Here is a 57,671-nt window from a genome sequence, read left to right as displayed (position 1 = left end):
GGCGATGGACGGTGCCCGCCTGGCGCTTATTGGGCAGGTGGCTTCTGCCTATTTGACGTTGATGGCGCAACAAGAGCAATTGCGCTTATTAAAGCAATTGGATTCTGATATAAAAGAACTCATTGCTCTTAGCCGTAAAGACATTCAAATTGGTTTACAAAATGAAATTGATTTAGCTCCTTTACTGGTGGATGAACGCTTGATAGCAGCGCAAATGAAACCGGTTGAACATAATATTGTCATGAGTGAAAACGCGTTGCGTTATTTAATCAATGATAATCCGGGGAAAATCAAAAGTAAAAATAATTTTGCCCGTCTGGATTTCAGTCGCATCAAGCCGGGCAGTTTACCGGCGGCTGTTTTAAATAATCGACCCGATTTAAAAATGGCTGAGTATGCGGTTAGACGCTCTTATGCAGGCATTTGGTCAGCGTATAGTGATTTTTTCCCAACGTTACAGCTGGATGATTTTATAGGAGAAGCTCATTTGCCAAACAGCACGTTTGAACAAGCAACGGATGCTTATTTCCAGGGAATTATTAATCCTGCCGTGTTTGGCAAAGTTGCCGCCCGTAAAGGGACTTATCATGCCGAAGTGGCGAACTACGTCAAAACAGTACGTCGAATTTTAAAAGAGGTGGATAATGATTTTTCCGCCAATAAGCGTTTTAACGAGCTATATAACGAGAACTTAGCAGCGGAGAAGGATTATCGACATAAATACGAATTACAAGAAGGGCTATTAAAAGCCGGTTTAATATCTTATAAAGTATTATTGGAAAGCAAGGTATATCTTGACAATCTGGCGCTGTCAACCAATCAGGCCAAGCTGCAATTGGCGATGTCTATGGTCATGCTGTATCAGGATCTGGCAGGTGGTTATAAATGTTGAGTTCAAATCGTGGCTTATATGCTAAATTTTTCTAGATCATTGCAACGAGTAAGACAAAGGCTTTCTTACGCAAAGCGTTGGATAACGCTGCCTAATGCCATTATTTTTATTGGATTAATGACAGCACTGATCTATGTGTTTTCTTTCCTTTTTCCTTTTACCGATAATTCATTTGTTGTCAACAATGTTCGGCCTGTGGCGGCCCAGGTGTCTGGTTTTATTACTCATATTGATGTAAAAAACGGCGAATACGTCCATAAGGGTCAGCGGCTGTTTACGGTGTTTAAAGAACCTTATCAACTGGTGGTTGAGCAGTTGCGGGCGGATATGGAATCTGCTCAGGCAAAATTATTGGCCTTACAAACCACGTATGAGCGTGATCAGAAAATCAGTGAAAACCATGAAAAAATATACATAAAGCTGGATCAGGATGATAAAAAATATCGCCAAGGATATGCGATGAAATCCGTTTCACTGATAACGCTGCAAAACTCCGAGCAAGAGACACAAGCCGCCAAAGACCAATGGCAAGCTTCCCTGAAGCAGTTAGAAATTGACAAGCATTACATTAAAGCACAGGAAAAAGAAATTAAGGCAATCCGTGCTCGACTCAAAATTGCTGAAGTTAATTTGGATTTAACGGAGGTACGTGCGCAAAGCAACGGTGTGATTCAAAATTTATTTTATACGGTTGGCGCCCCAATCATCATTAATCAACCTTTGTTTTCGCTGGTGGATATTGATGATATTTATATTCAGGCCAATTTTAACGAAACGGATTTGCGTGACGTTAGACAAGGCGCCAAAGCTTTAATTTTCCCACGCATGTATTTAGGACGAAAAATGTTTCATGGTGTTGTCGATTCAGATTATTGGTCTGCCAATCGGCAGGAAGTGGACAACCGAACTCAATTGCAAAACGTTCTTAATGAAAATCAATGGATATTGTTGCCGCAACGCTTGCCGGTGATCATTAAAGTGACTGATCCCGATTCAAATTATCCTTTGCGAGTTGGAACCAGCGCCTATGTTTACATCAAAGCTGAATAAGTGGCTGGATGAGGTTGATCCTTATGCGTTGCAGCGGCTTGCGGCTTATAAGGCGTTTTTCATTGCAACCATTATGGTCTATGTGTACTGGTTCTTTAAGCCGGCCAATTTTATGGCTTTTTTTACGCCTTTTATTGTTGCATCATTCTATGAAATGCCCACCATGACGAGCTTTAAGGAAAAAGAATCTCTTCTGTTATTTATTTTTGCAGCCATGCTGGTGGTCAGTGTTTCATTTTATCTCATTGCTCCTCTGCAATTTATTTTTTTGTTTTATGCGTTGAGCGTTCTTGCAGCACTTTATTACCTAGTCCTCAAATTTTTCCCGCAATTAAAAAATTTAACCATGCTTATTCTGGCGAGCAGCGCTATGGTTTTAACCATAAAACCACCAGCTAACCTCCAGGTCGCTGTTGGGATTTTCTCCGCCAGTATATTGTCCATGACTGTCGTTGTGATTTGCTTAAGGCTGTTTCCCAATAAATATTTGTATGTATGGTGTCGAGCCATGCAAAAATTCATTCAATGTTTGGAGGGCGATATTGATGCAGCTATTGCAGCGTCGGATAAACACGCATTTGCAGAAGAGGTCAATCATCTTGGCATGATGCGTGCCTGCCGAAAACTGATACCTAAAAGATATTTAATCCATACGTATCGAATGTCAGTGAATATCCGCAATATTCAATTTGCGCTGGATAACCTTTTTTATGAAAAGAAAAATGATGACTTTTGGCTGGGAATAAAAAGTCATTTGCATGTCTTTAGAATAAGCATGAAGGATTGGTCGTTATGTCATTTGCCTGACCAGGGAATAACGCCTGAGACTGATTTGCAACACTATGTTGTCCGTTGTTTGAATAAAGCGATACGTTCTTGGAATCAGTTATGCAGCATGCGCTTGCCTTAAAAAAAAGATTGGAATACGCGCGATTTAGCCATTTACTCATCCTGTTTGTCATGGCGATCATCATGTATGCATTCTCTACATTGCCTCATAAATGGTGGATTTTTCTTACCATCTTAGTCATTAGTTCTGGGGTTGAGCCTGGGCTTATCATCCGACGGTCCATTCATCGTATCGGCGGTACCTTACTTGCCTTGTTATTTTTGATTCCTTTGCTTTATTTGCTGCAATTGAATTATCGGCTTATCCCTGTGTTTTTTATTCTTGCGGTGATTGGCATGGTGGTGGCTTCGCTCAATCCTGGCCGCTATGATATTTGTGTATTTTTTATCACGCTGGTGGTGTTTTTACTGGTGGCGCAAACCGTTGAAGTTGTGACACCGGAAGGTCCGGTTGAAATGGTGCTTAACCGCGGCATTTGCACCGTGATCGGTATTATGATTGTCATCGCAGGCGATTATTTCCTGTTCCATGCGTATCGCTATTCGCAACGGCTTTATTTATTTCATCAATTGCAAGTTTACGGTTTTCTAAGAGACATTGTTCCAAGAATTGAACAGGCGCATGTGCAAGCGATCAATGGTTTTCAATTTGTGGAAAAATTGCGCAATGAAATGACGGAGCATTTTGCGCCCATTGCCATCAGTTCCGAAAATTTAAAACTGGATTTAAAAGTCAGTGCTGCAATGAAACAGCAAGTGGAAGCGTTTCAGGAAACCATTTGGGAAATCAGGCGACTGGTTTTTGCATTGTGTTTTTCGGAAGTTATTTTACCTTCTCCCATAGCCGCCAGCGAACATCTTCACCGTTATCATCAATTAATGGCCAAAGCGCATGACGCGTTAATTCGTGTTGAGCGCTAAGTGCTTATAATCTTGCTTGCGCGTGATCCGTATCTTGATCTCTTTTTGTTGCTGGTGCAGAGTTTGCAATCTCGGTCAGCAAGGCAGACGTTCTGGTGCTAAAAACGCCGTCTGCAGCTTTAGGGTGAGTTTTTAAGACATCTTCAACAGCTTTAGCGGCAGATGTAGCAGAACCGTCCGAACTAATCTTTAACAATTGTTCTAGAGCGTTTACTTTTTCTTGTTTGCGGTCTTTATTTGGATAGGGAAAGGAGCTATCTATTTCACCTTTGAGCGTTCGAATCAAATCGCCTATTTTTTTTGTTTGCTCTGGTGTTAGCCGCCATGGCTGCGATGGTGGTGTGGCGCCAGGATGTTGATGAGCCATCCTATGGAATCGATGCGAGGCTGCCACGGCCGCTGAACTTACAGTAGAGGCGGATTGCGGTAAGACATGTGTTGCAGATGCTCTGGCAGTTGGTGCGGCAGAGGGAAGTGGATTACTAGCTTTCGGCATGCCAGCGGCTTGGTATCGTTGTAATAAGGCGGCTGCTGCAGGATGTCGAATATTTCCATCTTGCCAGGCTTGTCCCGGCCCCGTACGAAACATAACTTTCATTGTTCCATCTCGTTTGACATGCAGTTGAAGATTAGCCCCTCTATGAGTTTCAACCACGGTATGATTTCTTCTCGTATCATCCCAGATGTTTAGAGGTGTTGAAGCGGGCATGGTGGTTGGGGATGCTCTAGAGGGGGCAACCGTAGGGCGTGCTTGCATTTGAGCTTGATATTGCCGCAATAAGGCGGCTGCTGCAGGATGTTGAAGACTTCCTTTTTGCCAGACTTGTCCTGGGCCTGTTCTAAATATAACGCTCCTCGTTCCATCTTGTTTGATATGCAATTGAAGATTAGCGCCCCTTTGTGTTTCCACGACTGTATGACCTCTGTCCTTATCAAACCAGATGTTTAAGGGACTTGGAGCAGACATAGTTGTTGCAGCAGGTCGTGGTGCACTTCTCATCGTGGTGCTTGGCATGGGCCTCATGGGAGTGGCCGCAGGAGAAATATCGGCGCGAGCTGCCCACGTGCTTGGGTTAGAAAATTGATTGTGATCGCCAACCAAATTATCATGCGTTAACGCGGCCGAACCATGTTGTGATTTGAGTCTCGCATATTCTGCAGCTGGGTCAGGAATTTTAATCTCATGAGCTTGACCTGCTTCTCTTAAGTATTGATTACCCAGTCTCAAAATAGCAATGCCAAGTTTATTTGCGCCATTACCGTCATTACCAGAAGCCCAATTGGAATCGTATCGGCTTGATTCTATAGGGATTATACCTTCGCGTGCACAATTCATGGCTGCTTCACGCAACTTCGGGTAGCGAGCAAATTTTTCCCTTAATACGTTTTCCATACAAGAGTTTAGTACTGTTTCTCTTGTGAATGAGGGTGGGTTATTCATGAGGTCATAAATATCGACACCTTTTTTTGCCTTTAAATCCGCAGCAATAGGAGCGAAATCTTTTCTAGGGTCAAGTTCTTCTCCAGCGCCTGCTTTAGTGGTTTCCAGTTTTTTTAGCGCTGCTAATATATGCTGCTGTCTTGGGTCATTGGGTGGTAATTGCGAGGATGCAAAAAGCAGTTTTTGCGCATGAAACGCATGTTCCGAAGAGGGCCAAGTAAAGGAATGTGATTGACCACCAATGCTTACGGTTTGGGGAATAGGATAGATTCCGGCTTTGGTTGTATTCGCAAAAGCACCATAAGGTGGGACATCGGATTGCTTAAATGGCGCAATTTTAAAAGCTCCACATTGCAGGAATGGCATTGGCATTGGTTAATCTCCGAGAGAGAGCATTATTTTAAAGTGTAGGATATGTTTATTTTATTTACAAAAAATGAATTGCCACTCATTGTATAAAGAGTATAAAGATTTTTTATGGCTGCTCGCCAACTTTTTTAAAATCTCTTTCACCAAAGATGGCGGAAAGATGGGTGTAATATTTAAATTCAAGCAAGTTATTGCTGGGATCTTTGAGGAAAAAAGAGTGATGTTCTATGGTTGACTGGGCAAAACAGGTTTTAAGTGGTATTTCGAAGGCGATATTTTGTGCTTCAAGATGCTGAATAAATGCATCAAGTGTTTGTTCTTTAAGAAGAATCAAGCCGAAATGACGAAGATAAATGCTTTCTTGTAGTAATTGCGGAGCATCGGTTTTATGCACAATGATTTGATGCTCCTAATATGGACTGATTCTCTTCTCTACTCATTAAGGATAATTTACCGTTAAAGGATCATCTAAGGCAATCGTCACTGGTTGTGTCCAGGGAGGTCCTGGAAATGTGTAGGTTACCCCGGGTGTAGGGTTATTGCCTGGACCTCCTGGGTTATAAAAAGGTTTATAAGGTGCTGTTGCCGGAATTTCTACTGCCGTAATATTTCTCATAGCAGCCTCGTCACCTTTCAAAATAATATCAAGATAATTATCTCGATCATCTACGTATGCATCGTTTAGTGGTGTGCCTGCCTTTCCTAAATCTGCAAGACCTACCACCTCTATTGTACCATTCGAAAACATATAAGGAGTACCGGTTTCAGTAAGCCAGCTTGTCACACCTTGATCTACAACTTGAACACGAAAGAAGGTACTAAAATCAGTAGGCCAAATAGCAGCAACTCCATCAGGTGATATGCCAGCGGTTGTATAAATGCGTAAACGATATTGTGCATCGTCACCATATAAGGCAATTCCTCCATTGGGAATATTTTCACGAAATGCAGGTGGAGCGTCTTGTCCTGCCTCTGACATAACACTCAGCTTTGCTCCAATAAGTTTAGGACCACCACCAACCTGATAAGGATTTCCAGAGGATTTGGTTAACCCAACTGCACTGACTGGGCCCTTAGGTCCAACAAGCATTAACGTCGTACCATTATCAACGATCGTTACCTTGGTGGGATAAACAGCACCAGGGGTTCCTGGAGGCAATCTATTACCAAACTTGCCAAAAATAACAACACAACTTCGCTTATTATATAATAAGTTTGGTGAAATGGAGGCAACTTCGGGCCTTACTACCCTTCCTGTGTTCAGGGTTAAGCGAAAATCGGTCGGATTAACAGTACTTGGCAGAACGGGCCAGCTAAAACAAATTGGCATGGCATCAGCGTGATTCGTTGGATACCCGAAACCAATACTTACGTCTTGCGGTGTTTGAGAGGTAGTATAGGCGGCATAAGGAGCACCGGGTGTGGTAATCAATTCCCATGTACCGCCAGCAGCAATAACGGCTGATTCCGTGCCTGGAACACCCTCAATTCCTTCAAAACCATAATTGGCAGATAATATTTCCGGCTTATTCCCCCAAAGATCAGCGTTAATTAAAACGTCTTCTAAAAGTTGTTGATACAACGGATTGGGAGGAGGAATAACAACCGTTTGAAGTATGTCATTTTCACTATTAACGCCTGCGCAACTGACACCATCATTCCAACAAGCCATCAATACATTAGGTAGATAAGCGCCACTGATAACATTTCCCACTAATAAGCCATCTGCTGAAACATTTAAAGTCAGTGTGCAACTTTCTCCTGGCGCTAAGGTAAAAACAGAACCACATCCTCCTGGTTTTATTGAAGTATGTGGAGGCAGTGAAACAATTTTAGCATTCACTGCCTTAATATTATTAGGGTTCTTGATTTTGTACATAGCATGTACTGGAAAACCAATTGCTACTTCCGAAGGAAGGATTGTATTAGGTTGGGTCGTTATAATAAAAGGTAAATTATTGGCAGCGGCAGAACAAACAAATAGATGCCACGTTAACATCAATAAGATAAGTCTATTTTTCCAAACAAATAATGACTTCATTTTAATCCCTTACAAAAAACAATTAACTGATACAAGAAGTGTATTAAGGTATAAATGTGGTTGTGAAGGAGATATTGGCACTTTTGTATTTCTAATATAACCTGCGCCTAACTTAACCGTACCTAAGTCAGAGAAACGATATCCCAACCCTACTGAGATATTGGGCGTTAATAAATAATCCAAGCCTAATCCTATGGTGTAACTAAAAGGCATGTTAGAATGATTGCCATAGGAAGGCGTGACTGTTAAATAATCCGGAATACTCGTAGTAAAATCTTGGGCTTTATTAAAAGCGACTCCTGCCCCACCAATTAAGTAAGGAAAATAGCGGTGATGAAATTCGTGAAGCCATTTCCCTTCAGCTAGTAATTGAGCACTTCTTATCCTGTAAGAATAAGAAGACATATAATAAGGAGGAGAAATGCCTTGATATAATTTACCATCGACGTTCATTCTTTGAATTTGATGGTAACTAAGTCCTACTTGCAATAAATTCTTTTCAGATCCTTTAATGATTTTACTAAATGTAGCGCCATACCGTGCAGGATAATTTGTTTTTTTTAGAGGATTATAGATAAAGGTACTGTAGCCAAGAGGAAATGCTGTGTATTCTCCTATATCTCTTGTTTTAGACCATCCCAGATCAAATATAAGTCCATATTGACTATTTTTATTTAGGAAAATATCATTTTGCGCCGAGATTGAATTAGATAAGAAAAAAAGTATGGTTGTAATTATAAATCTATTTGATTTCATGAGGTTACTCATAAACTACTTTAAAGCATTTTATGCATTGGAATTTAAAAAATCAACAATCTATGTTGTCGATGTTTTTTGTCAGAAATTTTTATCACATAAAGAAATATTCATCGGGATTAATCTCCTTGTTGCCCTCTTAATTAAGGTCCTATTTTTATAAGCATAACTGATTTATAGTGATTATACGCCGTTACTTTTTGTGATTCTTAGGGATGAACCATGCGTACAGGAGAACAATACGCCGGTGGGCTTGCCATACATTTTTTTGAATCTTCGGAATTTGAAACGGGGCACTCAGGTTCTGCTGAGGATAGAGCCATTATTTTAGCCAGGAATGTCTTGCGGCTTGTGATGATGGGATGGCGGGATAACTGGACGGATCTTATTTCCTGGCAGACATTTAATGCGGTATTGGTCGCACGCGATCCCCGCATTACCCGGGGATTGCGGCTTGCTTTTCAGGAGGGATTTAAGCACGTTTTCTCGCAATTACAAGATGCTTCTCTTACCGCACTGCAACTCAATCAGGCAAAATTATTTATTAATAATTGTTTGATGTATCTACCGTATGCCGATATCAACCCTTACGAATCGTTTGCCATCCCGCAGTGGCTGGAGGGTCGTTGGCAATTGGTTGATTACAAAGTCGTGCCGATAGAACTGACGCCAACTGCTGGGTTTGAAACATTGGTACTGTCAGAATATGACCGCGTGTTTGCTTATGGGTTGGAGCCAATACACCATCCTCAAGCTGCACTTCATTTGCTCTTCATGGGCACCACGTATCCAGCGGGGCAAGGATTTTATACAACGGTCAACACGGATTTGGAAGCGTTTGAAACGGCAGGAAAAAAGTTATATCGTAGTGGACGCAATAACATTCGTCGCTGGTTAGAAAGCCAAACACAAAAGGTGCATGTCTGTGGAACCAGCTTAGGCGGCGCGCTCTCTTTATTATTAGCGATTGATCAAGGGGATAAATTATCAAGGGTAGATGCTTTAAATCCGCCTGGCTTGCATGATCCCTGGTTAAGAAAGAGCCGTTTTGATCGTTGGGATGAACTGACGGAAAAACCGGAGGTTTACATTCAAAGACAGAGTAATGATCCAATTTCCCGTTTTGGGGTCTGGAAGAAAGACTGGCATCTGCTGCATGTGATTCCGCCGCCAGATCGGAAAGGTTTGAATCGATTTACCGATCACGCGTTAAATTATGCAGGGTATGCTAATACTCGATTCTTAGGTTTAGACACCGAGGAAGATAATAAAAAAAATCGGCGACGGAATGTGTGGTTGTATGCATTATTGCGCAGTGCTGTTTATTACACCACCTTGGTTCCTGTTCGTTATGGCGTTCTGCCCGCCGCGCGATTTGCAGCCAGTCATAAATTGCTCACTGGAATTATGTTATTGCTGTTGCTTTTATTTTTATTATGTTCACCAGCACTTAGTCTGTCCTCGCTCCCGTATGCCTTATTATCGATAATGAGTGTTGGTTACTTATTGACGCTTCTTCTTTCGTATATTGGTGATCAAGTCATGGGCCACAATGACTCGGATTTATCACGATTTTTTTCATATTTGGGAGATAATCCTAAATTTGCACAATATGCGTTGTTTTTGCTGTTTCCTCTCGCTATAATGCCTGCCGTTGGTGTTTTTTCTCCCGGTCTTTTGCAAACCGCATGGCCAGCTTTTTCAACTGCGGTTACTGTTGTTCCGCTGGCGGCATATTTTAGCGCTAAGTTGAGTAAGATGTTGAACATCTTTTCTGGAAGTCATAAGAGAAGTGCGCTGGCTTGTCATTGTGCTGAGATTAAGAGGCACTCCGAGCTGGATATATATGCAAATACCGCTAAGGCTGAATTTACTTACAGGGAAATTCACGTTTATTATCATGCTAAGCGATGCGTGTTGAAAGGTAAACCTTTTCTTCCAGAAACATCAGGGAAACTGACGTTTTTTTCTGCGGCAGGGGTTGCAAAATCTAAGCATGACATTTTAAGGGAGAAAATAGACGCGGTAGCAGAAGAGGAAGTATTCACGCTTTCTGCATCCAGGGCAAAGATACATGAGATGAAAAAAACACTTAGGCTTGTTTCTCGCCATGGTTTTTATGCTCCTGGTTTGAAAGTAGCCTTAGAGGAAAGTTATCAGGCTTATTTAAAAGGGAAAAACAGACCTCTTGCATAACCTCTCTCTTTCGTTTTATCGCTGCGTTGCAAACATTTCTGCGGTGCTCATTTACTCCATGTAAACTCCGCTCCTCAAAATCGTTTGCGTCTTGCCCTAAAATAAAATAATCAGGTTATGCAAGAGGTCTAATGAGACAGGGATGTCGTTATAAAGAATATGGAAACCTATAAAATTCAACCAAGTACTTACAGGATTTAATTCATTATGCAAAATCTTCAAATTTTCTTGCTTTATAACCATCCCAATTATTTTACCAAAGAACCGCTGCTTAAACAGTTAAAAGAGTTTGCAAGTCTTGGGTTGGACGTGGAATTTGCGCAATTATCAAGCAAGTATGCGGCGGCAATAGAACGATACAAGAAAGCCGATGAACATCAGTTTCAAGGTGCTGATTTTTTAGCTTTATTACAACAACTCATCGAAGGTCTGCAGAAATTTTCGGCGAAACCGATATTCAATACAGACGCAGCGCGCCATGCACATGCAGAATTCGTTCATTATTTAAGACTCTTGCACTCGGAAGTTGTGGTTGATTTTATTGTGGATAAGGATGGACGAGAATCTTCAGCACAATACGATTTACCGGCTATTAAAGAAGCGACCAGAAAACAAGCTGCCGAGGGGAGAGTTGCCGCAACTCAGAATTTGACTCGAAATATTTCCCAAAGAATTTCAGAATTTCAGAAACGTGTAGACGGTCTACTTGAGAAGCAATTACAGGCACTGAGAATCATACAAATACAGCAAGCACAAGAAGCACAGGCTGCAACCGAAGAGGCGTTTGCGTTTATTAATAACCGTTTTGAAGCATGGTGTTTTAAACAACGGCGCTCGCCTAAAGAAGGTTTTCCTTGTGATCCGCAATTAATATTGGATCAGCTGCTTGAGATAGAAAAACAACAAAAGCGAATACAAACCTTGGTTAGGCAAGCAGGCTATAATCGTGATGCATATCCCAGTTCGGCCACAGCCCAAAGTGTTCCTGACGAATTGGCGACGATTAATGACTCCATAGATGCCTTGCAACGCCGTGCTTTAGAGTTGTGGCAAACCATGCATGGTGATACGGCAGAAGAAGAAGCGGCTGCACAGGAAGAAGTGGCTCTGGCCAGACAGCGTTTAAGTATAAAAAACACACTGCAACGTAAATTAGACAGAATAATAAAATTGGTTACTGATTATTCAGCCGAATTAAAACAGGAGAAAAAAAGCTGGAGCTATTTTTTTAATGTATTCCATTGGTCAAGAAAAGAAGCAAAAATCAAATATTGTGATGATTTGTTGCAGGAATTAACAGTGGCAAAAAGTCGAATAACTCATACCACCAATCTGCATGGTGTGGTCAAAGCAGCACATAATAAAGCTTATGGTCAATCAAAAAATAAGGCTGCTGTGATGGCTGGGGGTAGTTATGTAGGAACCAGTCGTTTATTGAGTGTTCAGCGGTTGCTTGGAATTGATGGTGCTTGGAAACATGGTAAATCAAGATTTGGTTTCTTCTGTTCTGCTGCGTCTGATTTCCATGGTCTTAAAGCAACGGGGATTGTTGAGACAAACGATGGAAAAATTCGGCGCGTGATTAATAATTTTTATCAAGGCACAGAAGCCAAAGAAGAGGAATACAATCAACTGATAAGTCAATCGCTTAAATTATAAGAGCTTGTAACAAATTCTACTAAACATGAACACTAGCTGTCATTTCCTGTGCTCCGCTGCTCATATACTTCTATGTATACTGCACTGCGGTGCTCGTAAATAACAGCTATTGCTCTATTTTTAGCGAATTTGTTAACAAGCGTCAAACATTTTAAGCGTAAACTTTAGCGGCACACTTTTCTTGTTCGTTTATCTTTGTTTTACCAAGGGGTGGTGCTGCAGCAGGTGGTTGTCGGATAATTGAACGATAACAAACTGCTGCCACCGCACATATCGCAACTGCCACCAAATCCACACGCAGCTAATGAACTGATTGAAATCAAAAGAAAAACTGAGATGATTAATTTTTTCATATCGGCATCCTTGTCTTATTTTTATATTATTATCTTACAATAAGATCTTATTGTTTACAAATTAATCACATAATGATTTATCATAAGATTCAATAAAAGATGGTAAAGTCTGGGTTTTTTGACTATGCTTTCATTGTGCGATGCAACATATGGAGTTTTAAATTATGGCACAGGGAAGGAAGGATAAAATGGCCGATTTGCTGGCGAAAGAGATTGTTACGGCTCAGGAAAATCTAAATTCTGCACTGGAAGAAATGGCCGATAATCTATTATTAAAAAATAATAAAATTGAACGGGCTGAATTTCTTGACCGTATTTTGCATGCCAATTTAGGTCGAATGACAACAGGGTTATCGCCGGCTGCACTTATGATTGCTTACACCGATTGGTGTGTTCATACACTTATGTCGCCTAATAAACAGTTGCAATTGTTAGAAAGTGCTGGCAAGAAAATGACTCATTTTTTAGAAAATATTATCGATTATACCTATAAAAAAGAAACCAAATGCTTTGATACCCAAGATAAACGATTTAATCAACGCTTCAAAGATGACGCTTGGACAACATGGCCATATTGTGCGGTAGCGCAAAGTTTTTTACAGATGGAAGATTGGTGGCAAGAGGCAACGGACATCCGTGGTCTTGAGAAAAATCATAAGGAACTTGTTTCTTTTATACGATATCAATGGATTAACGCACTTTCTCCAGAAAATAATCTTTTTTTAAACCCTCAAGTATTGGAAAAAACGATCGAAACTCAGGGACAAAATTTGCTTGATGGTTGGCAGAATTTTCAGGATGATTTTTGGCAGTATTTAAAAGGAAAGCGGGCGGTAGGAACGGAAAATTATGTGGTTGGTAAGGATGTCGCCGTTACTAAGGGAAACATTGTCTATCGTAATGAGCTTTTTGAACTGATTCAATACACCCCACAAACAAAGCAGGTTTATCCTGAGCCTGTGTTAATTATTCCCGCTTGGATTATGAAATACTATATTCTTGATCTATCTCCACATAATTCCATGGTCAATTACTTAGTTAAGAAAGGACATACGGTATTTATGATTTCTTGGAAAAATCCGGATGAACGGTATCGAGATTATGGCATGCAGGATTACTTAAAAAAGGGAGTGTTTGCGGCCTTAGATGTCGTAACCGCAATCACAGAACAGAAGAAAATTCACGCAACGGGGTATTGTATTGGTGGCACCCTTCTGACGATGGCTGCTTCATACCTTATAAGACATCATGATCATCGGTTAAAAACCATCACATTGTTTGCTGCTCAGACTGATTTTGAGGAAGCAGGAGAATTAATGACGTTTATTGATGAAAATCAGCTGTGTTATTTGGAAGATATCATGTTTTCGCAAGGTTATTTGCGTGGTGATCAGTTATCCTCTACGTTTGACATGTTAAGGCCGAGAAAATTGATTTGGTCAAAAGCCGTGCAGCAATACTTGCTGGGTGAACGACATTCCATGAATGACTTGCTGGCATGGAATGAAGATTCCACCCGCCTTCCTTATAAAATGCATGCTGAATATTTACGCCATTTGCACTTGAATAACGATTTGGCAGAAGGTGAGTATCGTATTGATGGTGAGCCAGTGACTTTGGAAGACATTCAAACGCCTTTATTTGTTGTGGCTACGGAAAAGGATCACATCGCACCCTGGAAGTCTGTTTATAAAATCCATCTTTATACTGAGTTTGCGGAAGTAACGTTTATATTAGCGAACCGTGGGCATAATGGCGGCATTGTATCGGAACCTGGCCATAAAGGTCGCAGTTATCGTATGGGAAAAACATCTCCTAATTCTCCTTATAAAATGCCTGATCAATGGTATCAACATCATAAAAGCCGCGCTGGCTCATGGTGGCCAGCTTGGCATCGCTGGTTAGCAGAGCAGTCTGGTTCTAAAAGCGCTCCTCCTTCGATGGGTGCTCCAGAAAAAGGATATAAGATTCTCGAAGAGGCGCCCGGTATTTACGTGAAAGAAAGATAGACAAAACTCACGGAATTCCTCAATGGCCTTGAGTTTCCGCGAAGTTCTGAATCAGTATTTGCAGAATGTACGTCTAGTTTTCCAAGGTGGCTTCCATCGTTATTTTTGCTCGCATCAATTTTGAGACTGGACAATTTTCCTTAGCCTGTTGCGCTGCCTTATCGAAGATGGATTGCGGGGCATTTGGAATACGTACACTCACTTTTAAATGAATGGCTGGAATTGCAAAGCCATCGTCGAATTTTTCCAAGGTCACGGTTGCTGTTGTTTTTATATGGTCAGAGGTCAATCCTTCTTTTGCCAGTTGCCCGGAAAGTGCCATCGAAAAACAACCAGCATGGGCGGCTGCTATCAATTCTTCGGGATTGGTTCCTTTTCCTTCTTCAAAACGATCTTTAAAAGAGTACAGGGTATCAGAAAGAATACCACTGTCTGTGGTTAGATTTCCTTTGCCGTCTTTTAAATCTCCCTTCCATACCGCAGTAGCCGAGCGTTTCATAATATTCTCCTATGTTGTTTTTATTACCAGTGAATCGGTTGAAGGTTTGAGACATTTATTATGGTTGAGTCTTGCGAAAAGTCCAATGTCAGTGTTGGGATTGCTAATTTCAGCTTGCAGGAATACTTCTGTTTTGTAGATAGGTTTCAGCTTCTTGGTTAGTTTGCTTCATTTTCTTATAAAGGCCTTTATCTCGATTCGCATTAAAAAAAGCAACGCCTGCGCTTAATAAGGCCGCACCAGCGACGGTTGTTGCAATGGCTGTGGGCGTGCCAAGTCCAAAACTTCCGGCAAAGGAGAGGGCAGAAATCACAAGTAATGCACAGCCTAATACTGTAAACATGAGACCGGCGATAAGTTTACCTAGACTACCTTTCCCTTCAATCTGTGTTTTTAAACGTGCGTAATGTTGCATGCGCTCAGGTGTTGGTTCCAATGCAATTGCTTGTGTTTGCTTAATGACTTCGAGGAATCGTTCCTCTTTTGTTTTTTTATAACACTGCCATGCTTCTTTCATTGTTTTCTGGGCAGCTTTTATAAGTCGTTGTTGATGTTCATGAAGTTCGCTTTGCAGCATCAATTGTAAGGCATTATGTTGTTCGTGATAGCGCTGGATTTCAGCGATCATGCTGGCGATTGCTTGGTCATTCAGTTGTGTTGGGGAATGAATGATGGCTGAAGACAACTTGTCCAGGAAATAAGCGGCCAAAGGTTCATCGTCATGTGCTAGGTGATTAAGCTTATCCATATGAAGCAATAAAGTTTCTGCATACTTATTACAATGGTCTGCTGCAATGTAAAGAAGGATAACAGCAAAGGTTTGGCGTCCATCGTAGGTATCTTGATGAAATGCTCGGCCTTTTGCTGCATACTCTTCGAGATTAACAAAGTAAGTGTCAAAAATGCGAGAAGATGGCCTGTTTGCAATCTGTGCTGCATTTAGCGCTTCTGTAAACGTACGGTTTACGTATACAAATAACTGGCCAAGAGCTTGGTTGGATTTATAAGCGCTCTGGGAGAAGCTGATGTTATCATGAACTCGCCTGAGCTCTTCCGGCAAGAGGCCAATTTCGCGAATGTATGCCGCATTTGCTTCAGCCAGATTTTCATGCGGCTGAATTTCAAAATGAGCCCCGCGATAATAAAAATCAATGGTGGGTGTTTCACCAAATGGATAAGGACGCCGAGTCGTTTTTCTCGCGCCAACCAAATTATAATTATCTTTCGGATTTTCAGTATGACGGTTGGTGATGTATTCATACGTTTGCACTGAAATGCCGAATTGATCATGCAATAAACCAGCTGCTTCCATGTAATGAAGATGATTATAGGCACCATTGGCTTGTACATCTCTTAATAGCCCAATACTTGCAACATCGTAGTCGTCCGCTAAACCAACCTCTGCAATAAAATGCCTTAAAACGGGAGAAAAAATGATTTCATTTTCATAAAATGAGCGTGAATTTAAATAGGAATCCAAGGCTTGCCAATTAAAGGCTTCATGACCATCGATGCCATAATATCGGCCAAATGTTTCTCTAAGCGTTTGATAAGATAAGTAAATGGGGTTCTCAATCAATTCTGCCAAGGTTCCTGCCGCTTCCCGTTCAGCCAATTGATGAATTCCACGCAATAATTCTGGCAATGCACTGTATAAGGCGCAATTGTTTAATAACCCGCTAATTCTTGGTGGTGGCATACTATCTTACCGATTTTTTGAATCAGGACTTAAGTCATTTGAATGAAATTAGAACAATATTATGCTAAATAGAGCTATTCCGTCAATGGCTTCTAACACGCCCATTTAATTGCACTCATGATGGAATAGATTTCATTATCGCCAATAACCAGATGATCCAGCAACCGTACATCGACCAATGCCAGGGCGTCACGTAAACGATCAGTAACAGCAAGATCATGCCGACTCGCCTCTGCATTTCCGGAGGGATGATTGTGTGCGAGAATTAATGCAGCAGCATTGAGTCTTAATACTCGCTCAATAATAGGACGGGGATGTACTGTGGCGCTATCAATGGTGCCAGTAAACAATTCTTCATAAGCCAATACATGGTGCTGGCTGTCAAGAAAAATGGCAGAGAACGTTTCATTTTTCTTGTCTCTTAAACATCGTTTTAGAAAGACATAAGTTTGTTGGGAATTGGTTAATTTTCCATTTTTTTGCAAGTGAATTAAATCACTGCGACGACATAATTCACGTACGGCTTGCAATTGTACGTAGCGGACTGTTCCAAGTCCGGGAATTTGTTGAAACGCAGGCAAATCGGCAGTAAGCACGGTTCTGATGTCGCCCAAATGACTCAATAAATCATGAGCTAAATGCATACAGGATTTTTTGCTATGGCCTGAGCTTATAAATGCAGCCAGTAATTCCATATCAGAAAGGGTTTCAGCACCATGCATTAATAATTTTTCGCGCAAGCGCAATTGGCGCCCTAAGCCTTGGCATGTCATTGGTTATTCCTTTATCGCGAGGTTTGTGTTTTGATGTATACTTTGCTTGGTAAAGAGATTTAATCAAGCTCATTTATTTTTAATAAAATTTAATAAACATGCAAGATTTTGCCAATAAAAAGATAGTGTTGGGAATTTGCGGCGGCATAGCCGCTTATAAATCTGCCTATCTTGTTCGTGAATTGACTCGTCTGGGCGCTTCAGTCCGGGTAGTTATGACGGCTTCAGCACAACAATTTATTACCCCAATGACGTTGCAGGCATTAAGTGGTCATGAAGTACGTTGTGAGTTGTTTGATGCCCAAGCTGAAAAAGCAATGGGACATATTGAGCTTGCGCGGTGGGCGGATTATTTATTGATTGCACCAGCTTCAGCCAATTGTCTGGCGAAACTGGCGCATGGATTAGCGGATGATTTGCTTTCTACGCTGTATTTGGTAGCAGAAGTGCCAGTTATTGTCTGTCCTGCCATGAACCGCAGCATGTGGGCCCATGAGGCAACTCAGGCCAATCGTGTTTTACTCGAACGCCGTGGTGTTATCATTGTGGGACCAGAAGAGGGTTCACAAGCTTGTGGTGAACATGGTTTTGGTCGGATGAGCGAGATGCATGGCATTATTGATGCACTGCGTTTATATGAAGTCCGGCAATTATTGCTAGGAAAGCAAGTGATGATTACCGCCGGCCCTACACAAGAAGCGATTGATCCCATACGCTACATCAGTAATCGCAGTTCAGGAAAAATGGGTTATGCGCTAGCACAGGCCGCTTTGATGGCTGGCGCAGAAGTGACTCTGGTCAGTGGTCCTTCGGCATTATCTCCACCGGAGGGGGTGGATTTTCACAACATACACTCCGCCGAGGAGATGCTGGATAAAGTCATGCATCACTTAAAATCTGACATGATTTTTATTGGTACGGCTGCTGTGGCGGACTATCGGCCTCAAGCGCCTGAAACGGAAAAAATTAAAAAAAGTAAACATAAGGGATTAACGCTTAATTTAATCCCTAATCCGGATATTCTTGCAACGGTTGCTGCTAGTGGCAAACCTTCTTATGTGGTCGGTTTTGCTGCAGAAACCACGGATGTCATCCAACATGCTAAAGAAAAACTGCAAGCCAAAAAACTGGATATGATAATAGCAAATCAGGTTGGCAATGGGCTTGCTTTTGATAAAGACTATAATCAAGTAACGATTATTACAAAAGACGGCCAGTGTGAATTGCCTTTCAGTCATAAAACAAGACTTGCCGGGCACATTGTTGCAATTGTTGCAGCAAACTTGCAAAATGGCGCCCATGAAAATGGGGTGTAAATAGATATAAACCGATTTTTAATGTTTTCCTTTTTTTTAAGTAATTGATTTTTTTGAGAAATACTATGGAACATGCAATACAATTAAAGATTCTTGATGCCCGTATTGGCAACAGCATTCCTTTGCCTGCATATACTACTCCCGGGTCGGCTGGACTTGATTTACGTGTTTGCATTGATGAGCCCATACAAATTGCCTCACAAGAAACTGCATTATTGCCTACTGGAATTGCCATTTATATTGCTGATCCAACCCTTGCAGCGGTTATTTTGCCGCGTTCAGGCCTTGGCCATAAACATGGCATTGTTCTAGGAAACTTGGTGGGATTGATTGATTCTGATTATCAGGGCGAATTAAAAATATCATGCTGGAATCGAAGTCAGGAGCATTTCACGGTTAATCCTGGCGAGCGTATTGCCCAATTAGTTTTTTTACCTATTGTTCAAGCATCCTTTTCCATTGTGGATTCTTTTACAGAAAGTTCTCGTGGGCAAGATGGTTTTGGCAGTTCCGGGAGGCATTAATGATGGAAAAGCCCGTATATCGCCAAAAACAAGTCTGTCGTAATGTATTTAGAGCTTACGATATTCGCGGGATCGTTGATGAACAACTGGATGCAAATGCTTTTTACAGCATAGGCAAAGCCATTAGTTGCCGTTTGCATGCTTTGAATCGACAACAACTATTTTTAGCTCGCGATGGTCGTTTAACCAGCGAGATGTTGGCCAATGCTTTAAAACAAGGGTTATTAGACAGCGGCATCGATGTGTTTGATCTTGGTGCAGTACCTACACCTGTGATGTATTACGCAACGCATGCCAGTACAATCGATTGTGGTTTGATGGTTACAGGTAGCCATAATCCAGCCAATTATAATGGCATCAAAATGGTGCTTTCCGGTAAAACGTTGGCCAATAAGGACATTGAAATCCTGTATGATTTAAATAAAAATCTTCAGTCATTAAATGGTCAGGGAGTATATCAAGCTTACGATATTCTAAATGAATATGTTCATCGTATTGTAAGTGATATTAAATTGCACCGGCCATTTAAAGTGGTCGTGGATTGTGGTAATGGCATTGCTGGTCCTATCGTGCCACAGATTCTTGAACGGCTGGGATGTGAGATTATTCCGCTTTATTGCGATGTTGATGGACGTTTTCCCAATCATCATCCTGACCCTACCGTTGAAGCCAATTTAAGAGATTTAAAAGAAGCGGTGGCTGCCCATCATGCTGATATTGGATTGGCATTTGATGGTGATGCGGATCGGTTAGGGGTGATTACCAACGACGGAGAGCTCATCTGGCCGGATCGATTGTTGATGCTATATGCTCACGATATTCTTAGCCGTAATCCAGGGGCTTCTATCGTGTATGACGTAAAATGCTCCAGCCATTTAGCGACAGTCATTGAACAAGCGGGTGGAAGAGCTAGCATGTGTCCTACTGGACATTCTATCGTTAAAGGAGTAATGAAACAGGAAAATGCCGCATTAGCAGGTGAAATGAGTGGACATATTTTTTTCAAAGATCGCTGGTATGGTTTTGACGATGCGCTTTATAGCGCTTGCCGTTTATTGGAAATTTTAAGCCAGACGCCACATACGGTAGGTGAACAATTTTCTGCCATACCTAATAGTATTAATACGCCTGAAATTAAAATCCCTATTGCGGACGAAGAAAAATTCAATTTTATGCAACGGTTTAGTGAACGTGCAAATTTTATGGGAGCTCGCTTGATTACCATTGATGGTTTGCGGGTTGAATTTCCGCATGGCTGGGGTATAATTCGAGCTTCCAATACCACACCTTGTTTGGTGGCGCGTTTTGAAGCCTGTGATCAAGCAGGTTTGGCTCATATTCAAGCATTATTTAAATCGCAGTTGCATGAGATAAATCAAGATTTGAACATACCTTTTTAGGCTCTAATGTTAATTAGAGCCAGATTTAGACATCAACCTTTAAAGAGTAGGGTCGTTGCTCGCCGTTGATGTCACTTTCTTCGACTTCATTAATATCTGGGGTGCTGCTAACGGCTTCGATGTTCTTATTGGCCATTTTGGCTCGAATCTCATTTATGGAATTCGTCTCCTAATATGTTTTATCAGGATTTGCGTGCGGCATATAACATGACGTCTAAAACATCGGAGTGCTGTTGACGAGCGGCGATCTTTTCTTGGTGCAAAAGATGCAAACCATGTTGAGTGCATAAACTTTGAATATAATCCGGACTATGACAAAAACGGGCGCTTTCTTGTAGCGCCCACGGCTCATCCTTACAAATTTCGCTGGTAAATATAAATAATCCTTGCTCGCTCAGACGCGAGTGAATGGCTTGAAACAAGGCTTGTAATTCACCCATATAAGGCAGTACGTCCGCTGCAGTAATAAGATCATACTGATGTTTATCTTGTTGCAGAAAAGCCACAATTTCGGCTTCCACGAGTTTATCGTAAATGTTTTTATCTTTCGCCCTATCTAACATTTTAGCGGCTACATCAATACCGGTTAAATGGGTTGTTATTTCTCGCAGAATAATTCCCGTTAGACCGGTACCACAGCCCAAATCAATGGTGCGTTCGACCTTAAGGCAATGTAATTGATGCAACAGACGAGCAATATGTTGCGGTAAAGAATAATGCAAGACTCCTTTCATATGTTGATCATAATAAAGAGCATAGTTATTAAATAAATTACTGACATAAGAAAGGCTTGATTCTGGATTTTTATCATCACCAGTCAGCGCCCGCAGCATGAATTGAGTGGCAGAATCATCTGGCTTAACGGCAAGAGCACGTTTGAGGAAACTAATGGCTTGTTCACGTTGTTCCAAGCGGATATAAATGGCTGCCAGATTATTCAGTGTGGCGAAATGGGTGTCTTGTAAAGATAGGACCGTTTCAAAATGATCAACTGCTTCCTGTAGATGGCCCAGGGCCATTTGTGCTACGCCACTATTGTACAAATATTCAATATTTTTAGGATCTTTTTTCAGCAAAACATCGTAATGCATTAATGCATTTTCAAAACGATCGTGGTGCATGAATGTTGCGGCAAGATTGTTCCGGGCATCAATGTGTTGATTATCAACTCCTAATGCCTTGGTAAAATAATCAACGGCGGTTTGTCCCTGGTCGCGCTTTAGCGCAATAACACCCAGGTTCGTTAAGGCCTGTACATGCTCGCTATTGATGGCCAATACTTCTTGAAAGGCTTGTTCTGATTCATCGAGTAAATTGGCTTCAAGATTTAATACACCCATATAAAATCTGGCATCCATATGATTGGGGTTTAAGGTCAAGACGTTGTTAAATTGTTTCTTGGCGGCATCTAGTTGATTTGCCTGCAGCAGCAATAAGCCTAAATTATGGTGAGCCGCGGCAAAATCTGGTTGTGCGTGGACGGCTAAGCGATAATGATTAAGCGCTTGCTGATAATTTCCTTGTCTTGCATAGATGGTTGCTAGATTATTGTAGGCTTGAGCATAACCAGGCTGAAGCTTCAATGCGCTTTGATAATGATGAATCGCTTTATCCAAAAGATGCAAGCGTTTGTAAGCGTTTGCTAAATTGTTGTGTAAGCTGGCATCATTGGGTCGGATGACAATTGCTTGATTAAAATAGTTAATCGCACGTTCCATATTTCCGAGTTGGGCGTACGCCAACCCAAGAAAATGCAACGCATCTGTGTGCTTGGGTGATAACTCTAGCAATTGCTCATAAAGACCTATGGCTTGAACCAATTGGTCTTCTTGTTGCAATTGATAAGCTTTATCGAATAATGCTTCAATATCTTGGCTCATTATCTCTATAAAAATAAGTTAATGCTATCCTCGATGTGCTAATCCTGTTAATTCTGGAGCACCAATGGTGGCTTCAGTGAAAGGAGCTTTAGGAGGCGAGAATAACAAGAAACTTCGGCCTACGGCAACAGCTCCTGCTGCTGACGTAGGAGGTGTTGTTTCTACTAATGGTTTTTCTGCCATATACCCACGCTCTGGCTGTCGTGAGTAGATTGCTCCGGCTTGTACTATTACTGTTAAGAGTATTTCACGGACCAGAAGTTTCTTTTCTGACATGCGTAGGCTTTGGTAAAAAGTCCTAAAGGCAAGTAAATTGGCTGCATCTTTTTCTGGAACCGTGGTGTCAATCAATAATGCTCTCTCGCCAGTGAGAAATTCTAAGGACTCAAGTCGGTCATGAGCAAACTTAAGGCCGCCTACTTGACTATGGCTGAATGCAACTTCGCCATCAATCGCGGCAAACAATAATTCCTCAATGATCGCATCCATTCCACGGCGTTCAAATTCCCGGTCGTACCAAGCTTGAAAATCGGAATCTGGAGCACTGCTGCGCAGGTCGCGACATTCAGCAACAAACTCAATAAGATCACTGACTATTTTGGGTTTGCTTTTTGCAGAGAGTTCAGCGCGCATACAAAGATGAGGAACCAGTGTCATTAGAAACGTTTGCATATCCATTGTTGATGGTGGTTCACCCTCTCTGTAAGAAGTAAAAGAAGAGGAAGCAAAGAACCGCTCTAATACTAAGGGATGAGGTAAGTAATGGCGAAGAAGCGGCAAGGTTGCAGCAGCTGCATCCGTTTGTTGCATACGGACTATCGTTGCCAACGCGGCTGGATTTTTATCGCAAATGCCTGTGACTAACATGACGGCTTCTATCATCCTGAGCAATTCTTTATTGGAAGGATGAGAAACAGTAAAGCCAGCGCGTTTTGCTGCGTCCTCCACAAGAACATATAATTCTGACAGATCAGTGGTGCGCTCGGGACTGAAGACCATTGTCGTTCCTAATACGATAATGCGGTCTGCCATAAATTCAAGCAATGTTTTTAACTCAGGATGCGTATCGAGATCCAATGATTCGGTTAACCATCCCAGGATTCGGTCAGCCGTGATTTCTTCAACACTGGCAAAAGGGGCGCTGTTGACCTGTTCATGATCATGAAATTCGATCATGAAGCCTGCGATGGCTCTTAAAAACCGATCACCTGGACTGTCAGTATGAAGTAATTCCAAATCTTTGGTAACAACGTGCAAACTACGTTCTTTAATTTCTAGGGCATGTGGTATGGCATGATGTAATTTATGATGCGCTTTGGCAGCGACATCCAATTCAGGCCCATGCGTGCGGCGTAGTGTATGGAGCGCAGCTGCATAATCAGTGCCAGGTGCACTTAAAAAAGCATCCACTGACCGTAAAGCGTCTGCAGGCAGATGCATTTGCTGTTGCAAGGAGGCAATGACGGTATCCAGATGATTTGCTTTAAGAAAGAGTTTGTTTGTCCTGCAAATCGTTTTAAATTTAGTCATTAATTCAGTAAAGGCTTCACTATTTTTTTCATGTAGCTCGGCAAGAAATTGCAACGATTGGTCATTTAAATGCCAAATTTGCTCCGATTGGTTCGTTACTAAGATTGCTATATTCAGTAAGCGATAATGATCATTGCGGCTTGCTAGGGTTTCAAAATAGCGAATGGTTTTTATTAATTCTTCAATGGAGTGGTGTTTATCTAATAGATGCCCCCTGAACGCATCCAGCATAGAGCTGTGGCTGCGGGGATAGCCAGAATCGTATAGAGCGGTGATAAATTCGGTAATAAAAACCTCAGGTCTGTTAGATGTTGTCTCATCAATAGGTAAGACTTTAGATGAATGTGTACAACCCATAATTTTCCTTCAATAGAATGCATAAAAATAGTTTTAGGAATGAAATCAGAGCATTGTACGTTAGCCAGATGGTTAATAGGGCAAGGATGAGTCGCGCATCTGAACCAGCAATTGGTGTAAGGCTAAGGCACGGTGACTAATTTCGTTTTTAATTTTAACAGATAGTTCTGCAATTGTACAGTCATATTCGTTTAAAAAAAACACAGGATCATAGCCAAACCCATGCTGGCCCTTGGGCGCTCTGGCAATTGTGCCTGACAGCTGTCCGGTCGCGATCAAAGGGATGGGATCATGAGCATGCCGCACCAAAGCAATGGCACAATAGAAATAAGCCGCTCGCTGGTCATCAGGAATATCAGCCATACGGGTAAGAAGTAATGCTGTATTGTCATGACTGGTTGCTTTTGGGCCTGCAAAGCGAGCAGAATAGATGCCCGGTTCACCATGAAGTGCATCCACAACCAAGCCGGAGTCATCAGCGAGTGCTGGCTTATTTCCAAGACGGCTTGCGTGTTGTGCTTTAATAATGGCATTTTCTATAAAACTTAATCCCGTTTCATTCGCTTCAGGAATATTCAGTGACGACTGAGGAATACACTGTATGGAAGACAATAAGGCTTGAAACTCAGCAATTTTACCAGGATTGCTGGTGGCCAGGATGAGTTCTTTCAAAGGGATGTCCTGCTGAGACAATTATAGGATTAGACTACAACATTCATTGGTGGATAACAATGTATGTTTACTTTTATGCCTCTGTCATGCCTAGCCATTGTTATTTACTATTAAATGAAATACAATGCAACACTTGATTTAAATTAATAACAATATGATTATTATTAATTCATATAGTTATACCATACATTAGATTGAGGGTATTATGAAGTGTATTAAAACGATTAAAACCATGGCACTTGCTATGGCCTTACTGCCTGTCTCGTCTCATGCTACTCTGACTTTATATACGACCAGCTGGTCAATGTATGGTGCTGATCCCTATGAATATGATGGCGCTTATAAGGTTGGAAAACCCTATGGCCAGTTATCTTACGTTGCCAATGCCAACATGGTAAAGCAGTTCAACCAGGCTGATGTAGTTGCTTGGAGTTTTTTACAAGTATGGAATAGCAAGGATCCTAACCAGGCAGACTATCAAATCCCAAGTGCCTGGGATGGTTTACTGCATTTTGATGATCTTTGGGGGGAGCTGCCCTTGGAAGCGGCCTGGATTACGCCATTACCGCCTGAAACGGAAGATTTTTTGAAGTTTTGTAGAAATAACGTGGGTGCTTGCACTTCTATCCAGGTCAACGGCAATACCGGTCAAAAAGAATTATTTAATTACACCGATCAACAGGGTGTGGGGCAGTTGAATAGCTTTGGAGCATTTATTCATTCGAATAAATATAAGACGAAACGTATTATCGCTATTGGCGGGGCTAATACGGTAGAAAATAAGGGAATAAGTACAGCGACTTTCGATGCCATTTTTGCCAATCAAAACAAATTCTTAAGGCAATATAAAGCCTGGATGAATCATTTTAAGCATCTGCAAGGTATTGATTATGATTTTGAACCGCCTATTGATGTGCAAACAGGGGCACAGCTACCAGCGAACAAAAGAACAATCCAGGATTATAAAAAACTATACAATCTAGTCAAAGCAAGTCGTCAGGTATTGGGAAAAGATGCATATATTTCCGTAACAATAACGGTTAATAAAGAGTATCTAGAAAAAATTAACCAATCCGTGGCTGGGGGATGGTTTAAAAGCATCTCAAGTTTTGCCGATACAGTTAATTTAATGACGTATGATTTACATGGCCCATGGAGTCAAAGCAGCGACCCTTACACCGCCGTGCATGCTTACATCAAACAGCCTGAAACAAGCCGCAAGGATGAATTCAGTATCAACTACGCCATGGATTCGATTACCGAACAAGTGTTGGCTTATGGCATGCCAAAAGAAAAACTGCAGGTTGGAATTGCCGCTTATGGCCGTGGGTTTTCAGGCGTAGAGGCAGGAGAAGACGAACTTCATCCAGGATTTGAACAACCATGGCAAGGTCCAAGTCAATTTCCTGAGCAATATACGAAACAAGACGGTTTGTTGCCTTACAAATCCGTCGATGCTGTAATTAAACAATTAAATTATCGTTCTTATCCAATTACTGCGCTTGACCAAGACAATCAGTTATTGGTGACTGGTGCTTATCTTTACAATCCAATTGCTAAACAATTTGTCGGCTATCAATCACCTGAAGTTGTGCAAGGCATTTGTGAGTTTGTAAAGAAAAATCACTTGAAAGGAGCGATTATGTGGAGCGCTGATACCGATTTACCGGTGACCAATGCCCGAAGCCTGGTGGCCACTTATAAACGCTCTTGCGGCTAATTTAAGATGTTATACAGGGTTACCACACAAGGTAACCCGCTTAAAAGAAAGCTTTAATTTTTCGGATGTGCCGCTTAAGTGACGATGTATTTATTCAATACAATGTTATTGAATGACAAAGTATTCGGGATTGTAATCATAACAATGTAAAGAGACGACTTCATCGCCTAGTCTTACACTAAATACCCCCGCATGCACATCAATCAGAGCCGGGTTTACGTTTTGATAGCATACTCTGTTTGTCCCTCCAATGGTTAAATAGTAATAATCATGATCTACAGTGACTGGTGCAGCGGGCACATAGACGCCTTGCTCTTCCTGAACCACGATTGGTTTGCCCGTTATGGTTATTTTATCTGCTGATGCTGACAGGCTAAATGCCATAGCTGACAATGCAATGATGCTTAATATAAATGATTTCATCAACATATCCTCCATGACCTCATCCATTCCCTATGTAATGAACTGACTTACATACACCATACGTTTTCTGATTCAATAAGAGTTATTTTTAAGAAATCGCTTGGCTTATATAGTATAGATTAGTATGTTGTTTTTGCTCTTAATGCTTTAAATTTTATCTTTTATGCCTGTGTTTGGAGGATGTCATATAAGATGTTTTTTATGGAAAATATGCAGACACGCTTTGGCTGTAAGGGGTTTACTGTAATAAAAGCCTTGAATCTGATCGCTGTGATGTTCAAGTAAATAATGAACTTGTTCTAATGTTTCTGCACCTTTAGCCACTACTTGGGCCCCCATGTCTTGAGCCGTCTCCACAATGGCGTCTAGAAGGCATTGTTTATTTTGATTTGAAGTAATTTCATCAATCAGTGTTTTATCAATTTTAATTTTATCAAAAGGTAAATTCTTTAACTCATCTGGATTAGAGTATCCTGTGCCAAAATCGTCAAGAACAAGACGAATGCCTTGCTCCTTTAAGGCAAGCATTTTCTTAGTCTTATTTTGAATGTCGGAAAGAGTCGATTCTGAGATTTCAAATTCCAAATGACCAGGATCGACGTTAGTTTCCTTAATGATGTTTTGCACGATGGCCGTAAAATTTTTTTGCTGTAATTGATAGGGTGAGATATTAATTGCCATCAGCAAATCTGGGTGCCCTATATTGCTCCAGGCCTTTTTTTGTAAACAAGCTTCTTTTAATACCCACTCACCAATAGGAATGATGGCACCCGTTTTTTCGGCAATGGGTATAAATATTCTGGGTGAAATAGTTCCTAAGATTGGATGTTGCCATCGGATTAAGGCTTCTACCCCAATGATATTATTGGAACTGAATTCAAAGAGTGGCTGGTAACAAAGAAAGAATTCTTTATTGTCCAAAGCTTGCTGAAGTTCGGCTGCCAAATGAGTCTCTGGATAATCAAATTCTGGTGTTTTATTAAATTCTTTTGTTAATGGTTCTGCTACTGTAACGTTGCGGCGTTTATCATCAATACTAATGGAAATCTGATATTCAGATTCGTTAAGAAAAAAAGGGATGGCTAGTGAATCAATCAGGCGTTGAGCAATCTGTTTTGCTTTGATTTTACTTATTTTTCCTTCAATAACAATGGTAAATTTATCATCAGCTAAGCGAAAAACAGAATTAGAATTTGAACACAGATTTTTGGGTAAGTCTTCTTGGTTTTCTTGCTCCATACCATTCGAGTGAGGCATTAAGATGTCCTATAATGATTTTCTTGCTTTTAATGTCGGCAACATGTGAAAAAAACTTAAATATATTAGGGTCTGTTGACATTTCATTTCACGGCTGCAAATTCAGCTGATTGGCGCCATCAATGATTTGTCCTAAATTTATTTTATCTTCAAAATAATTATAAATAGCCTGTAAACAAGTAGGACCACAAGATATACAATCAGGTTGTGTTAAGATAGATAAATTTAGCATCAGCTCGACTCACACATAATAATTATGCCCGGACATCATGACTATTAAACACCAACTCATTGATATCATTAAGTATAGTCGCGAGCAATGCACCTTGCCTATCCAGGTAACGTTGAAATATGCAACTTCTGATAATTTTATTGGACGTGTGATTGATGGTTATCATACAAATGCAGCTCATCTGGGGTTACTAACTCGCAAACCTCTGCAACAGTTATGTGCAGTACAAGAGCATCTTTTGACAAATTACGGGTGCACCTTATTAGTCTATGATGCTTATCGGCCTCTAAGAGCCGTGAAATATATGGTCAAATGGTGTGAGCAGGCTGAGGCTGATGAGATCGATTTGCTCACTAAAATGAAATATTTTCCAGCCATTGAGAAGAAGCAATTACTCGATTTGGGTTATTTGGCAGCGGAGGTTTCCAGCCATTGTTATGCGAATACCGTCGACGTTGTGCTGGCGGATATGGTAACAGGCGAACCTTTGGATATGGGTAGCGCGTTTGATTGTTTTGACCCCATCTCTCATACTAATGCAGATATACAAACCATAGGTGCAGATGCTCATCGGCACCGCTATATTTTAAAGTTGGTGATGGAGCGTTTTGGATTTATTTCCTATGAAAAAGAATACTGGCATTTTGAATGTTCAGAGAAAGAAATTGATACACCGTTGGATTTGCCGATTAATTAAACATAGCCACTTAGCAGATGATACAATGCAATGCTGGGTAAGATATAAAAAGTGAAATTTTATCAGAGAAAGATCCGAGAAAGCTATCATTGATGTATAGAGATGACGAAAATGAATAAACAAACGAAAGAACGTTGTAATCAAGCGATGGGATCCGAGCTGGGGAAAAAGACTATTTATGATGATCATTATAATCCAGGGCGCCTATACCCCATTCCCCGTGCTGGCAAACGTCAGGAAATTGGAATCGATTCAACTGTGATTCCTTTTTTTGGTTTTGACACCTGGAACCATTATGAAGTTTCTTGGTTAAATGATCGAGGCAAGCCTGAAGTTGCGATTGCTGAAATTGTTTATGGTTGTCACTCGCCGATGATTGTTGAATCAAAATCGTTAAAACTTTATTTTAATTCGTTTAATAATGCCAAGTTTCCCACGATTGAAGCATTGGAGCAGGTGATAAAACAAGATTTGGAAAAAAACATTGAATCTGATGTCATCGTTCACTTAACTCGGTTGCAAGATGCAAATGAGTTTTTATTGCAAAAAGCTTTTGATGGTGAATGCATTGATCATCTTGATGTTGCATGTTCAGTTTATCATGTCAATCCTGATTTTTTATCGATTAGTCATGAGCAGGTTGAGGAAATATTATATTCTGATTTATTAAAATCCAATTGCCTGGTTACTAATCAACCGGATTGGGGGTCGGTGCAAATCCACTATAAAGGCAATAAAATCGATCGTGAAGGACTATTAAAATACATTGTATCGTTTCGTAATCATAACGAATTTCATGAACAATGCATCGAACGTATATATATGGATATTATGAAACATTGTTGTCCCTCAGAATTATCGGTCCATGGACGATATACCCGTCGCGGTGGATTGGATATTAATCCATTTCGCTCCTCTAATAGACAGGCGAGTTATGAAGACAAAAACATTAGATTAATCAGGCAATAGCTTTTATTGTAAGTGCTGTGGCTCAATCGAAAGACAAAGAGCATCTGAAATCAAAATACTATTCTTTCGGCAAATTATGGAGGATTACAGCGATGAACAAAAAGAAACCAAGATTTGATAATCGTATATTAATCATTGGGTTTGGTAGTATTGGACAAGCACTTCTTCCACTTATTTTTGATCATTTCGATGTTTATCCTGAGCAAATCACAATTCTTGCAAAAGATGATTGGGGATTATCCATTGCTCAGGAATTTGGCATTTCTTTGCAATTAAAAACAATAACTGAAGAAAACTATCACGACATCCTTGCGAGTTTGCTGAGAAAAGGAGACTTATTACTGAACCTTTCCACTAACGTAGCAAGTATTAGTTTGATTACATTTTGCCAGAAAAAAGAGGTGTTGTATCTTGATCTTTGTACTGAACCTTGGGCAGGGTTTTATGATGATAGAACCGTACATTCCAGTACGCGAACTAATTATTTATTGCGTGAATCTATCCTGAAATTAAAAAATAATAAAGGAACTACCGCCGTATTAACCCATGGAGCGAATCCAGGCTTGGTCTCTCACTTCGTAAAACAAGCGCTGTTAACCATGGCGCAGGATAACGACATTGCCTGCAGCCTCCCAATCACTTCTGCAGAATGGGCAAATTTAGCAATGAACCTGAATATTAAAGCCATCCATATTGCAGAACATGATACGCAGGTTTCCAATAAACCTAAAAAACCAGGGGAGTTTGTTAATACTTGGTCAGTGGATGGTTTTATATCGGAAGCAATCCAACCCGCTGAATTAGGATGGGGAACGCACGAACGGCATTGGCCAGAAGATGCATATAAGCAAGATCATGGACAACAATGCGCTATTTACTTAAATCGCCCTGGTGCCAGCGTTCGTGTACGCAGTTGGACGCCTACTTTTGGTTCTTATCACGGTTTTTTGATTACTCACTCAGAATCCATTTCACTTGCCGACTACTTAACGTTAAAGCATGAAAACCAATTGTATTATCGCCCTACGGTGCATTATGCTTATTTGCCTTGTCCGCTTGCTGAACTTTCACTCTGTGAACTGGCGGGAAATGAATGGCAAAAGCAAAAAAATAATCTCTTAATGATGGATGAAATCATTGATGGGATCGATGAATTGGGTGTGTTATTAATGGGAAACAAACGAGGAGCCTACTGGTATGGCTCTCAGCTTAGTATTCAAGAGGCGCGCCAATTAGCCCCTTATAATAACGCAACCAGTTTACAAGTTGCGGCTGGAACCCTTGCGGGTATGCTATGGCTTATTGAACACCCCGATAAAGGCGTGGTCGAACCTGAAGATTTGGATTTCAAATACATTTTAGACGTTGCCAGCCCATATCTAGGAAAAGTAGGTGGCTTCTATACGGACTGGACCCCATTGACTGACCGAGAATATTTATTTCCGGAAACGCTGGATCGTGCTGACCCTTGGCAATTTATAAATATTCGAGTGTGTTGATATTGACATTTTTAGTATCGCTTTTAAGACCTATCTTAAGAATCTGAGGTTGTTAAAATGGCTAAGAAAGCCAATGATCGTGAATATAAAATCGAACAATATCTATTGATTAGCTCCGTTTTATTAACTGGAATCATGGGCATTGCTGGTATTATTGTGGGAGTACATATAAATTCGACTGCTATAACCGTCGATGGTATGTATTGTTTAATTGCTCTGTTAAGTTCTTATTTAATTCTTATAGCCAGTCAAAAAATTAACTCACCTTTTTCAGCTAAGTTTCAGTTTGGTTATTTTAAGCTTGAACCCATTGTGATCGCATTTGAAGGCATCATGATCATTACTACCTGCTTATATGCTCTCAGCACAGCAGCACGGGATTTAATCCATACTCATCAGGTAAAGAGCTTTTTTATCCCGGCTGTATTCCAAGGGGTTGTCGCTATTGGATGCTTGATCATGGCGTTTCTTTTTTTTCTATATGCGAAACCAAAAGATAATCGTTTGCTATTATCGCAGGGGATTGTTTGGTTAATTGATGGTCTCCAGAGTACTTTTATAGCGGTAGCTTTTTCTTTAGGTATTTTACTTAAAAACACGGCTTGGGCCAGTATTATTCCTTACATTGATCCAATACTTGTCATTTGTTTGATTTTTATCATAATCCGTGAGCCAATTAAGTTATTGAAAGCCAGCTCCGAAGACCTGTTGGACGTTGCTCCTCAAAGTAAATTATCTAAGCAGATTGATACCTTAATCCATCAGTATTTAAAAGAAAATAATTTAGATAATCAAGTCGATAGGATTATAAAAAGAAAGGCAGGGAGAGCCATATTTGTTTATATTATGTTTTCACCTACAATTCATGTTTCTGCTCAGCATTTATTTAAAATAAAACAGGATATCGAAAAGTCTTTATCTCATAAAATTGATTATCTTTATTTGTTTCTTACAATCTGACTCAGAAAAAGTCATGCAAACGTAGCTCATATGGTACTGTGCTTATATGGGCTGAGTTTTATGGGTGACTTTAAGGAAGATAATAATTTCTGTATTCGATTGTGTAAAAATCGGAAAGAAAGAAATTCAAAATTATAATTATATAATTTAATAAAAGTGCCATCGGATCCAAACTGCAATAATATCTTATTAATTTGATCTACTTGCGCTTTATTGGCGGGTAAAGTAGCAATCCCAAGACCATTACCTATTCTAAAATGTTCTTTCAGTACCTTGGCATATTCTGGATATTGACGCTGTAAATACAAAACCGTTAAATAATTTGCAAACATGGCATCTATTTTGCCATTATACAAGTCAGTGACTAACTCAGCCGGACGCTTGTAAGCAACAACGGTGAACTTACCGGAGAAATTTTGGTATAGATAATTAATGTATTCTCTTCCTTGTAATGCTCCTATGCGCTTATCTTGCAAATCGTTTACACTATTAATTGGATTCTTGGCCATCAGGAGAAAACCTGCTTCGGAAATCATGTAGGGTAAGGTAAAAAGGTATTTCTCTTGTTTATCGGGAGTAATGATCAAAGCTCCTATCGCAAAATCAATTTCATGTTTATCCAAGGCTGGAAGTAGATCGTAATATCGCATGGGGATATATTGGCAATCCCAATTAAGGCGATTGCATATGACATTCATTAAATCAATATCAGCACCTAAAACGCCGCTAATTTTATCATTTACCGCATAGGGAGGGTCATAAATGGGCGTGCCGATTCTGACGGTTGCATTCACCGCATAACAGTTTGCGCAAAAAATCAAAGCAACGTAGAAGATCCTTTTCATTGTTAGTCTATTGTAGTTTTTATCTAAATTATAGAACTAATTCAATAAGCATTCCTACTCCTATTGACGATAATCATATTTAAGTGGTGCAGTTTTGTTTTCGTAATGACAGTGACGCTGAAGTTCCACGCGAGGAATTAATTAAATTTGAACGTCGTATTCTGGATGAAGGTCGATCTGTGCTGGAAACAACAGATTATAATTATCCTGTATTTAGTGAATACACAGAAGCTCACATGCTAACCGATAAACCAGGAGTTTTGGTCAGAAAAAAATCATTGAAAACTATAATACGCATCATCGACGGAAGAATTTTGCTAACAGAAAGGGGTAGATAAGCAATTAAAAATAACTGTATAATTATTGGTCTAACATGAATTTTTTTTGAGATATAGGCCATTATAGCAAAATGAACAATCTTCAAATGAAAAAAGAGGCTGTTTTGATAAAAAGACAAAGTAGCGAGACGTCGTCCCCCATGAATGTAAACATGATCTGCTTCTAGAGTAAATCGCCTTAATGTAACCCGAATAAATTGTTATGGGTAGCCAATGCCTCCGAAAAATCCTTATAAGACAACTCTATTATTAGATCTTGATGAAACCACCTTTATTGCGCTTAATGAGGTAGAATTTAGTTTACATGGGGAAACCCTTGATAGCATAAAAGATTTTAAAAAAATTCACTCACACCATGTTCTCTCAAAGTATATAATTAATAGTGGTTATTATTTTTTTGTCATCAATCCAGAAAAACTTAAAACAATGATTGAAACCATTTATGCGAGAGGTGATGATATTGTTATATTCACTTCCGGATTGTGGCTTAAACCTGTACTTTCTATTATTTCCCAACTCTGCAATTTATCGGACGAAACCAGTGAGCTCTTTAATCAATCCTTATTTCTCAATCCACAACATGACAGTGAAAAATTAGGTTTACCGCAAGGAACCGTATCTTCTCTTTTAAAAGCCTATCGCCTGCATGGTCTTTTTCGTTCAACGCCAGAACTTAGGAGTAGGCATTTTGTTTTACTCGATAATGATAGAAATCATATCGCTTCCTGTGAAAGCTGTCTTTATCTTGATGGTGTTGTAGCTGCCACAGATAAAGAAGATATTAGTTTTTATGATATGGTTCTCGAGAAAATGGAATTAGCCCACAGTGAAGAGACAAGATGTTCGCCATCGTCATCTTGCTATTATTATCCGGAAGCGATTTTAAAAACCTTTATACAAATAGCGCGTAAAGAGGCAGAAGAAGAAAAGGTTAAAATGACTGTATGATCAGTCCAGAATGTAAGTTCAAGGCTCATTTTTAGAAAAAATTCGCGAGAGTAAAGATAAATAGAAATCCAACGGCCATGGCTACGGCGGACGATTGCTGATAATGACGTTCTTCCGCTGCTGGTACTAACTTTGTGATGGTTAGATAAAATAATCCGCCCCCGGCGACGGCAATTAAAAATCCGAGGATTGAAGAAGGTAATCCGCGAAGAAAATACCACCCCAGCAATGAAGATATCAATAAGGCTCCGCCAATTAAACTTGTCCAGCTAAGAATCCGTTGCCTGTAGCTATGTTTTTGAGACTCTTGTTCTGCACGTATGAGTTCGCCTACACTGAGCCCTTCACTAAGATTATCAACCACGATTGCCAAGCCAATCAATAATCCCAAACCAGGCTTGATGGCTGTTCCGACACCAATGCTTATTCCTTCAATGAGTTCTTCTACGCTGGTGCCTCCTGCCAGAACGGTTACTTTGCCCTGTTTAATATGATGTCGTCGATAAAACTGTCGGACTTTGAGGTATTGCTCTGATTCTTGTCCAGCCAGTTTTCCTCGATGAACAAGCAAGTCAAAGGCATACACCAGAATAAACCCAACCGCAAACCCCATGACGGTAACTGGCAGCGAGCTCAGTTCTTGTGCCTGTGGAAGCATTTCAAAACTGGCAGTCGCTAGTAGAACTCCACTGGCAAAGCCGAGCGCCAGTGACATAAAAAAAGTCGTAGGCTTGTGCCAGATTGCAATCAAACCGCCAACAGGGGATGCTATTGCGGCTACTATAGCAATAGTCATAACCAGAATGAAGTCTTGCATATAGCCATCCAATGTTGAGTGAATTATCTCCAATAATAAGCGATTTTTTCGATTTTGCATGGTCCACCGATGAGGCAGGCTTTGCTTTATAAGAGATATTTATAGCTGGTTTCCACTGCTGCGGTATTATTTTCTTTTGCGCTCTTTGGCCGCATGTCTGACAGAAGGAGACCAAATCGCTCAATCTAATGTAATCATCAATCGTATGGTAGAATCCATGTTCTATAAAAAAGCCGTGAGTTTGGATGAATCAACTTTTGTTGTTTAATAAACCTTATGGTGTAGTTTGCCAATTTATGGGTAACGCAAGAGAAAAAACGCTTGCCGATTATATCCAATTGCCGGGTTTTTATGCCGCTGGACGATTGGATAAAAACAGCGAAGGATTACTCCTATTAACGAATGATGGTGCTCTACAGCATCGTTTAAGTCATCCTCGCTTCAGTAAAAAGAAATACTACTGGGTTCAAGTAGAAGGCATTCCTGATGAAAGCCAATTGGCCCCATTACGGCAGGGTTTAAGGATTGGAGATCAGCAATTTTTACCTGCCAAAATAAAACGGATTGATGCGCCTGAGATTTGGCCGCGAGATCCGCCGATTCGGTTTCGTCTGTCCATACCGACGAGCTGGTTAGAGATTGTGTTAGAGGAGGGTAAAAATCATCAGATTCGCAAAATGACTGCGGCTATTGGTTTTCCAACCCTTCGATTAATTCGATATCGGATTGATCGCTGGACATTAGAGAATCTGGCACCAGGAAAGCAACGTCTGGTGTCAATATAATTGGCTTTAACTATTTTTATGAGTTTTACGAGATAAAGACAAGGTAGCTGCTTGCAGCCGGGATTACAATATAGATTAGATGATGCCAAGATTCATCACCTATGCTTATTAGTACCCCGCTGGGTATTTATCTCGTGCCTGAGGTTTGCGATCTTGGAATGTTCAAACCAGTTAATATGGTATTAATTTTTTACAAATATAATAATATGTTGAAAAATGGTTGCTTAGAGAGTGTAAGTATGAGTAATGAAAGTGATACAAAGGAAAGCTTAGGTGAACGGGATTCAAAGTTAAATTATAAGCAAACACTTAATATTGACGTCGCCAGTGGATTGATTGCAGGTGTGTCAAATTCAGGGCTTTTTAATCCATGGGATCGCGCCTTATATTTATCGGTGAAATATAACCGTCCTTTCTTATCCATTCAAAACTTTAAATCTCCATATCAGGGGTTCTCTCAAGCATTAGTGCAACGCGCATTTCTTGGTGGTATTTACTATGTTGCTCAGGGGGAATTAAATACTTACCTGCTCCCTTATCTGCGTCATAATCTAAGTATCAGTCAAACTCTTTCCCAATTTTATGTTGGTATGCTCGCAGGAAGTATTGGAGGTGTGTCGACCAATAGTATTTCTGCTATCAAATACCATACGTGGGGACAAGAAAACGCATCGTTTCGCTCAAGCATTCGTGAGATGTGGACGCTTGGAGGTTTTAAACCTTTTCTAAAAGGAACGACTGCCACTATGACACGCGATATGGTTTTTGGAAGTACTTATGAAATGTTGCGTAGTTTTATGAACACCTCTGCCAAAGAAGATAAAACGACTGGCTCGACGCCGTCCTGTCTTGAATTTATATATAATGCAGGCGCAGCTGGAGTGGCTACGATTGCATCAAGTCCGTTTAATTACGTTCGCAATATACAATACGCAATGCCTCCAAACCGAAAACCACCATCCATGCATGAGGCATTAACCAACGTGTGGAATGAATCAAAGAATACCCGACAACCTCTCTTGAGTCGATTGAGTTTTTTTCAACAACAATTCAGAATTGGATGGGGTACTGCAAGAGTTGCCGTTGGAATGGCGGTTGGTCAAAAATTATTTGATTGGACACGAGAACATCTTCGTGATTTATCATCATACTTTCCTGCGAGTGGTTTGAAAAAATAAGTAATCAAGAGAGCAGACGTATTAAAGCCTGGGGGTTCCAAAAAAACTAATAGCTTGGTGAATTGCTTGCCAGATTAATAAGTTCCTCCAAATAATCGTTTAAATCATCTACCAGATATCATAACTTATGTTTTCAAATTGCTCATTAAGTTATATAATAGCGCAAATTGATTTGTGTATGCTTGGAGTTTTGTATGTTTGGTATGTTATTTGAAAATTCAATCATGTTAAATGTTCGGTATTATTCTAATCAAGCGTATGAAGCCGTGGTAGGTCTTCTTAGTCAAATAGAAAGATTCGGCATAGGCTATACCAGAGAATTTATTCATGATCCTAAATTGATGATCAAGACATTAACCACTGAAGCACGACGCAGTGAAGCCGGTTATAGTGTTGTCGGCTTGGGGTATTTAGGTGGAAATTACGCAGTGGTTACACCAAAGTCTCAAGCGCAACTTGTTGAATTACTAAATCAATTTGACAAAGAAAAATCTGGCCGAAAAGGACATGCCGCGTTTAAATTCTTTTCTGGCAATGATTTTTTTATTATTTCAGACACGGGACATGATGCCTTAACATTGCGAAAAAATTTGTCCCGTTTTCTCATTCCGTCTAGATTGGTTAATCCTATCATCACAGAAATTGAAAGTAATATGGACGCTGCTGCAGACATCCAAATCAGACATGCAGTCTGCGGCATTGTTCGAGCGGTTATGGTAGAAAATATATTAGGTGTTAAGCAATTACCAACCAATACTTACGATTTGATGGAATCTTATCGAAATGATGTGAAGCGTTGGGGGGCATTTCCTTTTCCTGAATTGCTGAATTTGATGCCAAGCTTAAGAAAGAAACGAGATGTTTACAGAGCGTTTTCACGAGGTATTTTAGAGCAAGAGTTTGAAAAACTGGTCGAAGTACTTCATACAGACGAACACCCAGAAAATGCAAATTTAATTGCTGCCGCTGTGGTTAGTTTGTTTAGAGACGAACATCCAAGCCTTTCAGCAGATGAACTGTCCTCTGCAATCAAATCATTGCCTGTTGATGATATTAGAAGATATTTTGAAAATCCTATGGTTCAATCTCTTCCGATGATATTAAAAGCTGCAGACAATCTAACGGATGCAATTGTACTATGTCTGGAGCAAATTGCCTTAGACCCCAGCAAGCTTCAGATGCTTAGGGATGAAATTGATGGGGCTGGGTTGATGATTGAAGATGGAATGGATATTGGGCTTCTTAAATCGCTACCCATATTGAATGCGTTTTATAAGGAATCCGTGCGGTTTGATGCACCTGTTGCAGTACCCAGATATACCCAAAGAGGATATTCATCAGACTCAATGACTATTCCACCTAATACCATGATTATATTTGATTTGCATGCTTTAGCTAAAGGCGAACAATACTGGACTAATCCTGATGAATTTGACCCTAAACGCTTTTTGCATCCCGGCTCAGAAGCTAGCCGTACCACAGGTCAATTTCCCTTGGTTCCTTTTTCAGTAGGCTTGCGTAATTGCCCGGCATTTGCAGTGACGGAAGTTTTGTTTAAAGCGGCCATTGCTAAATTTGTTTCAGGGTATGAACTTCAATTTGTTGCAAAAGGCGAAGGCGATTCAACATTGCATATTACTTCCAGAGATAAATCTCTTGAACTAGTAAAATAATCAATAACACTCTGTATAGGAGTTGTGTTGGCTACAAGCAGCTAGGCTGCTTGTAGCCAAGGGTTTACCTCACTCTAAGTCGATATGGAAATTGTTAGAGTTTCGCAACATTTTCTGGGTTATTATCCAAGATATTCGAGTAAAAAAGGAAAAAAAATGAAAAAAAGTCCCAGAATTAAATAAAATAAAAATTGATCTTGAATGCGTTTTTGTTCTTTTGCTCTTGAACGAAGCATGTAAAATGCAATAAAAAGAAAAACAATGCCAATCATTAAGCATAGAACTTGGACGGCTAAAAATACGGACATAAAATAGGGAGAAGTTGTCTGGGCAACCTTTTCTTTTACTGAAATGATCTCAGCCGCAGCGGCGTATAAATTCATATGTTTAGCGTAAGAATGTTTTTTAAATCCTCGCTCTATTTAATCAAGATTTCAAGTAGAAAATCTGATAATTAGAAGACAACAAGCAGTCTGGCTGTTCGCCAGCCAGGATCTATGGAATACATATTGAGCATTATTCTTGAATAGTAATACTTTCAATAACCACGGGTGTTATTGGTTTATCTTGCGGATCTGTAGGCACATTACTAATTTTATCCGCAATGTCTTGCCCAGAAATGACTTGGCCAAACACATTGTAGCTGCCTTTTAAGCTGGGAGTTGGTGCCACGGTAATGAAAAATTGACTGCCATTGGTGTTTGGTCCAGCATTGGCCATTGCAAGTACGCCGGGTTTGCTAAAACTTGCGTTTGTATTTTCATTATTGAATGTGTACCCTGGTCCACCGGTTCCATTTCCAAGTGGGTCGCCACCTTGAATCATAAAACCGGGAATCACACGATGAAAGGTTAATCCATTATAAAAAGGGCGTTTAACCAAGTCACCTGTCTTTGGATCTTTAAATTCTTTTGTTCCAGTTGCCAAGCCCACGAAATTTGCAACGGTATTGGGAGCTTCTTTTGTAAATAATTCGCAGGTAATGCTGCCTTCGGAGGTTTTAATGATCGCAGTTTCTGCGTGTGTTGGCATTATCATGGCTGTTGACAATAAACCAACGAACAAAGAAGCTATTTTTTTCATGTGAAAATCTCCACGGATTGTCATAATGAGCATGATGGCTCTAACAAAAAGTGAAACTTAAGCTATGACCAATTAACATTATCACATGCTATCCAGCTATACCAGAAGTCGGGATAAAAAAAATTATTGACGAAATACAAGATTTTGTTTTATACCATTTAGTTACATGGAAAGAATAAAGCGAGGTGTACAATGGGCTTACATGCTTTGGGTAACGCATCGTTTTTCAAGAAGTCCTTATCGTGTCCCGAGTTGGGTGGAGCGGAAACACACGAGGAACTTATTCAAGCTGCGCGAGTCATTCGGCAATGGTGGAGGCAAGCCCATTTAAGGCAAACCGCAAAAGAGTCTTCTCAGTATTTCCAGCATGTCGTGTCACTCCAAAAAGCCGATGGCAAATCTTTTTCTGATTTAGAAGCATTTATTCTTGACAGAAATACTCTGGCTACCACACGTAAGCTCCTGGCGCACTTGGAGCAAGCTAAAGATCTGATTATACCTGAGCGCGGTCGCTGCCCTGATTTATCCCGGCCTGAGCGCGTTTTTCTTTCAGCCTATCTCATTGCCACAAAATCCGATCATATATTTGAATCGCCTACCGAAATTGACGCGCTTTTGTTAACTCATGCTGATGAAATGCTCAAGTCATTTGAAAGACTATGCAAATTTATGGGCGAGACCTATATGGACAAGAGGCCTCGTAAAATTGATTCTCCAATAGCCAGGGAAACTCCTTCTTCTGATCAAGTATTTGCGGCCATGGAGCATTATCAATTGCACCAGTCCCGAGAAAATATAGAAAATGATCACACTTTTATGACTGAGGGACGAACCTATTTGGAAGCGTTTCATCATGCGCAGGTCGCCTATTATGAGACATTTTCCAAATGGGAGGCTGATAATCGTTTTAAACTTGCCAAAATTTGCATTGCCCAATATTTACGAATAGAGGCAAAGCGTTTTGCAATTTTCTCAAGTCCTGACCCAAGGCAGCTTGAAATGTACGAAGGGTTTGGCAGTCAGCAAGAAACATTACGTGGGAAGGTTGAGGAACTTCTTGGGGGAGAAGGGATTCTCATGCTCGAGCATGATTTACAAGGACTACGGGCTGCACTTGAAGCAAACAAATGGGTGACCGCTCCTGCGGAGGTTTTACTGCATGAGTTAGCATTGAATCCAGAGTTTACGCTCCCACCCGGGGCGTGCATGATTCATCCAAGGAATGATATTGATGCAGCGATAATGGCAGTAACCGCAGAACCGCTTAATTTGGACCCCATGTTAGAGGTGTTAGCCGAGATCCGTGAGCAGATTGCTCTTTTCACACCTCGTAATAGAATCCGAATCATGCAGTTACGAGAAGAATTTGGTCGGAAAGCACTGACTGACCAAATTGAGGCAGTGGGGTTGGAACGAGGGCTTTATCAAATTATGTATGCTCTCATGGAAAAAATTAAAGAGTTAGAGTCTCCCGAACATGTGCCAGAAACGGTTGCTTTTCAAAGCCAACTTGACAGAAGAATTAGTTCAGGGGAGAGTGTTGATCTGCTCTTGAAGCAGACTCTTGATTTTTACTATCATAAGTTTTCACAAATCAGCCTCGAGCTCACTAATTTCCATATTAATCAGGCGCGTACGCTAGTCTCTCATAATATCGTAGAATTTGAACGGCGTAAGTTCCAGGAACGTCTGGCAAAAAATCAGTTTAATCTAGCATCTGTTTTGGCCTGGGTCGACTCAATAGTAAAAATACCGACAAATCACCGTCTTGACACATCTGTTTTATGCTCCCAATACATAGCGACTTATACAACGCATGCCATTTGTCTTGGCTTATTACAAAAACCAGGAAATTTCGATTTACAAGCTGTCCCTGAAACCTTTTACCTTGATAGAGGCCGTTTGGTAGACTGGCATGGAAAATACCAACGGATTTTTTATACTGCTGCAGCGATGGGGATATTTTGTCAGCAATATGGTGCAGGCCTGTCTCCACAAGAGTTGCAGGAACAGAAACAAAAAATTATGACCACTTTAGAAACAGCAAATATCACCGACCCAAAAGAGGCAGTATCTTATATTGTAAGTTTGTTTAACACATTGCTAGCAAGCAAGGGAAAACCGTTAAGTGGATCTAGCGAGAGAGCATTGACAGAGATCATGGAAAATACCTTTGCTGGTAATCATAGAATTGCAGAAATCATGAATAAACGTCTTGGAGATCAACTATGGATTTATTTCTCCAAGGGATTTTTACCAGAAGCTTCCCAGAGGCAAGCAGGATTGTACGGGTTACAAAAAGAACTTAGTCAGCTGGGTCAAGAAATGCTTCCTTTACTTCGCCTTCATACGAAGGTGCATGAGGAATTTTATAGACATAGTGTGAATGAGCGCTTATGGAATCCCTTATTTACGGTGCTGAGAGACCCTCGGGAACCCAATGAGTTCTCATCGTTGCTCTCACCGAAACAAGAATCAATCCGTGGAACTCACGCGTATATCCATAAGATGGCCTTTCTCCTTTCTGGTTTAGCGTTGATTCAGCAAACTGTTGTCTATGCGGACATGTGGAATCTGAACGCAGTGATGAAAAATTCCACGATGAAAGCGCTCGCTAGTTCATTTGGCTTAATTGATATGGTGAAAGATCCCAGGGTTTCAAAAGATGACATGGAGGCAAGATTGCTTGCTCTCATGAAACACGTTGCCAGTGAGCAAGAAATTCCATATGAGGAAGTTGATGAACAGAAAATGGTAAGAATGCTTCGTTTGGCAAAAAATAACAAATCTCCAGGTTGTCGTGCTTTTCTGGATGAACTTGCTGGAATGTATAGGCAATTTATTACGAGAGAGAAAATGCCTAAATATAATCCAAATCTGCTCACTGCAGAGTTTGCAGAAGAAATTGATGGCATGTGTGGTCAGGTAAAAGAAATCATTACTGATATTAAACGGGCTCAAATGCCTGACGATGTGGATCCTGTATTGCCAATAATTCCAACATTACGTTCAGGAATAGGTATGCGGCCAGCATAGGTTTGAGCTGAAAGATCTCCGTCATTGTAGCCTGGTTGCTTGTAATCGGGTTAACCAAACGTGAGTTTTTACTCGATGCCCACCTCATAGATCCCGGCTGCGAGCAGCCGGGCTACGCTTGCTAACATTTCAACCCGGAGGGTTTCCACTCATTAGGATAATTCAAATGAATAGATACCAAGGTCAATGTTTATGTGGTGCCTGTTGTTATACCATCGTAACTGAGCAAAAGCCAAAAGCGGTGTATTTTTGCCATTGTAGTCGATGCAGAAAAGAAACTGGTACGATGTATGGCGCTAATGTTTTCTTTAAAAAAGCTCAGTTATTATGGGAGAAGGGCGAAAATAATATTACTTCTTTCACGCTAGAAAAGACGAGAAAACAACGTGCTTTCTGCAATATTTGTGGTAGCCCGCTGCCTAGACGGGGTAAAGAAGATGAGGTTATTTTACCGGCAGGCACATTAGATGATGATACTTCTCTTGCGCCAACGGCTCATATTTTCTATGGAAGTCGTTCATCTTTGGAAGACAAGCTGATGAGCTTGAAGCAATATGATGAACTACCAAAGGTTGACTGAAGTCTGGCATGTTAAACTTTGCTCCCCAATGGATCCCCGGCGGCTTGCAGCCGTGCTACGCTTGATGAAATATATTGATTCATCCTGTAAAAAATGAATGGTGATGGTTTTTTCTGTGATTTGCTTACCCGATGCAGAAGATTGCGAATTTTTTGGTGAAATATAGGAAAGCTCAGTACAATGGGGAAAAAGATGCTCTGTCATGACCACGATGCTTAAATTGTTATTGGAGAAGGCACTTGAATAAACTGATTATCGCTTTATTCTTATGGACTGGGACAGCAATGGCTATCTCTGAATCAAAGATTGATAGCATCATTGGGCACCATTTTAAAAAATATTCTCAATTGGAGCATTTCTCAGCTATCCAAGTATCAATAAAAGCGGCTGGAAAACTAACACATTATGCCGTTGGTACTCGCAGCATCGAGTCAGGAAGCCCTCCAATTACACCTCATGATTTATTTAACATAGGCAGTATTACCAAATCATTCACTGCAGCCTTAGCTGTCATTGCTGAGTCTGAAGATAAATTACATTTGCAGGACAAATTAAGTCAGCATTTAAAACAATATCCTCATTGGAGTAATTTATCATTAACACAGCTCTTGAATATGAGCAGCGGTATCCCAAACTATTCTGATGCGCCTAAGATCAATTATCTTATGAGCGTTCACTTGAAACAATACTGGGATCAAGCAGAGCTGGTTGATCTTGTCTATCCTCAGCGTGACAATCCACCTTTAAAATCTGGATATTTTTATAGCAATACAGGCTATATTCTTATGGATATGATTTTAACTAATCAATATCAAAAACCTTACAAACAATTACTTCAAGAGAAGATCCTTTCTCCTTTAAAATTAAAAAATACCTTCTATCCAATACCTCAATATTCAGTAGAAATGTTGCAAAGAATGGTTCATGGTTATTCCTATAATATATATGATAATCCTGAGCTTCTCGGACGAGATGTAACTGAAAATAATTTAAGTTGGGCAGGTGCGGCAGGAGGCCTTGTCGCAAATAGCGAGGATGTCATACATTGGGTAGATGCTTTGTTTGTAACTGATGCTATTTTGACACCTGAACAAAAACATGAAATGCAGACATTGATCTCAGTCAGTGATGGTCAACCAATGAAACAGCCTGACACACAGAGCCCACGTGGTTTTGGTTTAGGTATTGTGGGAAATTATGATAAAGAGATTGGTGTGTTTTGGCTATATGAAGGAGAAACTTTGGGTTATCGCGCGCTCTACATGTATGTGCCCAAGACTCGGGTTATTATTGCAGCATTGTTCAACAGCGCAACGAATAGTGAGAATGATCATTCAGGTGAATTGATGTTAACGCTGTATCGCGAAGTTCTCCGTGGACAAGAATCTCATCCTGCAGAGTCAACAAGATAAGCTATGTTATTCACAATTTGGAACTTGTCAGCTTTGTTTTTTATAAGGATAGGTTATTAACTTTGGGATTTGCCAAATCGGTCCAATACATAAGCCCCCATGTTGTTTGCAATTTCTTCTTCCGCAAAAAATACTTTTCCTGTGATTTCTTTCTGTAACCATGCTGCTTCGTCTTCATTATGTGTTCGTATCACTATCTCTATAGATGGATTCAGCGTGCATGCGCGGTCAATCATCTGTCGCACATGCACTGTATCTGATATGACAATGATAAGCATGCTGGCGCGGGCAATATGGGCTTGGATCAGTACTGATGGTTCGGAAGCGTCTCCATAAACCGCCGGGATTTTTTGCACTCGAAGCCGTGCAATCGATTCACGATTTTCATCAACAACCACGTAGGGAATTCCTTTAGAAAAAAGTAAATTTGCAATACGTTTTCCTACCCGTCCATATCCTACCAGTACCACTTGGCCAGCCAGGTATTTTTCACTGGTTGTCATGGGTAATTCAGCCAGAGGATCAGCGGAACGTTCAAAAATTCTGGCTAACTTGGTGCGAGACCTCGCCCACGCCTGGATAGGTTCTATGAGTTGAAATATCAGTGGATTGATCGCTATTGATATCAGGGCACCGGCAAGAATAAAACTTCTTCCCTCCACGGAAAGCATGCCAAAACGGATGCCAAGTTCAGCAAGAATGAATGAAAACTCACCTATTTGCGCTAAGCTGGCTGATACGATCAGCGCTGAATGCAAGGGATAACGAAAAGCAATCACGATGGCAAATGCCGCAAGTGATTTGCCAACAATAATAATGCTTACTACCGTTAGAACTTGCAGTGGCTTTTCAAGCAAAACAGTCGGATCAAATAACATGCCAACTGAAACAAAAAATAACACTGCAAAAGCGTCTCTAAGCGGCAGCGATTCTTCGGCAGCACGGTGACTCAATGAAGATTCACGCATAATCATGCCAGCGAAGAAAGCTCCCAGAGCAAAAGATACCCCAAAGAGCTTGGCAGCCCCATAAGCAATGCTAACCGCTGCAGCAATAACACATAAAGTAAATAGTTCGCGTGAACCGGTGCGCGCAATTTGCCACAGCAGTTTGGGAAAAATGCGTCGTCCTACTAACAACATCAATGCAATAAAGGTTGAAACTTTAATCAAGGTAATGCCAAGAAGCAACCATAGAGGTTTATGGATGTCTATGGCCAAGCCTTCGCCAAACCAGTGAGATAAGGGGGGCAGCAACACCAACACAACCACCATGGCTAAATCTTCAACCAACAGCCAACCCACTGCAATATGACCATTAACCGATTCTAATACGCCTCTTTCCTCCAGTGCTCTGAGTAATACCACCGTGCTTGCAACAGACAAGGAAAGACCAAAAATTAAAACACTGCTATAATTCCAACCCCACATCACTGCCGCACTGGCCCCAAAAATTGTTGCGACGACCATCTGAACAATAGCACCTGGTATGGCAATTTTGCGTACCTTCAGCAAATCCGCCAGTGAAAAATGCAACCCTACCCCAAACATCAATAGCATGACTCCAATTTCTGCGAGCTCTTGGGCAATGTCGGCATTAGCCACGAACCCGGGAGTAAAAGGACCAATGGTCACGCCTGCTAGTAAATAACCCACTAATGCTGGAAGTTTAAATCGTACGGCGATGAACCCCATGACTAATGCCAATGCAAATGCCATTGCGATGGTAGTAATTAGTGGGAGGCTATGATGCATATCCATATTTCCTGTTTTATTATTCGCTTTAACGTTTAATCTATAAGAACACCATAAGTTTGCTCTCAACGCAAAAAATAGGTCATCTAAATGTTGTGGTATAGGAAATAGCATCTTGCTTTACATTACCAGCTTAGCCATTTTTTAAGCTATACTTTGTATACAATCATTGCCAATGATCCACTTGATTATGGAAACTGAAAAAGGTTTGGCTGTCACAGCCTTTTCAATGAATGCTGTAGAGAGCATTAATGATTTTCATCACCAGATATTGGGATCAGGGCCTGACGCCCTTAAAATCTTGGATGCCGCAGTCAATTATCCTGATTGCCCATTAATTCAAACTTATGCAGGAATTGCATACTTATATGCGCAAGAAAATTCCGCTACTGAAATTGCGGAAAAATATTTTGCACAAGCAGAAAAGACCTTGCACTCCGCAAATTTACGTGAAAAGTTAATTTACTATGCTGCCAAGGCGTGGGCTTCTTTAGATTATCAGGGTGCTCTTAGCATACTAACTGCCATCGTACATTTATTTCCCCGCGATACTTTAGCGCTAAAATTTGCGGAATGGTTGTTTTACTGCGTTGGGCAGGCTCAGAATGCGGAACCTTTTCTGTCTCTTTGTGAGCAAGCTGCTGGTGCGAATCAAAAGGAGCCCCACTTTTTAGCGATCCATTCGTTTGCTTTAGAATTAAACGGCCGGTATCAAGAAGCGCAGCAAATGGCTGAAAAAGCAATGGATCTTGAAGCTGCAACTCCCTGGGCTCACCACACTCTTGCTCATGTCTATTTATTAACTCAACAAATGGATAAGGGGACGCTTTTTTTAGAAAGCGTGGCACCTTCCTGGAATCAAATTTTTACTTTATTAAAAAGCCACAATACTTGGCATTTAGCTTTATTTTATCTTAGCAAACGTGATGAAAGAAAAATTCTTGAACTATATCGCCAGGGGATTTTCGGAGTGCTCCCCGATTCGGTTGGTGAGCAAATTGATGCCATCTCTTTGTTATGGCGAATGGATATGGCCGGCTTAAATCAGAAAGCGTTATACGAGAAAATAGTTTCCCATCTTAACCAACATCCATGGGAATATTATTCAGGATTTAATTCAGTACATTTTATTTATGCATTAGCTAAGTCAGGAAAAGGATCTGAGGCAGAAGAAGCGCTAAACAAATTAAAAGCACATGCTGCAAACCTTCGGCCTGCTTACGATAATAATCTTTGGAAAGACCTGCATATTCCTTTCTGTGAATTTGTTTTTCAATTTGCACGAGGAAATTACTCGGCAGCTTATAACGTAGGTACCCCTATTATTAATCATTGTTTTAAATTGGGGGGAAGTGATGCTCAAGATGAGTTATTTTTACAAACTTACCTACTAAGTTTACTCGGATGTAAGAAAACGAATGAGGCGCAAAATTTTTTCAATCGTTATTTAAGTCATTATAGAAATACATCTTTGGCTGATTACTGGTTTACCCATAAATAAGGAATTTTTAAATAAATGACGATTACAATGATTGCCCATTGCCATCAATGGGCAGGGTGGTTTTCATTATAGAGTCGTACTCAAATACGCAATTTCCTCACAATAGATTTTTACGCCGTTATTTAATATTGAAACCCTGTCGACATTTGTAGTAGAAGCCAACTGCTTTTTTTTAGATAATAAGATGATCCTTATCAAACGGGAAGATCAGATGGAAATGAAGCACATTAAAAAAGAAGTAAAACTTTTTTTACTCAATTCTTTTAGAATTAAGGATATTGGTTATTCGGATAATATTTTTGATACGGGCGCAATGCACTCTTTATTTTTCATTCAATTATTAGTTTTTATCGAGAAGAAATATAAAATTGATCTTGAGGTCGGCGAATTTGAACCAAAACAGTTAACGAGTATTGATGCTATCGCTGGCTTTATTTCCAGTAAACTATAATTCAATTCGGATAACTGTGATAAAGTTTGGTTGGATAATGCATACAGAATGGACACACGGCATGAGACAAAAAAAACTTACTATTCTTGGTGCAGGGACAATGGGTTCAGGTATTGCACAACTTTTCGCACAATGCGGGTTTTATGTCACTTTAATTGATAACCTCCAATCGCAACTAGATAAAGCAAAAACTTCTATAGCTAAAAATTTACACTATCTGCTATTAACCCAGCATTTATCATCCAAACATTCTATTGAAACAATATTGGCATCAATTTTTTTTACAACAAAACTAGATGAACTCAAGCACTCTGAATACATTATTGAAAATATTCCTGAAAATTGGGAACAGAAAAAAGCGTTATACCAGGTATTAAATGAACAATGTAGCGCAACCTGTATTTTGGGGGTAAACACTTCTTCCATATCTATTACAAAAATAGCATCGCTTGTTGGGTATCCTCAACGCGTTATCGGTGTTCACTTTATGAACCCAGCACCACAAATGCCTATGGTGGAGGTGATTAAGGGATATCACACTGATGAATTGACAATAGAAAAAACCAGGGCGTTACTTGAACAAGTTCATAAAAAAATGATTGTTGTAAAGGACTCCGTTGGTTTTGTAAGTAATCGGGCAATGATGATTTTTATTAACGAAGCCATTTTTATGGTACAGGAAAACATTGCATCCATCGAAGACATAGATGTTTTATTTAAACAATGTTTTGGGCATAAAATGGGGCCATTGCATACTGCAGATTTAATTGGTTTGGATACTGTTCTCTATTCTTTAGAATCAATATATTCAGAGCTAAACGATCCGAAATATCGGCCCTGTTGGTTATTAAAAAATATGGTCGATGCAGGGCTTCTTGGACAAAAAACAAAAAAAGGATTTTATCAATATGAATAGGGGTTGTTTACAACTTACTATTTTGACCAAGATGGTAGAATTGTAACAGACCCTAAGGAGAGGAATTTTGCCCAATTATCAACCTCGATACCTAAAGCAACAGCAATTTTTTAACCAATTTATAGAAAATTACCTTCATCCCCATGCGAAAAGTTTTGATAAAGAACAAGCTATTCCGCGAGATTTTTTTTATACATTAGCCCAACATGGTTTTTTAGGCGCTTGCATTCCTAAACGGCTTGGCGGGCAACAATGGGATGAATTGACCATTGGTATCATGCATGAGTCGTTCGCGAAAGAGCTTTGTTCCTTGGCGAATATTTTAACAGTATTGGGCATGGTGAGTAGGGCATTCATACAGTTTGGTTCAGAAGTTCAGAAGAAAACCTGGTTACCCCAAATGGCATCAGGGAAAATTTTAGCTGCATTAGCATTAACTGAATCTAATATTGGAAGTGATTTGGAACAGGTTGAAACGCAGTTGTTGGATAACGATGATGAGTTTATTCTAAAAGGGAGTAAAAAATACATCACGTTAGGGCAACTGGCTGAGTTGTTTTTAGTTTTAGCAAACTGCCAGGGACAACCCACGGTGGTTTTAGTTGAAAAGGACACGCCTGGCGTCACTATTTCACCGATGCCTAATTTTTTAGGTTTACGTTCTAATATGTTGGCAGAAATTTTTTTTGATAATTGTCGCATCCCTAAAACAAATCTATTAGGTAGTATCGGTATGGGCTTCGCCTATGTTGCTCAAACTGCTTTAGATGAAGGACGCTATACAACGGCCTATGGATGTGTTGGGTTGGGGCAAGCTTGTCTGGATGCGGCCCGTAGCTATGCTCAAGAAAGAAAACAATTCGATCGTGCATTGGATGGGCATCAGTTAATTCAAAAAATGATAGCTGAAATGATTGTACAAGTTAAAGCTGCCCGAGAATTGTGTTTTTATGCAGGAGTACTTAGGCAACAAAAAAATCCGGCATACATTGCTGAAACATTAGTAGCAAAATACGTTGCTTCAAAAATGGTTGTTTTTGTCTCTAATCATGCATTGCAAATATTTGGTGCAGCTGGTTTTGATGAAACTTATCCTGTCGAACGATATTATAGAGATGCTAAAGTAATGGAGATCATCGAAGGCACTTCCCAAATGCATGAGATACTCATTTCGAAGCTTTGCATTAATGAGTAGAGGGTATTTTAATAAATGAAATCTTCTGATCAGTACTCAACCATTTGCTCCTTATTCGAAGAACAAGTAAAGAAAAATCCAGAAAATACGGCTGTTTATCTGGAAGAGCGTCAAATTTCGTACGATACTTTTAATAAACAAGTTAATCAATATGCAAGATATTTGCAAAGAAAAGGGTTGCCATTAAATGAAATTGTTGGCATTCAACTCATGCGCTCTTTTGAAATGCTCGTGGCAATCTTTGCAGTGTTAAAAGCAGGAGGAGCCTATTTACCGATAGATCCCCTGGCTCCTGTCATTAGAAACCAAACCATCCTTGAAGACAGCCATATTAAATTTCTAATCGTGGATGATCATTCGTTATTGACAGCAAAATCTGGGTTATATGCTAAAGATAATCTTCAAGTATTAAGCATTCACGAAAATGTAAGTCATGAAAAGTGCCATAATTTAAACCTATACCGGGGAAAACAAGATTTAGCTTATGTGATGTACACTTCAGGCACTACAGGCAAACCCAAAGGAGTCATGATTTCACATCAGGCCCTAGTTAATCGAATTCTATGGATGCAAAACACATTTCCCTTACAAAGTCATGACGTATTGTTTCATAAAACGCACATTTGTTTTGACATCTCTGTTTGGGAAATTTGTTGGTGGTCTGTTGTAGGCGCCGGAGTGGCTCTTTTGCCACCAAAAAAAGAACATGACATTAAGTTATTTATTCATATGATTGAGCAATATAAGCTCAACGTTATTCATTTTGTACCCTCTGTATTACGTATATTTTTAAGTTATATTAAACAAGATTTTTCGATAAATCGCCTAAGCTCTTTAAAGTACGTATTTTCGAGTGGAGAGGCGTTGGATGCGAGAAGTGCTAATCTGTTTAATAAGCTTTTTAAAGAACAAGAAACACTATTGGTCAATTTATATGGCCCCACAGAAACCACAATAGATGTTTCTTATTTTATTTGTGAAAAGCACAAGCGTTATCGGACTATTCCAATTGGAAAGCCTATCCAGAATACTCAATTTTTTGTGTTAGATGAGCAGTTAAATGCAACCGGTTTCGAACCCGGTGAACTATTCATTTCCGGAATTGGGTTGGCTCAAGGCTATTTAAATAATCCAGGACTTACTCAAGCCTCTTTCATAGAGAATCCTTACTTGCCTGGTGAAAAAATGTATCGTACGGGAGATATAGTCTGTTGGAATAAAGAGCATGAATTATTATTTTTAGGCCGCAAAGATGATCAGGTGAAATTACACGGCATACGTATTGAATTAGGAGAAATCCAATATCATTTATTAGAGCATCCCAACATTCAGGATGCAGTCATTGTCTGTCAGAAAGTGGATTTTCTGGATCATAGAATAGTCGCGTTCTTAATTGCTCATAATAAACAAATAGAGCTTAGTCGTGCCGAACTTAAATCGTTTTTAAAAACCAGGATTCCAGATTATATGGTTCCGGAGCATTACATATGGTTAAGCGCATTGCCAATAAAAGAAAATGGCAAACTAGATAAAGAAAAACTATTGAGTCTCATTTAGCCTAAGCAACCTCTAAGAAATAGCTTATACTTAAAATAATTGTTTAATTATAAAGATAGTTGCAGCAATAGAACCATATAAAACCTGTTTTCTGTATGAAAATGACAAGGAGTGAGTTTGCACCAAACACATCTTATGACAGCTTGTTTACAACTGGGTAAATTCAGGTTGTTACCTATTTATATACTATCTGGTTAGTGTCTATGACATGGTTGGTGCGGCCAAAGAAATGGAGCTTTTAAATAATGAATGTAAATACCCAATTAAATAAAGTTGCTATTGTAGGTATGGCTGTAAAATTACCTGGAGCTAATGATCTTGAAGAATATTGGGATCTATTAAGGTTTGGCAAAGAAGCTGTTAGTAAATTTTCTGCAGAACAATTACAGCGATCGGGTATTTCTGAGCAATTAATCGCTGCTCCCTATTACAAACCATACAGAGGAGTATTAGATAACTTGGAGTCATTTGATACCCCTCCGTTTGAAAGTACTGCCAAAAATTTTGAAGTATTAGGCCTTCAAGGCAAAGTGATGTCACATTTAACTCATCGTGCTTTGAGTACCATGAGAAATCATTCAAATTGCTTAATCAAAAACACAGCGGTCTATATTGGCACCAATAATCAACCAGCCTCTCATTTCTTAGGATCTGCGTATTACGAAGCTATCGATACCCAAAAAGCAATAGAAAGGTATTATTCAAAAGTAATCGCCCCTTATATTTCTTATCAATTTGGATTTCAAGGAAGTTCCATTGATTTATATACCGCGTGCTCGTCTTCATTGACAGCTGTGATACAAAGTTGTCGAGAGTTAAATAGTTATCAATGTGATATGGCAATCGCAGGGGCATGCTTAATCGATTTACCCCAAGAAGTTGGGTATATTTACGAAGAGAACGGATTATTTTCCTCCGACGGTCATTGCCATTCTTTTGATGCTTCAGCCTCTGGCACTTTATACTCAAATGGTGCTGGGCTGGTTGTTTTAAAGCGACTTGAAGATGCCATTGCAGATAATGATCTAATCCATGCCGTTATTATGGGAGCCGCCATGAACAATGATGGTAATGCTTCAAAAGAAGGATTTATGGCACCAGGGATTCATGGCCAATACACTTGCTTGCAGTCCGCCTGGAAAAATGCAGGGATTGAACCAAGTGATCTTGATTATATTGCAGCGCATGGCGCCTCAACCAAACTAGGCGATGCAACAGAAATATACGCACTTAAGAAAGCGTTTAAAGACATTCCAGGAACAAAGCTTTTCCCACTAAGCTCAGTCATCAGTAATCTCGGCCATACGGGTATAGTATCTGGTATGGCTTCAATCATTAAAACAGTGCTTATGCTCAAAAATAAATCAATTGTTCCTTCAATTAACTTTGAAACTCCGAATCCGGATTTTATGTTGGAAGATTCGCCCCTATATATTGCCACTCAATTTCAAGATTTTCCCCAAATAAAAAAACACTATTTAGCTGGTGTTTCTAGTTATGGCGCGGGCGGAAGTAACACACACCTTGTTTTGCGTAGCTATGATGAAAACTAATATTATCTATACGCAAAGCAGTTAAGACCAAAAGCGTACAGCTGCTTTTTCTAGGCTCATTCAATACCCGAATTTGACTTTAAAGGTATAAAACGATTCAGCTTACCCGAATGCAAATAGATAATTTCAGGGACTTCAATAATCTTTATTTTGGCATCAAGTAAACCTACTTTGCTTAATCGTAAACATATGTTCTCTTGCAATTGGAGCTTGTTTATAAAACCAGTAGTTACAATTTTAATATTAACCCCGTCTATTGTTTGTTCAACCTGATATTCCTGAATGTTTTTTTCTGGTAAAAGCACTCCTAAAAAAAGCGAATGATGTACAAAAATATTGCCAGGATAATTAAAGTCACATCCAGGTCGACCTTTAGGTGCTTTTATAAGCTGATGTTGGATGCCGCAATCACAGGTTTTATTTAAAAATAAAATTTCATCCGAGTTTTCATAGCGGATTAGTGGCAAAGTATAATTATATAGATTAGTGATATACACTTTGGATGCCATAATTCCTTTATCAACAGGGCGACTTTGTTCATCCAGAGGCTCAATAATGCATTGATCATCATTCAAATGCATCTCATCCATATTAGCCCGGCAATTTAACCCCACCATGCCTTCTGTACAGCCAAATAGATTAAAAATATCCACTTTAGGCCAAGTTTCTTTGATTAAAGTTAAGGTTTGCTCAAAAAGTGGTTCTCCGCCAACAAAAATAATTTTAGGTTCAATTTTTATTTGTCCTTTTTGAACTAATTGACATACTTTATGAATGTATGAAGGAGCAGCGGTCAAGATATCAGGAAGAATTTGATTGAGACGAGCAATGACTGTATTTAAGGGTGTTACAGCCATAGGCAGAAAATACACATTTTCATTATGTCCCCAGAAGGTTTTTGCTAAAGCGTAGCCGGCAGTAGCCGTGTTTGTTACAAACAGACTAACAGTTTTTGAATTTGCATTTAGTTTTGTAGTTACAATTTGCGTGCGTTCATTATTATAGAGTGGAAAGCGGATGAATGCGGTGTGAAATGCAATCCATTCATCCCAATCATAAATAAATATGCCTCGTTTCCCACTGCTTCCTCCAGTTGCCACGACATGATAATTGGAGAATAGATACAATGTGTTGAGCCTATCATTTTTTTGGCTCATATGCTTTTCAACTAAGGCTAATGAAAGCTTGGGATTGGTGACAATTGCATCCCAATTTTCCATTAAAATGGTTTTATTTATAGTAGGAAGTTCGTCTAATCGCTCTTTGGTGAAGTTCTCGATGTTGATTTTTGCTAACGTTTTTTTATACCAGGGCGATTTTGATTTTGCGTGAAGTAATAATGCTCTCAGTCTTTTATTGATGAGGTCTTGTAGTATTTCTTTGGAATAGTGGAGTGCTTCTTGATTTTTTTGAAACTGTTTCTCGAAATCTCGAATGTGATGCAATATTAATTCATGTGGAGTGATTGATCTATAATTCTTCTCATAGATTCGATTAAACAAATGATTGAGCTTATTTAAAAAGCGAAAAAAAGACATATAATTACCTTTCTTAATGCTCTTATCATTCTGCTTTCCTTTTCAAAGCATTTTCATGTTTTTAATCCTTTGATTGTAGTATAGATTGTTTTTTGCTTAGTGCTTACGTTGTTTCGCAATCCAAATAATAGAAAAGAAAAAACACCCATTACTGGAAAGGTGAAAAGAATTACATTAGGTAAATATGGCAATATTACTGTTGAAGAAGCTAGATTAATATTGTTAGAAACCATCAATACAACTAGCAACAAACATACAGAATGAAATCCCTGATTTTATCCATCGTTTCTATACTGATTGTATCAACTTATATATCATTGCCAACGTGTCTTTCTGGAGCCACAGTTTTACCTTTTCTGGTTCGTAGTCGGATTGTTGCAAGTGCCGATTCAATTGGGTTGGTGCACGTATATGAGGCATTGCTCACCTAGCATAGTGCGTGAAATAGATTCCTTTGTATTCATGTAAATTTAACCTTTCAGGGTTTATCGTTATCCAACCACTTCTTTGTTTGTTTTTTCCATTCGGCATAACACTCATTGCCGCAAAAATATCGAACATAATCGTCCCCTTCAAATGAATTAGCTGCTGATTTTTGGACCAGTTTAAGACAGGTGTAACAGCTTTCTGTTTCGCAGTTATCCTGCAGATTAAATTTTTCAAAAGAAGTCAATAAGGGCAAGGCTTTCCTATCTTTTTTGGCATGGGCTTTGAGTGGTTCTTTATGGTGTCCCAAAGCCAACCCACCAATAATGGTATGTTCTTTAGGGATTCCTATTTGCTCTTTGGTAAAAGCCTCATCCAAGGTAACCCAGCAGCAACCAATATCAAGTGCAGCGGCCGCTAACCACATATTCTGCATGGAAGCCGCACCGCTGTATAGGTGCTGCTTATGCTGTTTTAACCACTTATCAATATCCACGCCTGTATCAACTGTCACGATAATTAACAGCTGGGCTTGAGAGATAAATGAAGCATGGTGTGCTTTCTTGGATAATGTTTTCAGGGTTTCTTTGTTACGAATCAGCGTAAAATGCCAGGGTTGTGAATTTAAAGGGCTTGGTGTGTATTGACCAGCTTGCAGTATAATTTCAGTGGTTTCCCCATTCAGAGGTTTGTCAGAAAATTGACGTACCGCCTGTCTTCGTTTTATTACTTCAAATAGTTCCATAAATAACCATCCTGTGTTTTCTAGATTAACTAAGTTACACAATGCTCACTCAGAAAAAGTGCAGAAAGCCGTTACTGGGGTAGCTTACGCGTCGTTGACTCTTTCCAGCCAGCACAAAATATTTTTTCTTTAACAGCAATTCTTCGAGCGCCACGCGCATCTCTAGTCTGGCTAGAGGTGCTCCTAAGCAAAGATGAATTGATGTGGTCAAGCAAATTTGTACACCCCAGTTAAGCGACGTTTTTCATTAACCCCCAGAACCTGTTTTCAAATTGATTCGGACTTTGATAATCCAAAAACGAATGCAACCTTTGATTATTATAAAACATGGTCATGTAATCCAGAATATCCTGTTTTGCCTCGCGTCTGGTTTGATAATTACGCCAATGAATTAATT

At 40.0% G+C, this 57,671-nt stretch carries 52 protein-coding genes (1 of these 52 running past the window's edge); 30 read left to right on the top strand and 22 right to left on the bottom strand.

Annotated elements, in window-relative coordinates:
* The 4 genes in view from E1O52_RS09670 to E1O52_RS09655 are tightly spaced (at most 18 nt apart) and all read left to right on the top strand, a layout consistent with a single transcriptional unit that may run on beyond the window.
* Positions 1–892 carry the 3' portion of a TolC family protein gene (locus E1O52_RS09670; RefSeq protein WP_133128504.1) on the top strand. Its footprint begins 449 nt before the window's first position, so 892 of the gene's 1,341 nt are visible here — the last part of the coding sequence; its start codon lies beyond the left edge, outside the window; its stop codon occupies positions 890–892.
* 18 nt (positions 893–910) lie between these two features.
* A complete protein-coding gene (locus E1O52_RS09665; protein WP_133128547.1) occupies positions 911–1,942 on the top strand; it encodes an HlyD family secretion protein in 1,032 nt (343 codons plus the stop codon).
* Positions 1,920–2,852 carry a hypothetical protein gene (locus E1O52_RS09660; protein WP_133128503.1) on the top strand — a complete coding sequence of 311 codons (933 nt, stop codon included), beginning with the start codon at positions 1,920–1,922 and terminating at the stop codon, positions 2,850–2,852. Before E1O52_RS09665 ends, E1O52_RS09660 begins: the two co-directional genes overlap by 23 nt.
* Positions 2,831–3,712 carry an FUSC family protein gene (locus E1O52_RS09655; RefSeq protein ID WP_133128502.1) on the top strand — a complete coding sequence of 294 codons (882 nt, stop codon included), beginning with the start codon at positions 2,831–2,833 and terminating at the stop codon, positions 3,710–3,712. The genes E1O52_RS09660 and E1O52_RS09655 overlap by 22 nt, the downstream gene beginning before the upstream one ends.
* 4 nt (positions 3,713–3,716) lie before the next feature.
* Here E1O52_RS09655 and E1O52_RS09650 read toward each other — a convergent pair whose 3' ends face one another.
* From E1O52_RS09650 to E1O52_RS09635, 4 genes are all read right to left on the bottom strand, one after another.
* Positions 3,717–5,525, bottom strand: coding sequence for an NADAR family protein (locus E1O52_RS09650; RefSeq protein WP_133128501.1), 1,809 nt, complete (start codon positions 5,523–5,525; stop codon positions 3,717–3,719).
* 103 nt (positions 5,526–5,628) lie between these two features.
* On the bottom strand, positions 5,629–5,916 hold the full coding sequence (locus tag E1O52_RS09645) for a VOC family protein (protein ID WP_133128500.1): 288 nt from the start codon (positions 5,914–5,916) through the stop codon (positions 5,629–5,631).
* A 45-nt stretch (positions 5,917–5,961) separates the two neighbouring features.
* Positions 5,962–7,563: a hypothetical protein gene (locus E1O52_RS09640; RefSeq protein WP_133128499.1), complete on the bottom strand. Its 1,602-nt coding sequence runs from the start codon at positions 7,561–7,563 to the stop codon at positions 5,962–5,964.
* Positions 7,564–7,572: 9 nt separating this feature from the next.
* Positions 7,573–8,319, bottom strand: coding sequence for an outer membrane protein (locus tag E1O52_RS09635; RefSeq protein WP_133128498.1), 747 nt, complete (start codon positions 8,317–8,319; stop codon positions 7,573–7,575).
* Positions 8,320–8,541: 222 nt separating this feature from the next.
* On the opposite strand from E1O52_RS09635, the gene E1O52_RS09630 reads away from it, so the two are divergent.
* Together E1O52_RS09630 and E1O52_RS09625 are read left to right on the top strand one after the other, a co-directional pair.
* Positions 8,542–10,515: a hypothetical protein gene (locus E1O52_RS09630; RefSeq protein WP_133128497.1), complete on the top strand. Its 1,974-nt coding sequence runs from the start codon at positions 8,542–8,544 to the stop codon at positions 10,513–10,515.
* A 207-nt stretch (positions 10,516–10,722) separates the two neighbouring features.
* A complete protein-coding gene (locus E1O52_RS09625) occupies positions 10,723–12,174 on the top strand; it encodes a hypothetical protein (protein ID WP_133128496.1) in 1,452 nt (483 codons plus the stop codon).
* Between the two features lie 200 nt (positions 12,175–12,374).
* Here the strand turns inward: E1O52_RS09625 and E1O52_RS13205 are convergent, their stop codons facing one another.
* Positions 12,375–12,527 (bottom strand): hypothetical protein, encoded by a 153-nt coding sequence (locus E1O52_RS13205; protein WP_165474771.1) that lies wholly within the window; start codon positions 12,525–12,527, stop codon positions 12,375–12,377.
* Between the two features lie 164 nt (positions 12,528–12,691).
* On the opposite strand from E1O52_RS13205, the gene E1O52_RS09620 reads away from it, so the two are divergent.
* Positions 12,692–14,536, top strand: coding sequence for a PHA/PHB synthase family protein (locus E1O52_RS09620; RefSeq protein ID WP_207384198.1), 1,845 nt, complete (start codon positions 12,692–12,694; stop codon positions 14,534–14,536).
* 73 nt (positions 14,537–14,609) lie between these two features.
* Here the strand turns inward: E1O52_RS09620 and E1O52_RS09615 are convergent, their stop codons facing one another.
* The 3 genes from E1O52_RS09615 to radC all read right to left on the bottom strand — a co-directional run bounded on the left by E1O52_RS09615 (position 14,610) and on the right by radC (position 17,507).
* Positions 14,610–15,035 (bottom strand): OsmC family protein, encoded by a 426-nt coding sequence (locus E1O52_RS09615; RefSeq protein ID WP_133128495.1) that lies wholly within the window; start codon positions 15,033–15,035, stop codon positions 14,610–14,612.
* A 109-nt stretch (positions 15,036–15,144) separates the two neighbouring features.
* Positions 15,145–16,734 carry a hypothetical protein gene (locus E1O52_RS09610; protein ID WP_133128494.1) on the bottom strand — a complete coding sequence of 530 codons (1,590 nt, stop codon included), beginning with the start codon at positions 16,732–16,734 and terminating at the stop codon, positions 15,145–15,147.
* A gap of 92 nt (positions 16,735–16,826) precedes the next feature.
* Entirely contained in the window at positions 16,827–17,507 is a 681-nt protein-coding gene (radC, locus tag E1O52_RS09605; protein WP_133128493.1) for a RadC family protein, read from the bottom strand.
* A gap of 98 nt (positions 17,508–17,605) precedes the next feature.
* Here radC and coaBC point away from each other — a divergent pair, with 98 nt between their 5' ends.
* The 3 genes from coaBC (at position 17,606) to E1O52_RS09590 (ending at position 20,747) form a co-directional block, all read left to right on the top strand.
* Positions 17,606–18,823, top strand: a complete 1,218-nt coding sequence (gene coaBC, locus E1O52_RS09600; protein WP_133128492.1) for a bifunctional phosphopantothenoylcysteine decarboxylase/phosphopantothenate--cysteine ligase CoaBC — start codon at positions 17,606–17,608, stop codon at positions 18,821–18,823.
* Between the two features lie 65 nt (positions 18,824–18,888).
* Positions 18,889–19,347 carry a dUTP diphosphatase gene (dut, locus tag E1O52_RS09595; RefSeq protein WP_133128491.1) on the top strand — a complete coding sequence of 153 codons (459 nt, stop codon included), beginning with the start codon at positions 18,889–18,891 and terminating at the stop codon, positions 19,345–19,347.
* The gene (locus tag E1O52_RS09590; RefSeq protein ID WP_278043953.1) at positions 19,347–20,747 is read left to right on the top strand and encodes a phosphomannomutase/phosphoglucomutase; all 1,401 of its coding nucleotides are present in this window, start codon (positions 19,347–19,349) and stop codon (positions 20,745–20,747) included. The genes dut and E1O52_RS09590 overlap by 1 nt, the downstream gene beginning before the upstream one ends.
* 182 nt (positions 20,748–20,929) lie before the next feature.
* Here the strand turns inward: E1O52_RS09590 and E1O52_RS09585 are convergent, their stop codons facing one another.
* From E1O52_RS09585 to rdgB, 3 genes are all read right to left on the bottom strand, one after another.
* On the bottom strand, positions 20,930–22,627 hold the full coding sequence (locus E1O52_RS09585; protein ID WP_133128490.1) for a tetratricopeptide repeat protein: 1,698 nt from the start codon (positions 22,625–22,627) through the stop codon (positions 20,930–20,932).
* A 24-nt stretch (positions 22,628–22,651) separates the two neighbouring features.
* Positions 22,652–24,514 carry a hypothetical protein gene (locus E1O52_RS09580; protein ID WP_133128489.1) on the bottom strand — a complete coding sequence of 621 codons (1,863 nt, stop codon included), beginning with the start codon at positions 24,512–24,514 and terminating at the stop codon, positions 22,652–22,654.
* 72 nt (positions 24,515–24,586) lie between these two features.
* Complete coding sequence (gene rdgB / locus E1O52_RS09575; protein ID WP_133128488.1) at positions 24,587–25,186, bottom strand: RdgB/HAM1 family non-canonical purine NTP pyrophosphatase; 600 nt, start codon at positions 25,184–25,186, stop codon at positions 24,587–24,589.
* 205 nt (positions 25,187–25,391) lie between these two features.
* Here rdgB and E1O52_RS09570 point away from each other — a divergent pair, with 205 nt between their 5' ends.
* A complete protein-coding gene (locus E1O52_RS09570) occupies positions 25,392–26,906 on the top strand; it encodes a glycosyl hydrolase family 18 protein (protein ID WP_133128487.1) in 1,515 nt (504 codons plus the stop codon).
* 105 nt (positions 26,907–27,011) lie between these two features.
* On the opposite strand, the gene E1O52_RS09565 is transcribed toward E1O52_RS09570, so the two are convergent.
* Positions 27,012–27,329 carry a hypothetical protein gene (locus E1O52_RS09565; RefSeq protein WP_133128486.1) on the bottom strand — a complete coding sequence of 106 codons (318 nt, stop codon included), beginning with the start codon at positions 27,327–27,329 and terminating at the stop codon, positions 27,012–27,014.
* A gap of 183 nt (positions 27,330–27,512) precedes the next feature.
* Positions 27,513–28,586 (bottom strand): putative bifunctional diguanylate cyclase/phosphodiesterase, encoded by a 1,074-nt coding sequence (locus E1O52_RS09560; protein WP_133128485.1) that lies wholly within the window; start codon positions 28,584–28,586, stop codon positions 27,513–27,515.
* Positions 28,587–28,855: 269 nt separating this feature from the next.
* Between E1O52_RS09560 and E1O52_RS09555 the strand changes: the two genes are divergently transcribed.
* The 4 genes from E1O52_RS09555 (at position 28,856) to E1O52_RS09540 (ending at position 32,943) form a co-directional block, all read left to right on the top strand.
* Positions 28,856–29,515, top strand: a complete 660-nt coding sequence (locus tag E1O52_RS09555; protein ID WP_133128484.1) for a M15 family metallopeptidase — start codon at positions 28,856–28,858, stop codon at positions 29,513–29,515.
* A 111-nt stretch (positions 29,516–29,626) separates the two neighbouring features.
* Positions 29,627–30,484: an NADPH-dependent 7-cyano-7-deazaguanine reductase QueF gene (queF, locus tag E1O52_RS09550; protein WP_133128483.1), complete on the top strand. Its 858-nt coding sequence runs from the start codon at positions 29,627–29,629 to the stop codon at positions 30,482–30,484.
* Positions 30,485–30,576: 92 nt separating this feature from the next.
* Positions 30,577–31,983 carry a homospermidine synthase gene (locus E1O52_RS09545; protein WP_133128482.1) on the top strand — a complete coding sequence of 469 codons (1,407 nt, stop codon included), beginning with the start codon at positions 30,577–30,579 and terminating at the stop codon, positions 31,981–31,983.
* 57 nt (positions 31,984–32,040) lie between these two features.
* Positions 32,041–32,943, top strand: a complete 903-nt coding sequence (locus tag E1O52_RS09540; RefSeq protein WP_133128481.1) for a cation efflux transmembrane domain-containing protein — start codon at positions 32,041–32,043, stop codon at positions 32,941–32,943.
* Positions 32,944–32,969: 26 nt separating this feature from the next.
* On the opposite strand, the gene E1O52_RS09535 is transcribed toward E1O52_RS09540, so the two are convergent.
* Positions 32,970–33,788 (bottom strand): transporter substrate-binding domain-containing protein, encoded by an 819-nt coding sequence (locus E1O52_RS09535; protein WP_133128480.1) that lies wholly within the window; start codon positions 33,786–33,788, stop codon positions 32,970–32,972.
* 83 nt (positions 33,789–33,871) lie between these two features.
* On the opposite strand from E1O52_RS09535, the gene E1O52_RS09530 reads away from it, so the two are divergent.
* Both E1O52_RS09530 and E1O52_RS09525 read left to right on the top strand, forming a co-directional pair.
* On the top strand, positions 33,872–34,126 hold the full coding sequence (locus E1O52_RS09530) for a hypothetical protein (protein ID WP_133128479.1): 255 nt from the start codon (positions 33,872–33,874) through the stop codon (positions 34,124–34,126).
* Between the two features lie 213 nt (positions 34,127–34,339).
* Positions 34,340–35,074 carry a hypothetical protein gene (locus E1O52_RS09525; RefSeq protein ID WP_133128478.1) on the top strand — a complete coding sequence of 245 codons (735 nt, stop codon included), beginning with the start codon at positions 34,340–34,342 and terminating at the stop codon, positions 35,072–35,074.
* Between the two features lie 31 nt (positions 35,075–35,105).
* On the opposite strand, the gene E1O52_RS09520 is transcribed toward E1O52_RS09525, so the two are convergent.
* Positions 35,106–35,951, bottom strand: a complete 846-nt coding sequence (locus tag E1O52_RS09520; RefSeq protein ID WP_207384197.1) for a ZIP family metal transporter — start codon at positions 35,949–35,951, stop codon at positions 35,106–35,108.
* A 185-nt stretch (positions 35,952–36,136) separates the two neighbouring features.
* On the opposite strand from E1O52_RS09520, the gene E1O52_RS09515 reads away from it, so the two are divergent.
* From E1O52_RS09515 to E1O52_RS13200, 3 genes are all read left to right on the top strand, one after another.
* Positions 36,137–36,676, top strand: coding sequence for a pseudouridine synthase (locus tag E1O52_RS09515; protein WP_133128477.1), 540 nt, complete (start codon positions 36,137–36,139; stop codon positions 36,674–36,676).
* 239 nt (positions 36,677–36,915) lie between these two features.
* Complete coding sequence (locus E1O52_RS09510; RefSeq protein ID WP_133128476.1) at positions 36,916–37,854, top strand: hypothetical protein; 939 nt, start codon at positions 36,916–36,918, stop codon at positions 37,852–37,854.
* Positions 37,855–38,048: 194 nt separating this feature from the next.
* Complete coding sequence (locus tag E1O52_RS13200) at positions 38,049–39,527, top strand: cytochrome P450 (RefSeq protein WP_165474770.1); 1,479 nt, start codon at positions 38,049–38,051, stop codon at positions 39,525–39,527.
* 122 nt (positions 39,528–39,649) lie between these two features.
* Here E1O52_RS13200 and E1O52_RS09495 read toward each other — a convergent pair whose 3' ends face one another.
* Positions 39,650–39,910 carry a hypothetical protein gene (locus E1O52_RS09495; protein ID WP_133128475.1) on the bottom strand — a complete coding sequence of 87 codons (261 nt, stop codon included), beginning with the start codon at positions 39,908–39,910 and terminating at the stop codon, positions 39,650–39,652.
* Positions 39,911–40,043: 133 nt separating this feature from the next.
* Positions 40,044–40,610, bottom strand: coding sequence for a peptidylprolyl isomerase (locus E1O52_RS09490; RefSeq protein WP_133128474.1), 567 nt, complete (start codon positions 40,608–40,610; stop codon positions 40,044–40,046).
* Positions 40,611–40,802: 192 nt separating this feature from the next.
* On the opposite strand from E1O52_RS09490, the gene E1O52_RS09485 reads away from it, so the two are divergent.
* Together E1O52_RS09485 and E1O52_RS09480 are read left to right on the top strand one after the other, a co-directional pair.
* Positions 40,803–43,646, top strand: a complete 2,844-nt coding sequence (locus E1O52_RS09485) for a TCP11-related protein (protein ID WP_165474769.1) — start codon at positions 40,803–40,805, stop codon at positions 43,644–43,646.
* Between the two features lie 166 nt (positions 43,647–43,812).
* Positions 43,813–44,226, top strand: a complete 414-nt coding sequence (locus tag E1O52_RS09480) for a GFA family protein (RefSeq protein WP_133128473.1) — start codon at positions 43,813–43,815, stop codon at positions 44,224–44,226.
* Here the strand turns inward: E1O52_RS09480 and E1O52_RS13295 are convergent.
* Complete coding sequence (locus E1O52_RS13295; protein ID WP_133128472.1) at positions 44,209–44,430, bottom strand: hypothetical protein; 222 nt, start codon at positions 44,428–44,430, stop codon at positions 44,209–44,211. The genes E1O52_RS09480 and E1O52_RS13295 overlap by 18 nt on opposite strands.
* Positions 44,431–44,465: 35 nt before the next feature.
* Here E1O52_RS13295 and E1O52_RS09470 point away from each other — a divergent pair, with 35 nt between their 5' ends.
* On the top strand, positions 44,466–45,638 hold the full coding sequence (locus E1O52_RS09470) for a serine hydrolase domain-containing protein (RefSeq protein WP_133128471.1): 1,173 nt from the start codon (positions 44,466–44,468) through the stop codon (positions 45,636–45,638).
* Positions 45,639–45,694: 56 nt separating this feature from the next.
* On the opposite strand, the gene E1O52_RS09465 is transcribed toward E1O52_RS09470, so the two are convergent.
* Positions 45,695–47,392, bottom strand: coding sequence for a cation:proton antiporter domain-containing protein (locus E1O52_RS09465; RefSeq protein WP_133128470.1), 1,698 nt, complete (start codon positions 47,390–47,392; stop codon positions 45,695–45,697).
* A 190-nt stretch (positions 47,393–47,582) separates the two neighbouring features.
* Here E1O52_RS09465 and E1O52_RS09460 point away from each other — a divergent pair, with 190 nt between their 5' ends.
* The 6 genes from E1O52_RS09460 to E1O52_RS09435 all read left to right on the top strand — a co-directional run bounded on the left by E1O52_RS09460 (position 47,583) and on the right by E1O52_RS09435 (position 54,565).
* Positions 47,583–48,893 carry a tetratricopeptide repeat protein gene (locus E1O52_RS09460; protein WP_133128469.1) on the top strand — a complete coding sequence of 437 codons (1,311 nt, stop codon included), beginning with the start codon at positions 47,583–47,585 and terminating at the stop codon, positions 48,891–48,893.
* Positions 48,894–49,104: 211 nt separating this feature from the next.
* Entirely contained in the window at positions 49,105–49,344 is a 240-nt protein-coding gene (locus E1O52_RS09455; protein WP_165474768.1) for an acyl carrier protein, read from the top strand.
* A 61-nt stretch (positions 49,345–49,405) separates the two neighbouring features.
* Complete coding sequence (locus E1O52_RS09450; RefSeq protein WP_133128468.1) at positions 49,406–50,260, top strand: 3-hydroxyacyl-CoA dehydrogenase family protein; 855 nt, start codon at positions 49,406–49,408, stop codon at positions 50,258–50,260.
* A gap of 67 nt (positions 50,261–50,327) precedes the next feature.
* Positions 50,328–51,455: an acyl-CoA dehydrogenase family protein gene (locus E1O52_RS09445; RefSeq protein WP_133128467.1), complete on the top strand. Its 1,128-nt coding sequence runs from the start codon at positions 50,328–50,330 to the stop codon at positions 51,453–51,455.
* A gap of 15 nt (positions 51,456–51,470) precedes the next feature.
* Positions 51,471–53,012: an amino acid adenylation domain-containing protein gene (locus E1O52_RS09440; protein ID WP_133128466.1), complete on the top strand. Its 1,542-nt coding sequence runs from the start codon at positions 51,471–51,473 to the stop codon at positions 53,010–53,012.
* A 245-nt stretch (positions 53,013–53,257) separates the two neighbouring features.
* Positions 53,258–54,565, top strand: coding sequence for a beta-ketoacyl synthase N-terminal-like domain-containing protein (locus E1O52_RS09435; RefSeq protein WP_133128465.1), 1,308 nt, complete (start codon positions 53,258–53,260; stop codon positions 54,563–54,565).
* Positions 54,566–54,621: 56 nt separating this feature from the next.
* On the opposite strand, the gene E1O52_RS09430 is transcribed toward E1O52_RS09435, so the two are convergent.
* On the bottom strand, positions 54,622–56,103 hold the full coding sequence (locus E1O52_RS09430; RefSeq protein ID WP_133128464.1) for a phenylacetate--CoA ligase family protein: 1,482 nt from the start codon (positions 56,101–56,103) through the stop codon (positions 54,622–54,624).
* 260 nt (positions 56,104–56,363) lie between these two features.
* Between E1O52_RS09430 and E1O52_RS13195 the strand changes: the two genes are divergently transcribed.
* Entirely contained in the window at positions 56,364–56,534 is a 171-nt protein-coding gene (locus E1O52_RS13195; RefSeq protein WP_165474767.1) for a hypothetical protein, read from the top strand.
* A gap of 47 nt (positions 56,535–56,581) precedes the next feature.
* Here the strand turns inward: E1O52_RS13195 and E1O52_RS09420 are convergent, their stop codons facing one another.
* Entirely contained in the window at positions 56,582–57,274 is a 693-nt protein-coding gene (locus E1O52_RS09420) for a DUF3330 domain-containing protein (RefSeq protein ID WP_133128463.1), read from the bottom strand.
* 230 nt (positions 57,275–57,504) lie between these two features.
* Positions 57,505–57,671: IS3 family transposase (locus tag E1O52_RS09415; protein ID WP_165474755.1), on the bottom strand; the 167-nt coding region annotated here is incomplete at its 5' end.

The organism is Legionella nagasakiensis, from assembly GCF_900639915.1.
GTDB lineage: Bacteria > Pseudomonadota > Gammaproteobacteria > Legionellales > Legionellaceae > Legionella_A > Legionella_A nagasakiensis.
This window is presented reverse-complemented; position numbering and strand designations above follow the sequence as displayed.

Coding starts and splice junctions, on each gene's coding strand:
- E1O52_RS09525 (WP_133128478.1), top strand. CDS start 34,340: ATGCCTCCGAAAAATCCTTATAAGACAACTCTATTATTAGATCTTGAT.
- E1O52_RS09615 (WP_133128495.1), bottom strand. CDS start 15,035: ATGAAACGCTCGGCTACTGCGGTATGGAAGGGAGATTTAAAAGACGGC.
- E1O52_RS09590 (WP_278043953.1), top strand. CDS start 19,347: ATGATGGAAAAGCCCGTATATCGCCAAAAACAAGTCTGTCGTAATGTA.
- E1O52_RS09460 (WP_133128469.1), top strand. CDS start 47,583: ATGGAAACTGAAAAAGGTTTGGCTGTCACAGCCTTTTCAATGAATGCT.
- E1O52_RS09625 (WP_133128496.1), top strand. CDS start 10,723: ATGCAAAATCTTCAAATTTTCTTGCTTTATAACCATCCCAATTATTTT.
- dut (WP_133128491.1), top strand. CDS start 18,889: ATGGAACATGCAATACAATTAAAGATTCTTGATGCCCGTATTGGCAAC.
- E1O52_RS09660 (WP_133128503.1), top strand. CDS start 1,920: ATGTTTACATCAAAGCTGAATAAGTGGCTGGATGAGGTTGATCCTTAT.
- E1O52_RS09515 (WP_133128477.1), top strand. CDS start 36,137: ATGAATCAACTTTTGTTGTTTAATAAACCTTATGGTGTAGTTTGCCAA.
- E1O52_RS09580 (WP_133128489.1), bottom strand. CDS start 24,514: ATGGGTTGTACACATTCATCTAAAGTCTTACCTATTGATGAGACAACA.
- radC (WP_133128493.1), bottom strand. CDS start 17,507: ATGACATGCCAAGGCTTAGGGCGCCAATTGCGCTTGCGCGAAAAATTA.
- E1O52_RS09535 (WP_133128480.1), bottom strand. CDS start 33,788: ATGAAAAGGATCTTCTACGTTGCTTTGATTTTTTGCGCAAACTGTTAT.
- E1O52_RS09635 (WP_133128498.1), bottom strand. CDS start 8,319: ATGAAATCAAATAGATTTATAATTACAACCATACTTTTTTTCTTATCT.
- E1O52_RS09510 (WP_133128476.1), top strand. CDS start 36,916: ATGAGTAATGAAAGTGATACAAAGGAAAGCTTAGGTGAACGGGATTCA.
- E1O52_RS09610 (WP_133128494.1), bottom strand. CDS start 16,734: ATGCCACCACCAAGAATTAGCGGGTTATTAAACAATTGCGCCTTATAC.
- coaBC (WP_133128492.1), top strand. CDS start 17,606: ATGCAAGATTTTGCCAATAAAAAGATAGTGTTGGGAATTTGCGGCGGC.
- E1O52_RS09435 (WP_133128465.1), top strand. CDS start 53,258: ATGAATGTAAATACCCAATTAAATAAAGTTGCTATTGTAGGTATGGCT.
- E1O52_RS09450 (WP_133128468.1), top strand. CDS start 49,406: ATGAGACAAAAAAAACTTACTATTCTTGGTGCAGGGACAATGGGTTCA.
- E1O52_RS13200 (WP_165474770.1), top strand. CDS start 38,049: ATGTTTGGTATGTTATTTGAAAATTCAATCATGTTAAATGTTCGGTAT.
- E1O52_RS13295 (WP_133128472.1), bottom strand. CDS start 44,430: ATGACAGAGCATCTTTTTCCCCATTGTACTGAGCTTTCCTATATTTCA.
- E1O52_RS09555 (WP_133128484.1), top strand. CDS start 28,856: ATGACTATTAAACACCAACTCATTGATATCATTAAGTATAGTCGCGAG.
- E1O52_RS09495 (WP_133128475.1), bottom strand. CDS start 39,910: ATGAATTTATACGCCGCTGCGGCTGAGATCATTTCAGTAAAAGAAAAG.
- queF (WP_133128483.1), top strand. CDS start 29,627: ATGAATAAACAAACGAAAGAACGTTGTAATCAAGCGATGGGATCCGAG.
- E1O52_RS09480 (WP_133128473.1), top strand. CDS start 43,813: ATGAATAGATACCAAGGTCAATGTTTATGTGGTGCCTGTTGTTATACC.
- E1O52_RS09420 (WP_133128463.1), bottom strand. CDS start 57,274: ATGGAACTATTTGAAGTAATAAAACGAAGACAGGCGGTACGTCAATTT.
- E1O52_RS09620 (WP_207384198.1), top strand. CDS start 12,692: ATGGCACAGGGAAGGAAGGATAAAATGGCCGATTTGCTGGCGAAAGAG.
- E1O52_RS09560 (WP_133128485.1), bottom strand. CDS start 28,586: ATGCCTCACTCGAATGGTATGGAGCAAGAAAACCAAGAAGACTTACCC.
- E1O52_RS09465 (WP_133128470.1), bottom strand. CDS start 47,392: ATGCATCATAGCCTCCCACTAATTACTACCATCGCAATGGCATTTGCA.
- E1O52_RS09540 (WP_133128481.1), top strand. CDS start 32,041: ATGGCTAAGAAAGCCAATGATCGTGAATATAAAATCGAACAATATCTA.
- E1O52_RS09585 (WP_133128490.1), bottom strand. CDS start 22,627: ATGAGCCAAGATATTGAAGCATTATTCGATAAAGCTTATCAATTGCAA.
- E1O52_RS09520 (WP_207384197.1), bottom strand. CDS start 35,951: ATGCAAAATCGAAAAAATCGCTTATTATTGGAGATAATTCACTCAACA.
- E1O52_RS09570 (WP_133128487.1), top strand. CDS start 25,392: ATGAAGTGTATTAAAACGATTAAAACCATGGCACTTGCTATGGCCTTA.
- E1O52_RS09630 (WP_133128497.1), top strand. CDS start 8,542: ATGCGTACAGGAGAACAATACGCCGGTGGGCTTGCCATACATTTTTTT.
- E1O52_RS09650 (WP_133128501.1), bottom strand. CDS start 5,525: ATGCCAATGCCATTCCTGCAATGTGGAGCTTTTAAAATTGCGCCATTT.
- E1O52_RS09545 (WP_133128482.1), top strand. CDS start 30,577: ATGAACAAAAAGAAACCAAGATTTGATAATCGTATATTAATCATTGGG.
- E1O52_RS09440 (WP_133128466.1), top strand. CDS start 51,471: ATGAAATCTTCTGATCAGTACTCAACCATTTGCTCCTTATTCGAAGAA.
- E1O52_RS13205 (WP_165474771.1), bottom strand. CDS start 12,527: ATGAAAAAATTAATCATCTCAGTTTTTCTTTTGATTTCAATCAGTTCA.
- E1O52_RS09665 (WP_133128547.1), top strand. CDS start 911: ATGCTAAATTTTTCTAGATCATTGCAACGAGTAAGACAAAGGCTTTCT.
- E1O52_RS09490 (WP_133128474.1), bottom strand. CDS start 40,610: ATGAAAAAAATAGCTTCTTTGTTCGTTGGTTTATTGTCAACAGCCATG.
- E1O52_RS13195 (WP_165474767.1), top strand. CDS start 56,364: ATGAAATCCCTGATTTTATCCATCGTTTCTATACTGATTGTATCAACT.
- E1O52_RS09640 (WP_133128499.1), bottom strand. CDS start 7,563: ATGAAGTCATTATTTGTTTGGAAAAATAGACTTATCTTATTGATGTTA.
- E1O52_RS09455 (WP_165474768.1), top strand. CDS start 49,105: ATGGAAATGAAGCACATTAAAAAAGAAGTAAAACTTTTTTTACTCAAT.
- E1O52_RS09485 (WP_165474769.1), top strand. CDS start 40,803: ATGGGCTTACATGCTTTGGGTAACGCATCGTTTTTCAAGAAGTCCTTA.
- E1O52_RS09430 (WP_133128464.1), bottom strand. CDS start 56,103: ATGTCTTTTTTTCGCTTTTTAAATAAGCTCAATCATTTGTTTAATCGA.
- E1O52_RS09565 (WP_133128486.1), bottom strand. CDS start 27,329: ATGAAATCATTTATATTAAGCATCATTGCATTGTCAGCTATGGCATTT.
- E1O52_RS09655 (WP_133128502.1), top strand. CDS start 2,831: ATGCAGCATGCGCTTGCCTTAAAAAAAAGATTGGAATACGCGCGATTT.